Origin of the sequence: Lentisalinibacter orientalis (genome assembly GCF_040706535.1) — a bacterium.
In the GTDB taxonomy this organism is placed as follows: Bacteria; Pseudomonadota; Gammaproteobacteria; order Steroidobacterales; family Woeseiaceae; genus Lentisalinibacter; species Lentisalinibacter orientalis.
The window spans coordinates 228,385-270,019 of record NZ_JAPDRJ010000006.1; the positions used below are offsets into that span (position 1 = coordinate 228,385).

The 41,635-nt window shown below is 58.7% G+C and carries 36 protein-coding genes and 1 pseudogene (1 of these 37 cut by a window edge); 16 read left to right on the top strand and 21 right to left on the bottom strand.

Translation table 11 applies throughout. The features are described 5' to 3' along the window. On the bottom strand, positions 1–374 hold the 5' portion of the coding sequence (locus ACJMK0_RS18570) for a hypothetical protein (RefSeq protein ID WP_405240659.1). It extends 145 nt beyond the left edge of the window; the window shows 374 of its 519 coding nt (coding positions 1–374); it begins with the start codon at positions 372–374; its stop codon lies off the left edge, out of view. A 108-nt stretch (positions 375–482) separates the two neighbouring features. Here ACJMK0_RS18570 and ACJMK0_RS18575 point away from each other — a divergent pair, with 108 nt between their 5' ends. Next, complete coding sequence (locus ACJMK0_RS18575) at positions 483–1,028, top strand: hypothetical protein (RefSeq protein WP_405240661.1); 546 nt, start codon at positions 483–485, stop codon at positions 1,026–1,028. Positions 1,029–1,032: 4 nt separating this feature from the next. Further along, positions 1,033–1,851, top strand: a complete 819-nt coding sequence (locus tag ACJMK0_RS18580; RefSeq protein ID WP_405240663.1) for an SGNH/GDSL hydrolase family protein — start codon at positions 1,033–1,035, stop codon at positions 1,849–1,851. A gap of 72 nt (positions 1,852–1,923) precedes the next feature. Here the strand turns inward: ACJMK0_RS18580 and ACJMK0_RS18585 are convergent, their stop codons facing one another. From ACJMK0_RS18585 to ACJMK0_RS18600, 4 genes are all read right to left on the bottom strand, one after another. After that, complete coding sequence (locus ACJMK0_RS18585; RefSeq protein WP_405240665.1) at positions 1,924–2,448, bottom strand: hypothetical protein; 525 nt, start codon at positions 2,446–2,448, stop codon at positions 1,924–1,926. Between the two features lie 370 nt (positions 2,449–2,818). Then, positions 2,819–3,343 (bottom strand): hypothetical protein, encoded by a 525-nt coding sequence (locus ACJMK0_RS18590; protein WP_405240667.1) that lies wholly within the window; start codon positions 3,341–3,343, stop codon positions 2,819–2,821. Between the two features lie 82 nt (positions 3,344–3,425). Continuing rightward, positions 3,426–3,782 (bottom strand): ectoine synthase, encoded by a 357-nt coding sequence (locus ACJMK0_RS18595; protein WP_405240669.1) that lies wholly within the window; start codon positions 3,780–3,782, stop codon positions 3,426–3,428. Positions 3,783–3,892: 110 nt separating this feature from the next. Further along, a complete protein-coding gene (locus ACJMK0_RS18600; protein ID WP_405240671.1) occupies positions 3,893–4,186 on the bottom strand; it encodes a hypothetical protein in 294 nt (97 codons plus the stop codon). 2,341 nt (positions 4,187–6,527) lie between these two features. Between ACJMK0_RS18600 and ACJMK0_RS18605 the strand changes: the two genes are divergently transcribed. The 4 genes from ACJMK0_RS18605 (at position 6,528) to ACJMK0_RS18620 (ending at position 8,912) form a co-directional block, all read left to right on the top strand. Beyond that, positions 6,528–7,040 carry a hypothetical protein gene (locus ACJMK0_RS18605; RefSeq protein ID WP_405240673.1) on the top strand — a complete coding sequence of 171 codons (513 nt, stop codon included), beginning with the start codon at positions 6,528–6,530 and terminating at the stop codon, positions 7,038–7,040. A gap of 455 nt (positions 7,041–7,495) precedes the next feature. Then, complete coding sequence (locus tag ACJMK0_RS18610) at positions 7,496–7,777, top strand: barstar family protein (protein WP_405230644.1); 282 nt, start codon at positions 7,496–7,498, stop codon at positions 7,775–7,777. Positions 7,778–7,863: 86 nt separating this feature from the next. Next, entirely contained in the window at positions 7,864–8,388 is a 525-nt protein-coding gene (locus ACJMK0_RS18615) for a hypothetical protein (RefSeq protein WP_405240675.1), read from the top strand. 116 nt (positions 8,389–8,504) lie between these two features. Continuing rightward, on the top strand, positions 8,505–8,912 hold the full coding sequence (locus ACJMK0_RS18620) for a hypothetical protein (RefSeq protein ID WP_405240676.1): 408 nt from the start codon (positions 8,505–8,507) through the stop codon (positions 8,910–8,912). Between the two features lie 687 nt (positions 8,913–9,599). Here the strand turns inward: ACJMK0_RS18620 and ACJMK0_RS18625 are convergent. Next, on the bottom strand, positions 9,600–10,226 hold the full coding sequence (locus ACJMK0_RS18625; protein ID WP_405240678.1) for a tyrosine-type recombinase/integrase: 627 nt from the start codon (positions 10,224–10,226) through the stop codon (positions 9,600–9,602). 153 nt (positions 10,227–10,379) lie between these two features. Then, positions 10,380–11,267, bottom strand: coding sequence for a crotonase/enoyl-CoA hydratase family protein (locus ACJMK0_RS18630; protein WP_405240680.1), 888 nt, complete (start codon positions 11,265–11,267; stop codon positions 10,380–10,382). 155 nt (positions 11,268–11,422) lie between these two features. On the opposite strand from ACJMK0_RS18630, the gene ACJMK0_RS18635 reads away from it, so the two are divergent. Next, a complete protein-coding gene (locus tag ACJMK0_RS18635; protein ID WP_405240682.1) occupies positions 11,423–12,022 on the top strand; it encodes a TetR/AcrR family transcriptional regulator in 600 nt (199 codons plus the stop codon). A 1,416-nt stretch (positions 12,023–13,438) separates the two neighbouring features. Here the strand turns inward: ACJMK0_RS18635 and ACJMK0_RS18640 are convergent. Both ACJMK0_RS18640 and ACJMK0_RS18645 read right to left on the bottom strand, forming a co-directional pair. Continuing rightward, positions 13,439–13,600, bottom strand: a pseudogene (locus ACJMK0_RS18640) (IS5/IS1182 family transposase); the annotation flags it as partial. A 137-nt stretch (positions 13,601–13,737) separates the two neighbouring features. Further along, positions 13,738–15,066 carry an aminotransferase gene (locus ACJMK0_RS18645; RefSeq protein ID WP_405240684.1) on the bottom strand — a complete coding sequence of 443 codons (1,329 nt, stop codon included), beginning with the start codon at positions 15,064–15,066 and terminating at the stop codon, positions 13,738–13,740. 181 nt (positions 15,067–15,247) lie between these two features. Between ACJMK0_RS18645 and ACJMK0_RS18650 the strand changes: the two genes are divergently transcribed. Beyond that, the gene (locus ACJMK0_RS18650) at positions 15,248–17,035 is read left to right on the top strand and encodes a hydantoinase B/oxoprolinase family protein (RefSeq protein WP_405240686.1); all 1,788 of its coding nucleotides are present in this window, start codon (positions 15,248–15,250) and stop codon (positions 17,033–17,035) included. Beyond that, positions 16,953–18,410: a spinster family MFS transporter gene (locus tag ACJMK0_RS18655; protein WP_405240687.1), complete on the top strand. Its 1,458-nt coding sequence runs from the start codon at positions 16,953–16,955 to the stop codon at positions 18,408–18,410. The genes ACJMK0_RS18650 and ACJMK0_RS18655 overlap by 83 nt, the downstream gene beginning before the upstream one ends. Here ACJMK0_RS18655 and ACJMK0_RS18660 read toward each other — a convergent pair. From ACJMK0_RS18660 to ACJMK0_RS18690, 7 genes are all read right to left on the bottom strand, one after another. Beyond that, positions 18,392–18,826: a nuclear transport factor 2-like protein gene (locus tag ACJMK0_RS18660; RefSeq protein ID WP_405240689.1), complete on the bottom strand. Its 435-nt coding sequence runs from the start codon at positions 18,824–18,826 to the stop codon at positions 18,392–18,394. The two genes, ACJMK0_RS18655 and ACJMK0_RS18660, sit on opposite strands and share 19 nt — an antisense overlap. A 20-nt stretch (positions 18,827–18,846) precedes the next feature. After that, the gene (locus ACJMK0_RS18665; protein ID WP_405240691.1) at positions 18,847–20,631 is read right to left on the bottom strand and encodes a hydantoinase B/oxoprolinase family protein; all 1,785 of its coding nucleotides are present in this window, start codon (positions 20,629–20,631) and stop codon (positions 18,847–18,849) included. Between the two features lie 4 nt (positions 20,632–20,635). After that, entirely contained in the window at positions 20,636–21,970 is a 1,335-nt protein-coding gene (locus tag ACJMK0_RS18670; protein ID WP_405240693.1) for a spinster family MFS transporter, read from the bottom strand. After that, complete coding sequence (locus ACJMK0_RS18675; RefSeq protein WP_405240694.1) at positions 21,967–22,692, bottom strand: hypothetical protein; 726 nt, start codon at positions 22,690–22,692, stop codon at positions 21,967–21,969. The genes ACJMK0_RS18670 and ACJMK0_RS18675 overlap by 4 nt, the downstream gene beginning before the upstream one ends. Before the next feature lie 42 nt (positions 22,693–22,734). Beyond that, a complete protein-coding gene (locus ACJMK0_RS18680; protein ID WP_405240696.1) occupies positions 22,735–23,511 on the bottom strand; it encodes an SDR family oxidoreductase in 777 nt (258 codons plus the stop codon). 9 nt (positions 23,512–23,520) lie between these two features. Next, positions 23,521–24,420 (bottom strand): phytanoyl-CoA dioxygenase family protein, encoded by a 900-nt coding sequence (locus tag ACJMK0_RS18685; protein ID WP_405240698.1) that lies wholly within the window; start codon positions 24,418–24,420, stop codon positions 23,521–23,523. Between the two features lie 105 nt (positions 24,421–24,525). Further along, positions 24,526–26,823 (bottom strand): TonB-dependent receptor, encoded by a 2,298-nt coding sequence (locus tag ACJMK0_RS18690; protein ID WP_405240700.1) that lies wholly within the window; start codon positions 26,821–26,823, stop codon positions 24,526–24,528. Between the two features lie 459 nt (positions 26,824–27,282). Between ACJMK0_RS18690 and ACJMK0_RS18695 the strand changes: the two genes are divergently transcribed. Continuing rightward, complete coding sequence (locus ACJMK0_RS18695) at positions 27,283–29,346, top strand: hydantoinase/oxoprolinase family protein (RefSeq protein ID WP_405240702.1); 2,064 nt, start codon at positions 27,283–27,285, stop codon at positions 29,344–29,346. Positions 29,347–29,374: 28 nt separating this feature from the next. Continuing rightward, complete coding sequence (locus ACJMK0_RS18700; protein ID WP_405240704.1) at positions 29,375–30,586, top strand: NADH:flavin oxidoreductase/NADH oxidase; 1,212 nt, start codon at positions 29,375–29,377, stop codon at positions 30,584–30,586. A gap of 7 nt (positions 30,587–30,593) precedes the next feature. On the opposite strand, the gene ACJMK0_RS18705 is transcribed toward ACJMK0_RS18700, so the two are convergent. Further along, positions 30,594–30,794: a hypothetical protein gene (locus tag ACJMK0_RS18705; RefSeq protein WP_405240706.1), complete on the bottom strand. Its 201-nt coding sequence runs from the start codon at positions 30,792–30,794 to the stop codon at positions 30,594–30,596. Between the two features lie 100 nt (positions 30,795–30,894). Here ACJMK0_RS18705 and ACJMK0_RS18710 point away from each other — a divergent pair, with 100 nt between their 5' ends. Both ACJMK0_RS18710 and ACJMK0_RS18715 read left to right on the top strand, forming a co-directional pair. Continuing rightward, the gene (locus ACJMK0_RS18710; protein WP_405240708.1) at positions 30,895–31,260 is read left to right on the top strand and encodes a nuclear transport factor 2 family protein; all 366 of its coding nucleotides are present in this window, start codon (positions 30,895–30,897) and stop codon (positions 31,258–31,260) included. A 24-nt stretch (positions 31,261–31,284) separates the two neighbouring features. Further along, positions 31,285–32,448 carry a citrate/2-methylcitrate synthase gene (locus ACJMK0_RS18715; protein WP_405240710.1) on the top strand — a complete coding sequence of 388 codons (1,164 nt, stop codon included), beginning with the start codon at positions 31,285–31,287 and terminating at the stop codon, positions 32,446–32,448. 19 nt (positions 32,449–32,467) lie between these two features. Here the strand turns inward: ACJMK0_RS18715 and ACJMK0_RS18720 are convergent, their stop codons facing one another. Then, positions 32,468–33,469, bottom strand: coding sequence for a phosphate acyltransferase (locus ACJMK0_RS18720; RefSeq protein WP_405240712.1), 1,002 nt, complete (start codon positions 33,467–33,469; stop codon positions 32,468–32,470). Between the two features lie 341 nt (positions 33,470–33,810). Here ACJMK0_RS18720 and ACJMK0_RS18725 point away from each other — a divergent pair, with 341 nt between their 5' ends. Next, complete coding sequence (locus ACJMK0_RS18725; RefSeq protein ID WP_405240713.1) at positions 33,811–34,959, top strand: phosphotriesterase family protein; 1,149 nt, start codon at positions 33,811–33,813, stop codon at positions 34,957–34,959. Between the two features lie 45 nt (positions 34,960–35,004). Here ACJMK0_RS18725 and ACJMK0_RS18730 read toward each other — a convergent pair whose 3' ends face one another. Beyond that, positions 35,005–35,934 carry a winged helix-turn-helix transcriptional regulator gene (locus ACJMK0_RS18730; RefSeq protein ID WP_405240715.1) on the bottom strand — a complete coding sequence of 310 codons (930 nt, stop codon included), beginning with the start codon at positions 35,932–35,934 and terminating at the stop codon, positions 35,005–35,007. A gap of 478 nt (positions 35,935–36,412) precedes the next feature. Between ACJMK0_RS18730 and xsc the strand changes: the two genes are divergently transcribed. Further along, positions 36,413–38,161, top strand: coding sequence for a sulfoacetaldehyde acetyltransferase (gene xsc / locus ACJMK0_RS18735; protein ID WP_405240744.1), 1,749 nt, complete (start codon positions 36,413–36,415; stop codon positions 38,159–38,161). 288 nt (positions 38,162–38,449) lie between these two features. Here the strand turns inward: xsc and ACJMK0_RS18740 are convergent, their stop codons facing one another. Further along, a complete protein-coding gene (locus ACJMK0_RS18740) occupies positions 38,450–39,763 on the bottom strand; it encodes a phytoene desaturase family protein (protein ID WP_405240717.1) in 1,314 nt (437 codons plus the stop codon). Between the two features lie 26 nt (positions 39,764–39,789). Further along, positions 39,790–40,776, bottom strand: coding sequence for an SDR family NAD(P)-dependent oxidoreductase (locus tag ACJMK0_RS18745; protein WP_405240719.1), 987 nt, complete (start codon positions 40,774–40,776; stop codon positions 39,790–39,792). A 150-nt stretch (positions 40,777–40,926) separates the two neighbouring features. On the opposite strand from ACJMK0_RS18745, the gene ACJMK0_RS18750 reads away from it, so the two are divergent. Continuing rightward, the coding region (locus ACJMK0_RS18750) for an AMP-binding protein (RefSeq protein ID WP_405240720.1) at positions 40,927–41,635 on the top strand (709 nt) is incomplete at its 3' end.

Sequence of the window (41,635 nt, forward strand, 5' to 3'; positions counted from 1 at the left end):
GTGACCGCCCAGAAACCCGATTGGACGAACAGTCCATAGACGGTGTTCCATTGCTCGGGCGTCAGCGCGACGATCTCTGTGTCCTCGAGTCTCCCACTGAGCAGCCGGTGGCGCGTTAGTTGGATTTCATCACCGGCGTTCTCAATGTACGCGATGGCGAATGGTGTGCCACCGCCCACTTCGACGATCCGGAAGGCACTGAACGTTCCGTCGCACTGGTCCCGGATTGACGGGACACTTGGCAAATCAGTGATCAAACGGAGGGTGACGGCGTAATCATGATCGCCGGTGTCGCTCGTCTGCGAAATGGCGAGACCACTGCCAAGAAGTAGGGTACACAGAATGGGAAGGCTTCGAACGTAGGAGAATCTCACTGAGCCACCCCCTTAAGCCGATCCGGCTGCTCAATGCAGCATCGCCGCGTTATGGTATTTTATTCCGCACGCTTGCGGTTTCAATACTTGGCAGGTAGGCGACGAAAGATGGGCTACGCATGGCAACGCACCAACCGATGGGGTCTTATGGCGGCAATGCTGGTGCTTAGCGGTTGCGCAGTCCGTGTGCCAACGAGCGACTACTGTGGCTTTGCGCCCTCGGCCCGTATCGGTCAGCTGCCGGCGGCGGAGGTCGGCGTCATCCTGGGTGTCGATCCGGATAAGCGCCGGGAGCCCTATCTCGTGCTATCAACCCAGCCGCGCGGAACGGCCGGGACGCAAGAGAACCCGCTCACCGGCGAAACCATCGAGCTGACGCCCGGCCCGGTCGCGCTTCCGCAGGATTCGAACGAGGTCGCCTGCGCCGGTGTCGACTGGCGAGCCTATCGGCTGGCACCAGATAGCTACGATGCTTGGGATGCATTCTGGGAAGGCGGTATACCGGGCGAGGAGTTTGCCATTGGAGTGGTCTCCTCGACCGCAACCCGCTCGTTCCCCATCCGCGAGTATGGCCTGGCGATCGTGGAAGCCGATTCAGGGGGAGAGTTCTTCCGCTGTGGCTGCTACGAGCTGGGTAAGGGGACGGACGAGTAGGGCGGTGAGGCAGGAGCGCACCCGGCCGCTACACTGGTTGTTGGTCTTCCTATTGCTGGCGTCGTTCGCGGCGTGGGCCTCGCCGGCGACGTCGGATACCACCCGAGTACTTTTCGTTGGCAACAGCCTCACCTATTACTACGGTGTCCCGTATCTGTTCCAGGAAATCGCACGAGATGTCTACGGAGAGAACGTCTCCGTCGATTCTCTCCTGCAAGGCGGTGGCCGTCTCGCTGACGTGGCATCAAATTCGGTCAGCCTGGACGCTCTCAGAGGGGCTTCCTACGACGTCGTGATCCTGCAGGAGAATGGCGGTTTGCTCCTTTGCGGTGCGGATCGAGCTGGGCGACAAACTCTCGAGTGTCAGGAATCGCTGACTGCGCATCGCCGGATTCTCGATATCGCTGGTGGCGACTCCGCCCGCGGGATTCTGCTCGGCACCTATCAGGGCAACTATCCCGTGGCCGAGGCCTTGGTTGTCGGTGAACAGTGGGTTGCCAGGGAACTGGCGCTGGACGGTTACGCGAGCGTAGCGCTGCCTGTTCTGAGGGGCAAAGAGCGCTACGACGATCTGCCATGGTTCGCCGAAGATGGTATGCATCCGGGCCCGGCCGCGTCGTTGCTGATTGCGGCGTCGGCGGCGAAGGCCGCGTTCGGAGAACCACCACCCAGCTGGGAATTGACGGCGCGAATGCCGTACCGGACACCCAAAACGCCGTTGTCCTACGACCGGCTCGTCATAGGCTCCGAAGCGTTTCGGAGCTCGGAGCCGCTGTCTGTCGTACGAGCCGACATCAAGAAGATATTTGCTTTGCTCGAATAATCGGCTGACTTAGACGCGTACCGTTCACTCGAAGCCATACTGGCGAAAGATCGGGTAGAGGACGTGGCGCAATTAAATTGCGCCTCTAGTAATCGGTCCCCCATCAATCACGTGGGCCTCCTGTGCCTGGAATACGACGTTCGCCCAGAGGCCGCTGAACCGATCCCGAAAATAGCGGAGGTGATAGATTACGCCATCGTCAGGGCTGTAATGGACAGCTATGCTCCGAAGCTCCCATTCGGCCGTTACCCCCATGCCGCGCAACGTGTAGTGTTCGCGTATGCCGTCAATGATGGTCGCATGCGCTTTTCTGATCTTGTTCAGAACATCGAAGTCTAGAACCTGTCCCAAGTGGACTGCCGCTTCCTGCTCCGCCTCATCGCAGGAACTAAACCAGAATCGAAACGAAATCGCGCCGGCGCCTTCTGGAAGCGATTGCCATTTCAATTGATCCTCAGCCCCAGGGGGAGACGTGCCAATAAACTTCACCGTCGGCGCGATGCAGTGATGAGGGGTAGTCGCAGGCCGGAATACCACGGTCGTGTGGGCTCGAGTCACTCCCTCTTTCTCGAACACCGAGGACTCGATCTGCCACACGTCAACAGGCGATCGTTCGCTTCGCATTGCCTTGAATCGGCTGATCCACTCCTCCGCGAAATCCCGAAGCTCGGTTTCCTCACCGGGTGTTAACGTTCTAATCTCTGAGCCGGAGGCAAGGAGGGCCACGACTAGTGCTAAGAAACCAGTCAAAAAGGTAGTCAGAGTCCGCATCGGTCCCTCATGCAGCCGGCGTGCACTGCTGCTCTGATGCTATGAGTTGTTCAAGATCATCCATCAGCCTTGATTGGCATACTAGAAGATCGCCGGGGTGCAGTTGTTAGCACCGCTCCGGGTCGGAAGCGGAAATCCTACCTCAGAACGCCGCTAGGGTCGCTTTGCGGCCAAGAGCGGGCGGTCGAAGTTGAGGCTAATAATCGGATCCGCAGCAAAAATTGGCTTCGGTCACACCAATGCCGTACCGCTCTTCGTACACCTGCTGGTACCTTCTTGGGTAGCGGTTGTAGGCTTCGCACTTTTCTGCGCTTTTTCCTCTCAGGGTCCACCTATCGCCCAAGAACGGGTGAAACTCTTCGTCGCTAAAACTCCAATAATAAGTTCGACCGTTCGCATAGATCCTGAAATGTGGATCTCTCAATTTACCTTCGCGAGGGTTGGGGACTCTATCCTTCACGGCCTTCTCTAGCATCCTCCCGACGTCTAGCTGTTCCACCGACGTCACAAAAATATTCTGCGCATCGTCATAGATACACGCATTTTCGTGATCGGGAATGTCCTCTAGCGCCGCAGAGACTGCTTCCTCGAATCCAGGCTCGTACCAGAATTTCGCGATCGGCGTAAACCAGACCGGTAGAAAAAGCCACAACGTGCCGACTGCTGCTAGCCCTACTGCGGCAATCGCCAGTTTGGCAAGTAGCCTGAGAATCTCACGCATTCCGGAGGACGGCTTTGGGTCGGAAGCGGAAATCATACCTCAGATCAGCGGAATGGTCGCTTTGCGGCCTGGAGCAGACGGCTCAGTCAGCCTCTTCCTGGCCTTCCAACGCTGGCGCAAAAATACACAGGAATCTTGTGTCTCTCTGGATTCGCAGAATGTGGTCTTCGCCGATTCCTACCGAATAGAATGTCCCGGGCTCAATAGGGAGAATCCTGTCTCTTGCGACGTCTTCGATTGAGCCTCTGCCTTCGATGCAATAGACGGTCTCAGAGTGGTTACGGTATTTGAAACGCAACTCCGATCCTGCAGCTACCGTAGTTTCGTGCACAGAAAATGGTAAGTTATCTTCCGCAAGCAAAAATCGTCGACTCTTCCACCCGTCGCCGACAGCTTCCCGGTTAGTGCCTACCAGTTCCGCTACTGTTCGATAAAGCATCGATGGCCCTCCTCAATGGATACGGCGCAATGTTTGGTGTGGGTCGATAGCAAAAATCCTACGTCAGAAACCTGCAAAGGTCGCTTTCCGGCCATTTACGGTCAGTCCGCCTACTCGATAGTGAAGTCATTTGACTGGGATTTCGCACAGCCGGCAATCCCGCCGCCAAGCACCAGAATCCCGGCGACTACCAAGATCGCGTGATCGAGCCTTTGGAAACCCGGTTCCGATTCGCCTTGCCAAAGGATCACCCCAGCAAGAGGAATCAGGAGAAGCAGCGCCAGCTTAATCAGCTTGCGACCCGGCAAGAACCGTGTAGTGGCGAAGCCAATGGCCACCAACAGGAGCCCGTTAAGCGTCACTGTGATCGGCGGATAGAGGGTCACTCTCGCGATGAACAACATCGCTGCCACCGTTGTTGCCGGTACGACAATCACCCAAAGCAAGTACGCAGCGTATACAGGTAACATCGAGTGATTAGCCAATTAACAGGAACGTCTCCGGAAAGAGCGGCGCGACCGCAATGGGTCGACTCCGGAAATCATACATCAGAGCAGCAGAATGGTCGCTTTGCGGCCAAAAGCGGCCGCCGGCAGAGTTTGATCGGCAGATCCACATCAGAGGGCTAGCGCCCCTAGGAGCTTTCCCCATTCCCGCGGAGACGTCGCGCTGCCCGGCTCACACGAAACAGAGTCAATACAACGATAGCTAGTGCACTACATGACAGCAATAGAATGGCCGTGATGCCTCTAGTATCTAGTTTTGTGGCACTTTCGAACCATGTTGGATGATCCATAGATACGGACCAGAGAAGCGCTTTGAGTGATAGCAAGGCAAGCGCAAAAAGGGCGAGCGCTAGGGCAATCAGTCCAAGATACAGCAATTCACAGTTGCGAATTTGACGCGACACAGTCTTACTCTGACGTAGCGATTCGGCTGAATGACAAGCGACCAAACTTAGCACTAATCAGTCTACGGTGACCGCGTTGCATTCGCGGGTTTGGAGTGGCGATTGATGCTGTCGCATTCACGCTGAAGGCTTCCACATGCCAAACGCGGAAGGTCGCCTTCGGGTCGACTCCGAAAATCATACCTCACAGCGGCGAAATGCTCGCTTTGCGGCCAAAAGCGATCGGACGTTTGTCTACATTCGTCCACTTCGCTGAGCCCGAATTTCATCGGCTTTTGCCCGAATCAACTGGCGCTGCTCTTCGATTGTCCTCGGTGACGGGCTGCCACGATACACCCGTAGCACTAGAGAGAGAGCGGCAAACGGCGGGAGTAGTACCAAAAATACGAGCCAAATCCACTTCCACCGCCTTTCGATTGTCTGCGTCACTTGGAGCAGACTTATCGATACGATCAGAATTGTTCCGACGTAGACTGTTTCGCCCCACCAAACTGGCCAGTCAGAAACACTGTCGACCCCCACCATCTCAGCAGCCGGACTAGGAACCGGCTTTGATTGATCGTCCCTATTAAGTGAGCCTGAAATTAGCCAGAATGTCGCCGGGACGATGACAATCACAGCTAACAGATTAAGTAGGAATTTTTCTCGTTGCATTTGCGAGATTTGCCGCGTTGTTGACGATAGCCTGCTCTCGATCGTCGGCTTTGGGTCGGAAGCGGACATATTACCGCAATGGGTCGTCCGCTTGAGGCCGTGGACCCAGGATACAAGGCATGCGTTTAAGGAGAACATCTTCCGAATAGAGCAGGGTAGTCCCAGTTGGCTTGTCGTAGCTGTCGAAATCCCCATCAATTGGCCCAACCGGAAAACAAAAGTGCGACATTGCCGGTGCGACTCGGTGCGACATTGGTCATTTTCGGGCCAAAACAGGCAGGATCGAATCTACGGCCAGAGCCCGCTGGCTACGCATCCCTATGACATTCCTGCCAAAATAGCGACATGAATAATTGCCCACATCGCCGAGAAATACAGGTTGCGCCGATGATGGATTGGACGGAAGGGATCAGAATAGCGTTTTTCGATCAATTACTTATGACTTCAGTGTATCGCCAAGTCGCACCGATGACGCACCCTGTTTTCTAGGCAAATCTCGCTGATTTGGCTATTGCACAAAGACTGGCGAGCCGGAAATTCGGTGGTAATCTCAGGTGACTCGGACCTATGGTCCGCTTTCGACCCACAGAGCGGTCGGCGTTGACAGTTGTGTGAGATAGGTTATGACTTCGAGCGATCAAGCAACGAAAAGCAGTGAGGAGAGCCTAGAGCATGCGGGCCGGAGGATAGATGACAGACGGGAAAGAACTGCAAGACGGCGTGAAAACCTCAAGTCTCCGATGTTTCCCGCATTGGCAGCTGCTTCCGCGACCTACTTTTCCTTCCAGTTTGTCGAGTATCACGGTACGGCCATACTGATTGGTGTATTCGCAGGGTGGGTCGTAGGTGCATATTGCCGTCGCCGCGCTTAGAGTGCGCCGCCTTCTGGCCGGAAAGCGACCCTTGGCGGTTTTGAGGTAGCGTTTCCGCTTTCGACCCGACGCAGACAGCTGCGTTTAAATCTAGCTAACGTGGTCGCTCTCACCTGCGCCCGATCGCCCGCCTAGGGGTCTCAAAAACACTTGCTATTCGGCAACCGCACGCTGAGCCCTGAGATCGACTCCCCCTGGCATACTCCTCCGGTCCGCTGGCGGTGGTAGCCAGAGCAGTGCGGACCGTGGTCCGATTTCGCCTATACTGGGCGCTCTGGCGAATCTGCGGATTATCTGTGCGGGACCATTATGCTTGAAGGCCTCGGCAATCTCGGCGATTTCATAGGCGGCATCGCTGTCGTCATGTCGTTGATTTATCTTGCTATCCAGGTACGAGCGAATACGCGTGCTGTGCAGTCTTCGAGTCGTCAACAGGTTGCTGAGCAGTATCGGATTACGAACAGACTGCGATTGGATCCAGAGAAGGCAGAGGCGTTCTGGGAGGGTCTTGTTTATTATCCGGACATGCCAATCGCGAAACGGCATCTGTTCGGAGGTCTAATTACTGAAGAGGCGCTGTTTTTCCAAAGTGTGTTTGCAATGCACGAGTCAGCCCAACTGGAAGGGGAAACGTACGAAGCCTACTTGCGTTGGTTTTCATCAGTTGTCGCGACGCCCGGCGGGAAGCATCAGTGGGACGATGCAATCAAACCGATATTTCCGCGCAGGATGATTTCCGCGGTTGAGAAGTACATGGGTCAGGGGCAATTACTGGAACTAACCACGATGTTTCCACCGCATCGGAACTCGGACCTCGACTAGAGACAGAGGACATCACTTCGCAAACAAGGCGTCTGCTTGTGGCCGCAAAGCGACCCTCGCTCCTTTCTGAGGTACGATTCCCGCTTACGACCCTTTGCAGCCGATCAGGGATATGGAATGGGTAGCGTTCTGATCTATTTCATTTGGTTAGGACTATCGATCTGGGCAGCGTTCATTGTGGCTCAGCGGATCGAGAACAGACGAGATCGCATTGCCTATTACCTTGCGATATGGCTGATCCCAATCATTGGCGCAGCAGTGGCTGTGTTTCTTAGCCGTCCACGGGCATCAAAAACGTCGTCGTCAGAGAAGATGTTCAACGCACTGGTTGATGCTCATCGGCGAAACGACTCCATCTGATTCGGAGCAAGTTGTGAGCGCTTCTGGCCGCGAGGCGACAGTTGCCAGGATCAGGCTATACTTTCCGCTGCTGACTCAAATGCGACATTCGCGCAATGACGACGAATCGTACGATTGATCTTTCAAATGCGTCGTCGAAGAATGAGCTTTTCGCGATTCTTGCTGAAGAAATGTCGTTTCCAGATTGGTGGGGTAAGAACTGGGACGCGTGCTGGGACTGCATGACTGATCCGCAGTTAAGCGATCTACCATCTCAATTGCGTTTCCACGGATTGTCAAAACTGCGCGAGAAACTCCCCAAAGATGCGGAAGCTCTTTCTCAGCTTCTCACCGATCTGGGAAAGCATCGGACAGATATCTCCGTCTCTTGGGATTGACCCCAGCGGCTCCTTCTGGCCGCAAAGCGACCCTAGCGGCGCTCTGAGGTATGATTTGCGGAGTCGACCCGAAGCCGTCTTCCGGAATGCGTGAGATTCTCAGGCTACTTGCCAAACTGGCGATTGCCGCAGTAGGGCTAGCAGCAGTCGGCACATTGTGGCTTTTTCTACCGGTCTGGTTTACGCCGATCGCGAAATTCTGGTACGAGCCTGGATTCGAGGAAGCAGTCTCTGCGGCGCTAAAGGACATTCCCGATCACGAAAATGCGTGTATCTATGACGATACGCAGAATATTTTTGTGACGTCGGTGGAACAGCTAGACGTCGGGAGGATGCTAGAGAAGGCCGTGAAGGATAGAATCCCCCATCTTCGCGGAGGTAAATGGAGAGATCCACATTTCAGGATCTATGCGAACGGTCGAACTTATTATTGGAGTTTTAGCGACGAAGAGTTTCACCCGTTCTTGGGCGATAGGTGGACCCTGAGAGGAAAAAGCGCAGAAAAGTGCGATGCCTACAACCGCTACCCAAGAAGGTACCAGCAGGTGTACGAAGAGCGGTACGGCATTGGTGTGACCGAAGCCAATTTTTGCTGCGGATCCGATTATTAGCCGCAACTTCGACCGCCCGCTCTCGGCCGGGAAGCGACCATTTGGGGTCTGGGGCTATGATTGCCGAACTCGACCCACAATAGCGAATAGAAAATGGACGGTATGAGAAAGATAGTGTGGCAACGGTGACGGTAGCCGGTGCATTCGTAGCAGCAATCATGGCATTTAAGCGTGACAAGCTGCCAAGCCATAGCCTCCCACCTGCCGGCTATGCTGCGTTAGTGACCGTTGGCTCAGCGGCGTTCTACTATAATGCTGTTTGCTTATTCCTGTTGCGAAAAGACGTCCTAGAGCGAGATGCGAACGGCTTTGTAACAGCCTTAGACGATCCCGTGATTATGTTTTTAGTGCTATTCACGGCTTTTGTTGCGATGACTCTGTACTTCGGGCAGGACCAGAGATCAAAGGAAATGCTCGCCAAATTCGATTCACTTCCGAATGCAAAGAAGCGCAATTTGACGTTGGCCGCTCTAGCGTATTTTTTTGGATCGGTAGTGTGGCTAGTTTTTGAACTCGTCGTCTAGCGGACAGGCACTTACGTTAGGCCAGTCTAGGTCCTGGAGACCGCTTCTGGCCGTTAAGCGACCCTAGTCGCGCTCTGAGGTAAGATTCCCACGATCAACTCCGAGCGGACGCCAGGCGCTCCTAGTATCAAGCCTGCTCTACCCCTCCCGCCGCGATCATTGATCGGGAAATGCGTGTAGACGATTGTGCGATGGCACACAAGAAATCGAAATCCTATCAACTGGCGCGCCGAGCGATATCGGTATTGATTGGTGCAATCCCTGCCACTGTCGTGGCCTCTTTTGCATTAAGTTTGGCCTGGGGCTATGCCATGGCTGGGACGAGTAACGTCTTCACGGCCCGTGGATTAATCCTCGCAGTGGGTGCGATATGGGGAACGGCCGCACTGTGGATCAGCGTTATTCGACCGATGTCGGTTAACAAGGCAGTCGTATGGGGGCTCATAGCGGGCATCATAAGCATGGTCGTTGGGTGGTCACTCTTGGACGGCCAGCCACCCCTCTACCCAACCGCGCGACTTGGGAGCTGGTTTCTACTTGCTGTCTGGGCCTTCTGGGGGTCCGATTATCGTAGCCGCCTGGCACTTGATCGCTACCGATGCTCTGCGGTGAAGGCAGCAATTCGATATACACAAATTGGCTGGAAAGCGACTCTGCCAAGGTCGCTTCCCGCCCAGCTTTGGGGACTCAGACCTCGGTCCGCTCAGATATCTCTAACGCGTCTTCAAGCTCAATCCCGAGGTACCGAACGGTACTCTCCAGTTTGGTGTGACCGAGCAGCAGCTGCACCGCTCGGAGGTTCTTCGTCTGCCGATATATCAGCGTCGCTTTCGTTCGGCGGAGGGAATGAGTTCCGTACGTCGATGGATCCAACCCGATCTCGGCGGTCCACGAATGCAGAAGTCTGCCGTATTGGCGCGTTGAAAGATGCGCTCTTCGCTGCGCCCGACTCGGAAAGAGGAATTCGGAGCTGGTAAGCGTCGCTGCGTCGATCCACTCTCTTATCGATTGTCGGGTTTGCTCGGTGATCTCGAACTGCACCGGGCGTTGTGTCTTGCGCTGCATGATCATCGCGCGCTTGGCCACGTGGTTACCGTGTGCGACGTCTATGACCCTGAGGCTGACCAGATCGCAAGCCCGGAGTTTACTGTCGATGGCCAAATTGAAGAGCGCCAGATCGCGCTTGCGGTCGGCGATCTGCAAACGAATGCGGATGGCCCAGATTTCACGAATCTTGAGGGGTGGCTTTTGACCGACGAGCTTGCCCTTGTTCCAAGGGTCTCGCCTTTGCGGGCGGTGTTCCAAGAGGTGCATGACTGACTCCAACTACTTATGGGTGGAGTCCTATTGTGCGCTTCTGGGAAAGGTCGCTTTGCGGCCAAGAGCGGAAATCGTCTTTGGATGTAGAGGCCACATGCTTAGAACATGAGAAAGCGCCAATAACGGGCTCGCGGCTCTCCGGAGATTCTACGAAACCATCTCGCTGCGACGCCTCGGCTGCTCATCCCTCGATGCCTGACTATAATCCCCGAACGGACCGTCCCGCTTCTCGACGGCGCCCGCTACGCTTTCTCGGGCAGCGGTGTGCACAAACTCACGACCCTCTGGGGTATTTCGCATGATTCCATCCAGGATGGGTCCCAATGTCTGCGTGCCCTGCAAACCCATGTTGTCATAGGCTTGGTTCACGACGAGCTTCATGGCGACCAATTGGGTCAGCGGGATGCGGGTGAGCTTCTCCGCGAGCGCCTGGACCTGCTCGTCCAGTTCCTCCAGCGGATAGGCAAAATTGATGAGTTCTATTCTCGCCGCTTCCCGACCGCTAACCCACTCACCGGTGAGCGCGTAGTACTTCGCCTTGGCAAGCCCAAGACGGTAGACCCACATCCCGGTCAGGTGACAGCCCCACACTCGGGAGTACGGGGTACCAATGCGCGCATCTTCGGAGGCCACGACCAGGTCAGCGCATAACGCAAGTTCAGAACCACCGCCAACGGCGTAGCCGTGGATCTTGCTAATAGTGGGCTTCGAGCCACGCCACAAGCCCATGAACTTCGGCACATAGCTCATGTAGCAGTCAGTTACCATCTGCACGTCCAGGCCCGGGTCATAATCTTGCTCGCGGATCTGGTCGTAGTGCTCGAGCCCGCCCGAGAAGTCGAAGCCGCCGCAAAAGTTATCGCCGGCGCCCTCCAGAATGATCACCTTGATTTCCGGGTCTGAATTGGCTTTGGCCAGATACCGATCCAGCGCCTCGATAACCTCCAGACGCAGCGTATTGGCCTTCGCGGGCCTGTTCAGCGTGATCGTGGCGATACCGCTCGCCGCGGCGTACTTAACGACTTGTTCAGACACGATGATTTCTCCATTGCAGTTACGTGATAGGCTATGAGCCTACCGACTGGTAAGTATGCTAACTTACCGATCGGTAGGCCGTCAAGCACAACGACAGGGGTATCATCCAGCCTCCCGAATACGGGAGGCTGGATCATGTAGAAAGGGATCAGAGAATGCAGGAAGACACGCGAGAGCAGCTGTTGGAGAGCGCCATGAAGTTGTTCGCTGCCCGTGGCTTCTATGGCGCGAGCTTGGCCAATATCGCAGACGAACTAGGTCTAACGAAGCAAGCGTTGTTACATCATTTCGGACGGAAGGAGAAACTCTATGCAGAGATTCTCTCCGGGATATCGGACCGCATGCTGGGATTGGTCGAAGCCGCACGGGTCGAGCACACAGAACCGTCAGACCAATTACTTGCGGCACTGCTCTCCGTCTATGAATACTCCGTGGCCACCCCTCACGAGACTCGAATAATCATCCGTGAGCTTCTGGATAGCGAACGAAGGGCCGAGGAAGTTAGCAGCTGGTACCTGAGGCCGTTTCTGGATTCGCTGGTTGACATGACCCGTTCGATTCCCGGCCGGCAGTCGCTCAACCGTACGGACGCATTGACCCAAATCTACCCGATCCTCGGCGCAATGAGCTATCTCATCGTATCTGATGTCGTTCTCCCGCAGATGTACGGGAAAGCGAATTACAGCCGGATGCAGCGACGCTATCCGGACGAGATCCGCAAGCAGGTCCGAGAATTAGCGGAGCAACCGGACTGATCGCGCCGATTTCCGCTTCGGGTCGATAGGGGGAATCGTACCTCAGTATGGAGCTAGGGTCGCTTTGCGGCTAAAAGGAGACGTCCCCCGCCATCAACAAACGAAACCTAGGCGCTATCAGCGCCAAACGAAACCAGATGTGCCGTATCGCGATCGACTTTCCGTCATCCTGACGCATTACGTGAGCCAGTATTTCTCAGGCCGCCGAACAAGCCCGACACTCGTGGGGACATAATTGTCGAATTCCGAGATCCACGGCAAATACAATGTCAATAAGCTATCAATCAAAATAATTCGGGCGGTCAGACACGCCCGAGCTTTCGCCGTCACACCATGTCGCGTTAGAGGAGATGCGCGAACCTCAATCTGTTGCATTTTGTCCCACGGAATGCTGATCCGCCGGTACCACGGTCTTAACACGGCTCGAAGGATGAGTGATCTATTTGTCGCGTAGGCCTCGACACCAGTAATCCGGATTCCGTCAACAACGGCGCGCGTACCGGCCCATTGATCCTCATCATAGGTTTCACCGCGATACTCAAGGCCACGCCGCAATCTCTGCCAGGTACCGTACTTGCTTGTCACCTTCTCAATCTAGCTGGGAATCAACGTCCGTTCGAAGTAACGAAATAGAACGCTGCAATATGGTGGGTCCTTTGCCAAGTGCCGAAGGCTTATGCGTGGCGGAGGAATCTTCAGCCCTTCGTCGCGTAACCATTGAGGAGACCGACCGCCCCTGGCGTCAAGCGCTTGCCCGCAATTAACACGCCACAAACCACCAACGAAATTGTCTCTTGCATGATGTTGTCGAAGGGTCGCTATCGGTCGGAAGCGGTCATATTACCGCAATCGGTTGTCCGCTTGAGGCCGTGGACCCAGGATACAAGGCATGCGTTTAGGGAGAACATCTTCCGAATAGAGCAGGGCAGTCCCAGTGGGCTTGTCGTAGCTATCGAAACCCCAATTAATTGGCCCAACCGGAAAACAAAAGTGCGACATTGCCGGTGCGACTCGGTGCGACATTGGCCATTTTCGGTCCGTAACAGGTAATAACGAGTATTGGGCGGGAGCCCGCTGATTACGCATCCCCATGACATTCCTGCCAAAATAGCCACATGAATAAATGCCCACATCGCCGAGAAATACAGGTTGCGCCGATGATGGATTGGACGAAAGGAATCGGATTTACGCTTTACGATCAGCGGCTTACGGATTCAGTGTATCGCCAAGTCGCACCGATGTCGCACCCTGTTTTCTGGGGAATTTACACAGATTTGTGACTTGCACAGGTCATGGCGATGCAAGAATACGATAAAAAAACTCGGCGCATTCGGCTTTCGTCTTTTCCTGGTTTTGCTCGGCTGGATGTGAGGCAGAAGGATCAGATTCCGTTAGCGAGGGCGGCTGGCTGGGCGCCATCAGCGGCTTCGCGCCCGTGATGTTGATGAGCCGCCTTAGGCTGTGGGCCAGCACGTGCAGGCTTATCTCGGTGCTGACTCGCGGTAGTGTCCTCGTATGGAAGTGCGTCGAGCCCATCCAGGACTTGATTGTGCCGAAGGAGTGCCAGGCGAATTCGCGCTCGCCCGCATCCCCTCCGGCCCGCAATCGAGCCGCTGCTCGAGCGTCACGCGCAGCGAGCACTACACCCGATGCAGATAACCGTAGACATAGAGCTTCAGCTTCGTCGTCAGTCGCTGATCGAGCATGCAGTCGGTCTAGGCATTCACCGCGGCATCGATGGCATCGACGATGCGGTCCGCGTCCGTCTTTCGCAGAACGAGCGGCGGTGCGAGGACAAGCACGTTGCAACGGCCGGGGACGGTATTACCATTGCGTCCAACGATAACTCCCTGGCTCATGCAATGACTTACGACGTGGCCTACCGCGGAGTCCTCCAGCGGTTCTCGCGTTTCCCGGTTCGAAACCAGTTCGACGCCGATCAGCAGGCCCTTGCCGCGGATCTCGCCGACGATGCGATGGCCGCCAATTCGCTCCTCCAGCAAGTTCTTGAGATATTCGCCCTGTTCCCGGGAGTTATCTACGAGCCCCTCTGACTCCACGAGTTCGATATTTCGCAGTGCCACCGCAGCCGCCACGGGGTGACTCCCGAACGTATTCACCTGACGGAAATGGCGTAGATCGGTAGGTTCGCCGAGGAATGCATCGAAAATCTCGCTTTTTGCGATCGTAGCTGCAATCGGCATGTAGCCGCTGGCCAGACCCTTTGCGCACGTGACGATATCAGCCTGTGTACACCAGTGGTTCTGCCCGAAGAGCTTGCCGGTTCGACCGAATCCCGAAACCACCTCGTCGAATATCAGAAGAATTCCGTAACGGTCACAGATTTCCCGGATGCGGGGGACGTAGTTGTCGGGGGGTACCAGGACGCCACCGCCTGAGATAATGGGTTCCATAATGAATGCGGCGACCGTTTCGGCCCCCTCGTGCACAATGGTCTCCTCAAGGAGTCGCGCGCATTCTTCGCCATGCTGCTCGTTACTCAATTCCGCGCTTGCGCGATAGGGGTAAGGAGGCATGACATGAATGAAACCTGCAGGTGCGGGATCGTATCCGACTTTGCGTTCGGCCTGGCCGGTAGCTGCCATGGCGCCCATCGTATTGCCATGATAGGCGCGGTAGCGCGAGATGATCTTGTATCTCGGTTGACGTCCGCTGCCGGATTGCAGGTGATACTGACGGGCGATCTTGAACGCCGTTTCATTTGCCTCGGAGCCGCTCGCGGAAAAATAGACGTGTGCCGGATAACCGAGAAGACCCTGCAGCTTTTCGGCAAGGAGCACCGCGGGGTCGTGGGTAAACATAGGGGAAAGATAGGCGAGCTCAGCCATCTGCTGTCGTGCGGCGTCCGCCAACTCGGTGCGTCCGTAGCCGGCGTTGACACACCAGAGTCCTGCAATTGCATCCAGGTAGCGGTTGCCGCTCTCGTCTTCGAGATAGCAGCCGCTGCCGCGCACGAATTTCTTCGGTGCCTGGTGGAGAAGGGCCGTATGCTGTGTCATAGGCCGCCAGAGGTTGTCTGGCATACCGGTACTAGTGCTCGTACTGAGATTCATACCTAAGGTTCCCATGTTGTATGACGCGCCGCCCGTCAGATATCCGGAGGGCTTGGAATCGACTCAAGAAACTTGCATAATAGTATCATTGGAATTAGGCGGCGTCACGTCGCCGGCAGCACTTTTCCAGCAGCGTTGGTGAGGATAGCGAATGTCGGATGTTGATACCGATCCTTTGCACGCCGCCATAGATCCGGTCACGCTCGAAGTCCTCCGAGGGCAACTCGATAGCGTCGCGGCGGAGATGCAGCTCACTATATTAAAGAGTTCGCATTCCAGTATCGTCACGGAATCCCTGGATGCGACCTCGGCGCTTTTCGACACGGCGGGCCGGACGGTCGCACAGGCCGTCGCGATCCCCATCCATCTCGGCGTGCTGGCAGAACTCGGCAAGCGCTTCGCGCAGGCGTTTCCGCAGGGCGTGGCGAGGCGGGGCGATGTCTACGCCGTCAACGATCCCTATGCGGGTGGGACGCATCTGCCCGACATCGGCGTGGCCGCCCCCGTCTTCCACGGCGAGAGGCTGGCGGGCTACGTGGTTACCATGACCCATCACCAGGATGTTGGCGGTTCGGTGCCCGGCAGCACCGCGATCAAGGTCTACGATCATTTCGCCGAGGGCTTACGGATTCCGATGATTCGGCTTGTCGATGGTGGCGTTCGGGACGAGGACATGCTGCGCCTGATGATGGCGAACAGCCGCACGCCGGACAACATGCGTGGCGACCTGAATGCGCAGATTGCGGCTTGCAGTACAGGAGTTCGTCGCTACGGGGAGATATTTGAGCGCTGGGGGGTGAGTACCGTGGAGCGGGGCAGCGCCGCCCTGCTTGAATACGCCGAGCGTCTGACGCGTCTGGAGATCGAGAAGATCCCCGACGGGGTGTACGAGTTCACGGACTACCTGGACGACGACGGATCATCGCCGGAAGCGGCGCCGATCCCGTTCCACTGCCGCATGACCGTGGACGGCTCTGACGTCCATTTCGATTTCACAGGCACCGGCGAGCAGGTGCGCACCGCGATCAACAATGTCCCGTATTCGGCGATCTCGGCCATCTACTACGTGGTGCGGACTCTTACAGCGGATTCCGCTCCGAACAACGATGGCTGCTACCGGCCGGTCAGCTTTCACATGCCGGAGGGCTCGATCATCAATCCCCGTTTTCCGGCACCGATCAATGCCCGCGCGGTCTCCCTGAGAAGGGTGGTCGACGTCGTGCTGGGGACGATGGCGCAGGCGATCCCGGAGCGGATGACGGCGGCTAACTGCGGCCAGAGTTCGCTGATCCACCTGGGTACCGTCTTGGAGAACGGCCGGCGTGTCGTCGGCACGATCGCCGGACCGTGGATGGGTGGCATGGGCGCACGGGCTGGCAAGGACGGTATCGACGTGACCGATCACGACGCCTCCAATGTCTTTCATCTGCCGATCGAGGTGGGGGAGGCCGAGCTGCCGGTTCGGATCAACCGGGTCGAGCTATGGACCGACTCCGGCGGCGCGGGTCGCTGGCGTGGCGGGCTCGGCTATTTTGAGGAATTCGAATGGCTGCATGGCGAAGCGGCCGTGACGGTGCGGCGGGATCGTCACAAGTTTGCGCCGTGGGGGTTGTCCGGCGGAGCGAACGGGCCGCTCTGCCGCACCAATATTGCCCGCGCGGGGTGCGAACCTGAACCATTAGCCTCGAAGACGGCACTGGAGCTGCGACCGGGGGACCGCGTGCAGCTTTGGACCACGGGCAGCGGCGGGCATGGTCCGCCGGTCGAGAGAGATCCTTGGCGGGTGCTTGAGGACGTACTCGACGAACGCGTATCGCTAGAGGCAGCTGAACGATTCTATGGCGTAGTCATCAGGGATGGGCGTGTGGACGAGTCGGCCACACGAAGGTGTCGCGCCGCCATGGCCGGCCGGGATTCAGGGGAGTGGAGAGCTGTCTAAGGCTTCACAGGGGACAGCAAAATCGGCGGCGGTCGGTGGCGCCTACTCATGGTATGTGGTCGCGGTCCTCATGTTCGCCTATACGGTGGCGTTCATCGACCGTCAGATCCTCAGTCTGCTAGTCGAACCCATAAAGCGGGATCTCGGTGTCGGCGACGCCCAGATTGGCTGGCTGGCCGGATTCGCCTTCGCGATCTTCTATTCGGTGCTCGGCGTGCCCATCGCGCGGCTGGCCGATCGCCGGAGCCGGCGGGTGATCATCTCGGTTGGTGTCGTCCTCTGGAGTATCATGACCGCGGCCTGCGGGCTGACCAAGACGTACTGGCAGCTGTTCATAATGCGTATGGGCGTGGGCGTCGGCGAGGCAACACTCTCGCCTGCCGCCTATTCGCTTATCGCCGACTATTTCCCGCCGAACAAGCTAGCCAAGGCAGTTGGTGTTTATGTTATGGGGCTCTACGTCGGCGCGGGCATCGCCTTACTGGCGGGCAGCGCCGTCGTCAGTCTCGTGAGCGACGCCGGCTCCGTGACTCTGCCCATGATCGGCGACGTCTACCCCTGGCAGCTAACCTTTTTCATTGTCGCACTGCCGGGCCTGGTGGTGCTGGCGCTCATGATGACGGTAAAGGAACCGCCACGTCGCGAGTTCCTCGCCGATGGCTCCAGTCAGGCAGCGAGCGCTGGGCAAGTCTCGCTGCAGGAGATCGTCGATTTCTACCGCGCAGAGAAGCGGATCATGATCGCTCATACGGCCGGGTTTCTGGCCCTGGGAACCGTGGTCAGCGCCTTCCTGATCTGGGTGCCCGAGTTCCTACGGCGGACCTACGAATTCAGCATCGGCGAGGCCGGTGCCATCTACGGCATCTTGTTGCTGCTGTTCGGGAGCAGTGGTCCGTATGCCGGCGGCTTGTTTGCGGAATGGCTGGCCCGACGGGGCTATCGCGATGCCGAGATGCGCGCCGCCGTCATCGCCGGTCTCGTCATGATTCCGCTGACAATCATCACTCCGTTGGCGCCGGATCGAGTCTCGGCGATCGTGCTGCTGGCGATGCTGACCTTTATCCTCTCCTTTCCCCAAGGTCTGCCTCCCACCATCCTGCAGCTCGTCACCCCTAACCGGATGCGCGCTCAGGTCACGGCGATCTTCATGCTCCTTGCTGTGCTCGCGGGCTTCAGTCTGGGGCCGGCATTTGTAGCGATGATCACCGATTATGTTTTTGTCGATGAATCCGCTATCCCCTGGTCGCTAGCCATCGTCGGCGGTACCCTGACTCCGATCGGCGTGCTCTGCCTCATGTACGGCCTCAAACCGTTCCGCGACAGGGTCAGACCAGAGGGTACGGAGGCGGGCAGCGGTCAGGTCCCGACCGGATAGTGCATCGTTCCCGGCTGGTAGAGCATCTTCCATCCGTCGCCGGTCAACGTGTAGATCTTACAGGCCCGTCCGACGGTATGAAGTTCCGGGTTGCCATCGTGCCACGGCGAGTCGGTGTCGCCACGACGCCGATGCAGTGTGTCGATATCCACGACAGCGAAGGCGCCGTCCCCTTCTTCGGACATGACGATCTTCCTCGTCGTACGATGGTTATGGATCAGCTCGTGGGTATCGAAGAACAACTGCAGCATTCGGGCCCAGCGGTCATGCTCGAAACGTCCCATCCGCATAATCCACTCCATGGGATCGTAAGCTCGGGAGTGAGGCGGCCACGCCCAGACCATGTCGGGGTGATAGACTGACAGCATGAGGTCGACGTCTTCGGTTTCGAACGCCCGGGATTCTCTGTCGATCATCTCCTGAATCGGATCCACCATCACTTCCCATGCCGGGGTTGTACGACAGCGCCCGTGTCGGTGCACCTGCGCGCCCGAAGAGCATCCGTTGCAGCGACGTCGACTGATTCCTCCGTGATGACGACGCCGTACTCTGCGGCGGCGGCCGCAGTAGACACCCGACCGTCGAGCACGTCTTCGTGTACACGTGAGACTTCGCGTTCGTGGGGATCCCCGTAGCCGCCGCTTCCGGTCGTCCAGTAGCGCAGGCGTTCACCTGCCGAAAACAGTAACTCGATCTTTCCAGGTAGGGGAGCCGTGGTAGCATCCTGCCGCTCGACCTCGGCGCGGCTCGGTGGCGCTCCGCCGCCTCCCTCGATGCCCCAGGGCCCGAAGCGTGTGCGCTCACGACGCAGGGTGACCATCGTTTCGCCACGGAGCCACTCCACTTCGGCCTGGTAGCCGAGCCCGCCGCGCCAGCGACCCGCGCCGCCGGAGTCGGGCCAGAGTTCGAGACGCCGGAATCTCATCGGCAGCCTGGCCTCGGCGATCTCCACCGGGATCGCAGATCCGTTCGCCGCGCCGTGCGAGCTTACATCGATGCCATCTTTCGTCGGCCGAGCGCCGTGGCCGCCGGAGAACGGGCCCCCGAGGTGGCCGATGAGCTGGCCGTTGCCATCTGGATCAGGACCGGCGACGCCGATCAGAGTGTACTGTCCGCTATGAGCCGCGGTCATACGGCGTGGCAGCGCCCTGGCCATCGCCCCGAGGATGACATCTTCGATGCGCTGCAATGACACGCCACGTGAAGCGACCGGCGCCGGGTAGGTACTGTTGACGACGCTACCCTCGGGTAGTCTGACGGTGATGGGTCGATAGCAGCCATCGTTATTCGGCACTCGGTCCCCAGTCAGCAGTCGCACCGCGTAATAGACGATTGCGCGAGTGGATGCCGGGACATTGTTGATAGCGCTGCGAACCTGAGCGGCCGTTCCCGCGAAGTCGAAGGTGATGTTGCTTCCCGACACGGTGACCGTTAAGGCGATGGGGACGGGTTCCGAGTCCTGAGACAGACCGTCGTCGTCGAGGTAGTCCGTGAAGCGATATTCACCATCCGCTATCGCTTCGATCTCCTGCCGGGTGATCCGCTCGGCGTAGGCCATCAACGTCTCCGCCGCCGCGTCAATCGTGACCCTGGGCCAACGTTCGAACAGTTCTCCGTAGCGGGTCGTACCTGTCTTGCAGGCCGCGATCTGAGCACCGAGATCGCCGCGCAGACTGGCCGGCGTGCGGCTGTTGGCCTCGATCGTCGCCATGATCGTCGGATTTATCCGCCCGCCCCTGGCGAGCCGGATCATCGGCAGTCGGATCCCCTCCGCGTGAATGTCTTTGGCGTATACGCTCACGCTGGCCGGAGCGCAGCCGCCGATATCGCGATGGTGGGACATCGTGGCGACATAGCCGGAGAGCGACTGGCCGTCAAAGACTGGCATCGCCACCGCGATATCCGGCATGTGCGTGCCGCCGGCATAGGGGTCGTTGGTCAGGTAGATGTCGCCGGGGAGGGCTTCGCCTTCGGGATATGCGGAGGCGAAGCGTAGGCCCAGTTCGGCGAGCACGCCGAGATGCACCGGCACCGCGCTGGCCTGGGCAACCGTCCGCCCGCGACTGTCGAAAAGGGCAGCGGTCGCGTCGCCACCATCGGTGATGATCGCTGAATGCGAAGTCTTGATTAGCGTCGCCTGCATTTCCTCGGCGACGGTGTCCAGCCAGCCACCGATTACCTCGACGGTGATCGGGTCGAGAACTTCTTCTGCTTGATCCATGACGTCACTCCTCGCCATCCCGCCACGCCAGGGAGCGATCCAGGCTGGCGCGGTAAGGCTTAAGTCCAAGTGCCAAGCTGAGCGTCGAGAGCGACATCATTACCAGTGCCACTAGGCTGAGTGAGTAGCGCAGGTCGCCATCGTCACGGAAAACGTAGTCGGTCAGCAATGCCACGACGGTCGCTCCCATGGCGATAGAGCAGAAGGATGCCACCAGGAAGAACAAAGCCATAATCTGCGCTCGCATCTGGTTTGGTGTCACCAGTTGCAGTGCCACCGGCGAGAGTGCTTGCTGCATCGACATGACGAAAGCCATGAGGCCGAGCATGGGTATCGCGAGGTCGGCCGAGGGCATCAATGGCGTGACCGCCATGACCGGCATGGAGATTCCGAGGAAAACCGAGGCAGCCCGCAGTGCGGCGTCGCGGACGCCGCGATTCGTGAGCCAGTCGCAAATCCAGCCCCCACAGTAGGCACCCAGGGACCCGAGCACGGCCAGTTCGATACCGAAAACGATACCGGCATCGCTGATGTCCCAGCCGTAGGTTCGGCGGATGAACTCTGGCACCCAAAAGAGGAACCCATAAAATGCCATGCCGCCGGCCGAATAGCCGAGAAACACGGAAGCGAATGTCCCGCGGTTCTTTACCATGAATGCCGCGATATCTCGTATCGGGACGGCTGCTGCGTCGGTCGGCAGCAGATCGCGCCGTGTCGGCTCGCGTACCGTCAGAAGCATGATGGCGGTCAGCGCAAGGCCGGGCAGTCCGACCAGGACGAAGGTCATCTGCCAGGGGGCTAGGACACCCACCACGGGTAGTTGGATGGGATCGGCGTTGGTTATGAGTCGCACGACCGCTCCCCCAGCGACCATCGCAAGTCCCGCACCGAGATAGATCCCCATGGAATAGACGGCGATCGCGCGGCCCTGCTTTTTCGGAGGAAAGTAATCGGCGATTATGGAGTAGGCCGCGGGTGTCAGGGTGGCCTCACCGACACCGACACCGACCCGTGCCAGGAAGAGTTGCCCGAAACTTCGGGCCAGACCGCAGGCGGCGGTCGCAAGACTCCAAAGAAAGATGCCAGCAGAGATGATGTGCTTGCGGCTGTAGCGGTCGGAGAGTCGTGCGATTGGCACACCCATGGTCACGTAGAAGATCGCGAAGGCGAGACCCATCAGGAGACTGATACCGGTGTCGCTGATCTCGAGATCAGCACGGATCGGCTCCACCAGAAGAGTAATTACCTGCCGATCGACGAAAGCCACCATGTAGGCGACCATCAATACCCCGACGACGTACCATTCGTACCAGTAACTCTTCTCCGGCGGCGAATTCATCGAAGGGCGATGCCTCTGCCGATTTCCTGATAGACGTTGCTCATCTTGAGAGTGAACAGCCTGCGCATTCGTTGCTGCCATGGCGTGGGGGTGTAGCCGGCGAATACAGGATTACGAAAGGCTTTTGGGTCATCGATCTCCCATATCGCCAAATGCGAGAATAACTCGCCGCCCCTTGCCAGCATCGGCGGAAACTCCTCGCTGAGGTGCGCATAACGGCGAACCGAGTTGAAACCGGGCTGTTCGAGTATGGGTGGAACATGCTCGGTCACGTACCACTCGTTAAACTCTTCAGCGTGTGATGCGGGGACGTCATGGGCAGACATGAAAACGTACTCCGTCTTAGGGAGCACGAATTCTTTCTGCGGTGGGATCTCGTCGATGAGTTCCAGTACGCCACGGGCGAACTTGCCCAGCCCCATGGTGACGTGCTCGAAGCTGTCCGGGGGCAGGGCGGCCCAGCGTTTCGTGACGGCGTCATACTCGGCGCTGGACAGTGCAGCGCTATCAGGCCATTCCATGATAGCCAGATATTTCGCTAGGCCCTCCTGACGCGTATCAACTGGCGGTTCACCCGGCACGAGTTCGAAGCGACGGAACCCGAGGAGTCCGCATTCGAAGCGTCCCGGCGAGTGGACATTCGTGTACCAGTCGTTCCACTCGTCCTCTCGCTCTGACGGCGGGTCGAGTGCCACTACTGTTATGGTCGTGCTTCTGGTCATGGTGAAACGGATCTCTGACTCTGTAATACCGAAACGTCGCTTCTACAGCACCGAACGGAAGCTGCCGCCGTCGATCAGCAGATTCTGCCCGTTGATGTAACCTGCCCACGGACTTACCAGAAATGCGCAAAGCGCACCGAATTCCTCGGGTTTGCCGAGGCGGCCAAGCGGATTGGCCCGAAGTATATGGTTGGACACTGACGTCACGTCCATGTTCTTTTCTATCGCCTGACGCTCTATGTAGCGCCTCAGCGGGCCGGTGTCGAAAAGGCCCGGCAGGAGATTGTTGATTGTCACGTCGGCATTGCGCGGGTAGCGTGCGACGCCGGCCACGAAGCCGGTCAGACCGGCCCGCGCCGCATTAGATAGATCGAGGTCGGCCATTGGTGATTTCACCGACTGGCTCGTGATGTTCACGATGCGACCGTAGCCCCGGTCAACCATTCCGTCCAGGGTCAGACGGATCATCTCCACGGCACTGAGCATGCTGCTCTCAATTGCCTGCAGCCAGTCTTCTCGTGTCCAGCCGCGCCAGTCACCAATACGCGGTCCGGCTCCGTGGTTGATCAGTATGTCCGGCTTCGTCCACTGCCCGAGAAGTGCTTGCCGCCCCTCGGAGTCGCATATGTCGCACACCACGGTTGCTATCTCCGCACCGCTGCTGCCGTAACGCTCTGCCGCAGCGGATAATACGTTCGCATCCGTCCCCGGCAGTATGAGGTGGACTCCTTCACGGGCGAGAGCCGCAGCGCAGGCGTCCCCGAGGTCGGTCTCGACGCCACAAACTATCGCCGTCCTGCCGCTGATATTCAGTTCCATTCCGGTAACTCAGGCGTGCAGACTGTCGCCGGAGCGTGCTGCGCGTAGTCGCTGCATGTCGGGACCCTTCTCATCCCACCCATAGGGGTCGGTCAGCCCCATGAGCGTCGCGAAACGGGACGGGTTCCTTTCAAGTAATTCGACGGGCACCTCGTTGGAATAGCGCTCCTGGGTGGTCAGATACTCCCTGCAGAAATAGAACAAGAGAGAGATGCGGAGCCCGGGAACCGTACGCGGAAAAGGCGCATGCCACGTGTTGCCGTGCCAGACGATGAGAGATCCGGCTGGTGCGTCGACCGGTACAACGGACTCCAGCGACTCGTCTGGCACAGGCTGCCGGCACAAAAGGTGACTGCCAGGGAGGTAGCCGACGCAGCCGTTCTCGAGATCGTAGTCGCTCAGTGCCCACGTTGCATTGGCGACTTGGGCATACATCGGAAAAGGCGCGGGAATACCGCGGTTGTCGCTGTGCAGATTTAGCGGCTGCGGACGTCCCTGCACTTTGGTCGGGCCCTTGATTATGGCCGAGTTGTTTGAAAGTTTGGCGCTGTACCCGAGAAGGTAAGTTATGAGCGCTAGGCAGACGCGGTTCATTAATGCTTCCTCGAACACCGGATCCTCGAGTAGCAGCCGCCAGAGCCAAATCTCCCCGCGCTGGCCGGCAGTCGCCTCGACATCGGCATGGGTCTTGCCGCCGACGACGTCAGGTTCGATGCCGGTGCGCTCGCGAGCGATCCGGAGTACCGTCTCCCGCAGGTGATCTGTGAAGCCCGGCGGCGCTACCTTATCTGGTGGGACGACCGTGAGACCGTAGGCGTCGAGCTCCGCGACATGTGATTCGATGCCGAGTTCCCGAATCTCCGCGAAGACAACGTCGAGTTCGCTATTAGCGGCGCCGGTAGCGGGCATAGCAGCTCCTTCAGATGGACGCCGGGCCGGGCGAAAAGTCAGCCCCGGCGGAGAGGGCCCCGCCGGGGCCGGGGGCTCCGGACCTCCCGGCCCGGATCAGGGGAGTCAGTTGCCCCAGTTGAATCGTGCGCTTACACCCAGCGTGCGAGGCATACCGTTTACATAGACGCCCCAACCGGAACCGATCGGATCAGTCAGTGTATCTACGACATACACTTCATCGGAGAGGTTCTTACCCCAAACCGCAAGGCTCCAGCGGTCATTCGGAGCGATCCAGGTAATCCGCGCGTTCCATAGGCCTTGGGAGTCGACCTCGAGATTGTTGACGATCTCCTTATAATGCGCATCCTGCCAGACGTAGTCCGTGAAGAAGCGCAAAGTCGAGCCGTTACGCATCGGTATCTCGTATCGCACCGCGCCGTTGAGGTTTAATTCGGGGGAGTTCGGTAACTCGCGGGGTGAGTCGCCGAAGACACCATCGAAGTTGGTACCCGGATCGTTGTTCTGCGTATCCAACCATCCGGCACCGAATTGAATCTCGAGCTGGTCGGTCGGATACCAATTCAGTTCGGCTTCCAAGCCGGTCACGTCCGCCGCCTCGAGGTTGGTCAGGAAATTGAGCGGCGACTGAACGACTTCGTCGAACTGAGGAGTGGCAGCCTGGAGTCCCTCGTAGTCATAGAAGAATGCAGCACTGTTGAATTGGACGCGGCCGCCGGCCCACGTACTCTTCATACCGAGCTCATAGGCAAGCACTGTCTCCGGGTCGAAGGGGATTGCGAGGCGTGGGTTGGTCAGGAGGCCTGCGTTGAATCCGCCGCCCTTGAATCCCCGTGCGACGCTCCCATAGAAGAGCAGGTCGTCATTCGGCGTGTAATCGAGCGCAACCCGACCCGTTACCTCGGTGCTATCAAGCTTGCCGTCGACGCCCAGGTCGGGATCCGGGACGACCGTCAGTGTCAATCGGTTGTCCACATCGAAGTCCGGCGGGAAGAGGAAGGCGACCTCTTCCTCGAAGTCCAGCCTCTCGTTAATGACTCGAGCTCCAAAAGTCAGAGCCCAGCGGTCATTGAATTGCCACTCGCCCTGGGCGTAAGCGGCCGCGGAAGTCCGTTCCTGCGTATACGTCAGCCAGGCACGCACGCCGAGGAAGTCGTCGGCATAGATGATGCGCGGCGGATCTTCCGTGACCTCATCCTCCGCGTAGACGACGCCGGCGATCCAGTTGAACTTTCCGTCGTTAAGGGACGCTAGTCGAAACTCTTGAGAAAATGCCTGGATATCGCTCGCGAACAGCAGGTCCACGAATAACAGGGGGTTTCCGTCCGATTCCTTTGGCTGAAAACGGTCGTATTGCTGAAAATTCGTCAGCGATGTTAACTCGTACCGGTCGAAAGTCTTGACCACGGTTACCGTGGCGCCAAGGCTATCGTTCTCGAGGTTGCTGTCCGCGTTGATCGGTGTCGTCGGATCGTTCGTGTAGTCCCCTGCATAAGGGTCCCCGTCCGTGTCGCTGTAACCGAGGACGTCGACACAATTGGCAGGATCCGGCCGGCGCCCTTGTTCAAAAGCCTGGCAGTATTGCGAGGCACCAGGTACGCCTGCGAGGAAGTCCGGATTCCAGAAGCCGATGTGCTGGAAGTAGACCGGCTGCGAGCGGTCACGACTGGCGAAAAGCTTAAAGTTGATGCTCAGATCGTCAGATGGTTCGAACAATAGCTGTGCTCGTCCGGCGAAGATATCCACTTCACCGATGTCCTGTTGGCTAGTCCTGTCCCAGACGTAACCATCGTCCTGCTGGATCGTCATGAAACTGAGTCGGCCCGATACGGTGTCGCCGATGGGTCCGCCTAGGGCCCCCTCCAGTTCGAGGCGGCCGAAACGACCGGCGTCAGCGCGCACGAAACCACTGGCGTCCCGACTGGGTTTCCGGGATATGTAGCTGACCGCCCCACCATTGGTGTTGCGTCCGAACAACGCGCCCTGTGGACCTTTAAGTACCTCTACCCGTTCCATGTCGAAGAGTTGGCTACCCATCGTGGCAATCGAGGTCTGGAATATCTCGTCGACGAACAAACCGACGCTGGGCGTATCGCTGGCCTGGAAGCTGTTCATGCCCACACCGCGGATCGTGTATATCGGCATGGAGTTGCCCCACGCGTACTTGATATCCAAATTTGGTGACTGGTTGGCGACTTGCGTGACGTCGCTCCAGCCCAGATCACGGAGATCGTCCCCCGTGAATGCGTTGATAGCGATATTCACGTCCTGGACGCTTTGGGCCCGTTTGGTCGCCGTGACAACGATCTCTTCCACGGGCTGCTGGGCGGCTAATACGCTCGGCAGAGTAATGAGCACGACGGCAGCGCTCAGGAATATCGGCATTTCGAGCCGTATTTTCATGATCGGTCTCCCCCTGATGAAAGTCGAATCCCAAACACCGCATTTTTTTTTGGTACGGTAATGCTATTTATAATAGTTCTATTACGCAAGTGCAAGTGCTCCGTAGCCGAAAAATTCAGCGTTGGAGGTTGGACGTAGCGGTTTTGCGACTTGGCCGCTCAGTACCGTGTTTGACTTGGAACAGATAGCGCTAATTGCTTATGATTGACGCCATTCGGCAGTATTCTAAAGGTCGTGAGGGGCGGCGATCATGCGCAGGGCAGGAGTGCCCATTAAGCCTTGCGGCACCGGTATGGAATTGAGTTTGATTAGAATAAAATATACCATTCAATAGATTCCGGGGAGCAAGTAAAGAAGCTGACTCGGGAAGGTCGAACGAAGCCCGTCGACTTGCGAACTACCGAGAGACATAAGACGTAATGCAGTGCGTTGCCTTCGCGACACTGAGGGGTAATCACCTTGATAACGATAGGAATAGACGTCGGCGGTACGTTTACCGACATCTTTCTCAGAGACAGTCAGAGCGGTTCCTGGATAGTCCACAAGGTGCCCTCGACACCGCCCTATTTTTCGCGTGGCTTTATGCGCGGATTCGACGAAATACTGGAGAAGGCAGAAGTATCGGCCTCGGAAGTAGGACGCATCATTCACGGAACCACCGTCGCCACGAACTGTATCCTGACGCAGTCGGGTGCACGTCTGGGCTTCCTTCTGACTGAGGGCTTCCGGGACATCCTCTACATCGGTATCGGCTGGCGCCCGCGTATGTACGACCTCCAAATGGACCCGGTAGAGCCGCTATTCCTAGCGCCTCGACGTCGATCGCTCGGTGTTCGTGAACGGGTCGGCGTCGACGGAGAAGTGGTCTCGCAGCTCGACGAGGATCATGTACGCGAGGTGGCGCGGCAATTGGTGGAAGATCACGGCACAGAGGTGTTCTGTGTCTGTTATCTCCATGCCTATGCGAATCCAGAGCATGAACGGCGGACACGCGAGATACTTAACGAACTTTATCCCCAAGTACCCGTGACCCTCTCAAGCGACGTGTTGCCCCGCCGGCGTGAGTACCGTCGCCTGGTGGTCAGCGGTTTCGATGCCTACGTTAAACCCGCGGTGACTAGTTATCTGGGGGAGTTGGCACGGGAACTCGAGAGTAGTGGCGCAGATGCTCCGTTACACATCATGCAGTCCCACGGTGGTGTCGGCGGCATCGAGAACGTGATCGAACGCCCGGTGGGAACCGTGCTATCGGGTCTTGCGGCAGGCGTCATCGGGGCAGCGAGCGTCGGGGCTTCGGCCGGTTGTCCGGACTGTATTAGCCTGGATATGGGCGGGACGAGTACGGATGTGGCGCTTATCCGCGGTGGTCACGCGCTGGTCACGAATGAGGGCAGCTTCGAGGATTATCCGCTCAACATTCCGATGGTCGACGTGCGGACGATTGGAGCGGGCGGCAGCAGCATCGCATACGTCGACGAAGGTGGTGCTCTGAAGGTTGGGCCAGAGAGTGCCGGCGCTATGCCGGGGCCAGCCTGTTACGGGCGGGGCGGTACGGAGCCGACTGTCACGGATGCGAGCCTGGTCCTGGGGTACCTGAATCCGTCTACCTTCGCAGGTGGGCTGGACATCGATGTCGAGAACAGCCGTCGGGCAATCGAGTCGAGAGTGGCCGAGCCTCTCGGCATGAGCGTGGTAGAGGCGGCACTCGGTATCCATGCCATTGTCAACTCTAATATGGCGCAGACACTGCGACTCGTGTCGATAAAGCGTGGGCACGATCCGCGGGACTTCGTGCTGATTCCGTTCGGCGGTGCGGGCCCGCTACAGGGAGGGCGGCTCGCGGAACAGGCAAGTATTCGCAAAATCCTAATACCGCCGACGCCAGGCGTTCTTTCCGCTATGGGTTTAATGCTCGCCCCCCTGCAGCACGAAGCACTGATAAGTTTCGAAGTGCCGACGGCGGAGGCGGACGTCAGCCGTATCCATCAGTTGTTCGAGCCTCTCGACGCGGATTGCCGGCGGAAGATGCTCCGCGACGGCGTTGGCGAGGATGAGGTTACAACGACCTACTTCGCTGAGATGCGCTATGTCGGGCAATCCCATCAGCTGGAGATCGAGATCGGTCAGGCGCTGCCGGATGGACTAATTCCGCGCCTCGAACGAGCCTTCCATGCGGCCCACGAGCGAGCTTACAGCCACTCGGATCCCGAAGCGCCAACGGAGTTTGTGGCGCTGCGGACCGTACATCGCAGATCGCCGGCCGAACGCGATCTGCTCGCAGGCGGCTACCGGGGTGGTGCTCCCGAACCGCAAATAGGCTCTCGCGATATCTGCCTGACGGCGAACGAGGGCTTTCGTTCGGTTCCCGTCTACGCCCGACAGGCGTTGCCAAACGGTTTCGAGATTCGCGGTCCCGCCATTGTCGAACAGGCGGACACGACGACCCTCATTTACGAAGATCATGTCGCTCTAGTCGACGATTTCGGAAATTTGATTGTCGAAGTCCCTAACGGCCAAGGCTAACCACCAAGGCTGCGGTAGCGTCGTACGTATGGCAGCGCTCTTCGAGCCACTGAAGCTGCGGGGCGTCACGCTCCGGAACCGCATCGGCATGTCACCGATGGTACAGGTCAGTGCCAGCGATGGCTTCGCGACCGACTGGCACTTGGTCCACCTGGGTTCACGGGCGGTTGGCGGGGCCGCCCTCGTTATGACCGAGGCCACGGCGGTGGAGGCTGAAGGGCGCATCTCGATCAACGATCTCGGAATCTGGCAGGACGCGCATATCCCTGCGTTACGGCGGATCACCGAATTCATTCGCGCTGAGGGTGCAGTGCCGGGTATACAACTCGCTCACGGTGGTCGCAAGTCCGGTTATGCGCCGAATTTCGATAGTCAAGGAATGATCCCTCTTCGACCGTTGACGCCGGAGGAGGGTGCCTGGCCGGTGATCGGTGCGAGTCCCATACCTTTTGCCGCGAACTCACCCATTCCTCGCGAGATGACGGTCGATGATATCTGCCGGGTCCGGCGTTCCTACGTGCAGGCCGCACGACGCGCCGATATCGCCGGCTTCGACTGGCTCGAAGTGCACGCGGCTCACGGCTATCTGCCGCATTGCTTCTATTCGCCATTATCCAACCAGCGCGCGGACGACTATGGCGGCAGCTTTGAAAACCGGGTGCGCTTCGTTCGCGAAATCGTACGGGATCTGCGTGCCGCGTGGCCCGACTCGAAGGTGCTCGCCGTGCGCCTCTCCTATACGGACTGGGTCGAGGGAGGTTGGGCTCTGGCGGACACCGTGCGCCTTGCGCGTCTGTTGCGCCGCGACGGTGCGGATCTCATCGACGTTAGCTCGGGCGGCTCAACGCCGCTGACCGTTGCGCTCATGCGTGAGCTTACTGAGGAAGGCAGGGCAGCAATGGACGAAGCTGCAGCCTCGGGAAAGCCGGTAGCCGACATTCCTGTCGGACCCGGCTATCAGGTGCCGGGGGCGTCCGCCGTGCGGCGGGGCGCGTCAATCCCTGTCGCGGCCGTCGGTCTGATTACCGATCCGGCTCAAGCGGACCAGATCATCAGTCAGGAACAGGCCGACATCGTAATGCTCGGGCGGGCACTTCTGCGCGATCCGTATTGGCCGCAGCATGCGGCGGTAACGCTTGGGCGGAGCGAGAGTATGCGTGTGCCTGTGCAGTATCATCTCGCTTGGAAAGACCGTGGCGATTTCACGTATCTGCCGGTGTCGGCACCGACACTGGCCTGACAGCATCTCAGTCGATGGCCGAAACTTTGAATTCTTGCTGTCCCAAGCGTATGTCATCTTCCCATTCGCAATGGAAAAGATGATTCAAGGTGATCCATTTTTCAACCGTCCGCGACGCGGGCACGAGCGCAATGTTGGTCTGGCGCTGATAGTCACAGGTCGGCGGGGTCCGGGCGGGAAGTTTGTTGACGCTTCGAAAGCCGCTCATTATCGTTCAGTTTGTTAGTGAAAGTTATTTGAGGCATCGGGCGCGATTCCGGTTCCTTGATGTAGCACGGACAGTAAAGGCGCAGCCGAGGGAATCCCAGATGTTACGACGCAATTTGATCGAAAAATTCTATGATGCTTGGAGCGGAGGCGACATCGAAAGAGCGCTCGAGTGCTGCACTGACGAGGTGATCGCTGTGAACGTCCCGATCGGGCCCGTCGAAGGCAAGGATGCCGTGCGCAGTTTCCTCAAGAAATTCGGTTCTGGGATGTCCGAGGTGCATTACGAAATCCATAATTTTCTCGAGCGGGAAGATCTGGCCATGCTCGAGGGTCAGGAGAATTACGTCAGGGATGGCAAGCGTATTGCGTTACCGTTCATGGCCGTCTTCTTTTTCGACGGGGACCTTATCCGTGAGTGGCGGGACTATTTCGATTACGCGACGCTTAAGAGACAGATTTCCTGAAACCCTGCTCCGCAGGTAATCAAAATGAAAGAGCGATCCGGCAATTCCAGTGACACCTCGGTGCCGCGCATCAACCGGGGGTTAAAAGGCGTCTATTTCGACCGGTCGCCTACGACATTTATAGACGGGCGGGCGGGGGAATTGCTGTACGCCGGCTATTCGATCCATGACCTCGCGAGTCAGTCGACGTTCGAGGAGGTGTGTTACTTACTGCTGAACGGAGAACTGCCCACCCGCGCGGAACTTGCTGAACTGGACCACGGCCTGAAGGAAGCTCGCGTCCTAGCTCCGGAGGTAGTGGACACAATCCGCGCGGTGGCCCGACAGCATCCGATGCAGGTGCTGCGCACGTGTGTCTCGCTGCTCGAGGCGTTCGACGAGGATGCTGGCGACGATTCTGAGGCGGCGTGTCTGCGGAAAGGTTTGCGCCTTACATCGCAGGTGCCGATGATCGTCGCCGCGCAGCAACGCATCCGCGAGGACGAGGAGCCGATCGACCCGGACCCGGCGCTAGGGCACGCTGCAAATTTCCTATACATGCTCAGCGGCAGCCGACCGAGCGAGGCAACCGCTGCGCTCATGGACAGGGATTTGATCCTGCATGCCGAGCATGGTGCGAATGCGTCGGCCTTTGCGGCCAGGGTTGTGACGGGGACGCGTGCGAGTCTACATGCGGCTATGACGGCGGCTGTGGCCGCCCTGTCCGGTTCTGCACATGGTGGCGCTGCGGAAGACGTGATGCAGATGGCCCAGGAGATCGGTTCTCCCGAGAATGCCGCGGCGTACGTGCGGGAAAAGCGGGCGAGGCGCGAGGCGATCATGGGGTTTGGGCACCGGGTATATCGCAGCGAGGATCCCCGAGCCCGACATTTGCGTAAGGGAGTGGAGCAGCTGTCTCAAGAAATGGGGCAACCGCAGTGGTTCGAGATACTGCAGGCGGTCGTGGAAGCCATGAAACCCTATTCACGGCTCGGCGTGAATGTGAATGTGGATTTCTATGCCGGCGTGATATATCACTTGCTCGGTATCCCGAAAGACGTTTTCGTGCCCGTATTCGCGATCGGCCGGGTGCCCGGATGGACGGCGCAAATCCTGGAGCAAGTGCGGAGCAATATCCTCATTCGACCATTGACGCTTTACAACGGTCCGGGCCGGCGTTCTTATTCGCGGATCGACGAGCGCGGCTGACGGGCACCGGCGAGCGTCGCTACGCATTCAGGGACCCGGCGAGCAGGACGGTAGCGGTCGCGACGATCTCGTCCACACTTGCGCCGCGGGACAGATCGCCGACCGGTCTGCGGAAGCCTTGGAGGATCGGGCCTACGGCCCCTGCATTGCTCAGGTGGCGGGCCAGTTTGTAGGCAATGTTGCCCGAGTTCAGATCCGGGAAAACAAGTACGTTGGCTCGTCCCGCGACCATACTCCCGTGGCGCCTCTTGAGCGCTGCCACGACCGGTTCGAGAGCCGTATCTATTTGCATCTCGCCATCGATGGAGAACTCCGGCGCCCGGCAATGGGCGATGTCAACGGCCTCGCGCACTCGGTCTACCTCAGGATGCCTCGCGCTGCCGTGCGTTGAGAACGACAGCAATGCGACGCGGGGCTCGACCTGTAGCAGCCGAGCGCATGTATCGGCCGATGCAATAGCGATATCCGCAAGTTCCTGCGATGTTGGCCGGACATTGAATGCGCAGTCCGCAAACACCATCGGCCCGGCGGGGAGCAGCATCAGAAAACAACTGGATGGCGTGGCGATCCCTGCGGCCGGCCCTACGGTCATCAGAGCAGCCTCGACGACACGGGCTGTGGGATGCTTCGCCCCGGCTAGAAGAGCGTCGGCCTCGCCGGCGCGTACCATCATGCCCGCGAAAAAAAGTGGCCGGCTAACCAGACGTCGTGCGACGGCTTCGCGAGTGCGTCCCCGTGTCTGTCTGTACAGCGTTGCGAACTCCACTGCACGGCGATCCACCGAGGGATCGACGAGGTCGATCCCGTCAAGCACCAGGCCGGCCGATTGAGAAGCGGCTCTGACGCTGCTTTCCGCGCCAACAAGACTGACTGTCGCGAGGCCCCGCTCCGTGAGCCGGCGAGCGGCCGACAGGATGCGGGGCTCCTCCGCCTCGGGCAACACCAATCGGGGGCATCGGCCTGCCAGCCGGCTCTCCATCTCGGCCAGGAATGTCCCAAGTGTGCCTGTCTTTTCATTCATGGGCCGGACTCCTCGTATAGCCGTCATATCCTTACGAAAGCCCTAACGCGGGACGCCCGCCCCTAGCTATTGACGCGGCGATCTAGGATAGTTATCTTTTTAGTTTCGTAATGCAAGTAACAGGGTGCTTTATTCGAGGCGGAAAGGCTATCAGCTATAGGGTGTCAGGCAAGTTCGGCTTGCCTCGTTAGGGCCGGAAAAGGCTGGATTGGCCGCGTGGAGGATTCGTGGGCGCCGATCAACTTGCGCTTTCTTGGGCTGCTCCCGAGGTTAGTTGTCATGCCGCGTGCCTCAGCATGGCTATCCATCATACGGTTAAGGCCGTCTAGACAGGAGGCGATATGATCAATAAAGGCAAGGTACAGACGGTGCTCGGCCCCGTTGAGCCGGATTCACTAGGGATTACGCTGCCTCATGAGCACGTGCTTGTCGACATGACCAAGGGCGCCTGCTCAGCGGATGCGCTGATCGAGGTGACCGAATCGGCGAAGGCCGCCGGTGCCATACCCATGGCGGGTTGGGAACCGGGTGAGGACGGACCCGGTACCGCGGCCAGCTGGCGGGAGAAATGGAATCGGCCGATCTGTCTGTCGAACCGCGCCGACATTGCGCGTAATTGGTTCTACTATGGTAACTATCGGATAACTTCTATCGATGACGTCATCGAGGAGGCCGGGCTGTTCAAACAGCATGGCGGTGGGTGCATCGTGGATCAGACCTCCATCGGACTGGCAAGGGATCCGGTGGGTCTGCAGAGGGTCTCACGCGCCGCTGGCATCCACATCGTTATGGCGACCAGCTATTACACTCATGAGTACCATCCGGAGCATGTAGATAATCTCGACACCGGAGAACTCCGCGAGCGAATAGTCCGGGACTTGGACACGGGTGTCACCGGAGGTATTCAGGCCGGCATCATCGGCGAGGTGGGGCTGAGTTTCCCGTTACATCCAAACGAAGAGAAGGTTCTCCGAGCCTCGGTGCACGCCCAGTGCGAGACAGGTGCCGCCCTCAGTATCCATCCCGGCTTCAGTCCGAAATCGGTCTGGGACGCCGTAAAGATCGTAGAGGAAGAAGGGGGTGACCTGGAGCGTACGATCATCTGCCATGTAGAGCACCGGTTGCCCTCCAGGCCGGCACCCGACTCGTTCGACACGACACCTTTTCTGGAACTGGCCAAAACTGGCGTCTACCTTGAACTCGATTGCTTTGGTTGGGAAGAGTCCTTCCGTCAGCGAGGCAAGATCGACATGCCGAACGACGCGATTCGTCTCAACTATGTTATGGCGTTGGCGGAAGCTGGCTATGAGGCGAAAATCCTGCTCTCCCATGATATCGCCCTGCAGCATTGGCAGAGGAAATACGGCGGTCACGGGTGGCAGCATATCCCAGAGTCCGTCACGGCGCTGATGCGCTACAAGGGATTCGAGGAAACGTTGATCACTCGGCTGCTGAGAGATAATCCCCGCGACATCCTTACCCTCGCGTGAACGTTCAGCGCCGCACTCTCTGCAGGCCTAACGTATGCCTGGGTATCAATCCGGAGTAATGAAGCGGACTTCTCCGCGCACCAATTCTTCGTCGCAATGCTGGCAGTAAGGTGTAATGCCTAAAGCGTGACCACACGTCTCATGATAGCGCAGAAACGGCAAACCAGATCGTGTAGGGAGCCACTTATCTCCCCAAAGTGCCAGCATCAGCGGCACGTTGTAATATGCGATCGTCTTCTCGGTGAGGATGTATTCGTAGCGGGCAGGGCGCTCCTGATAACGGTTGCGGGCCAACATGCCGTGATTCGCCAGATGACGGAGCCTGTCGGAAAGGATATTGCTCGCGATGTCGAGCTGGCTCTGGAAATTATCGAAGCGGGTCACTCCGAAATACGCGGCTGAGATTACAAGAAAACTCCATCGGTCGCCTATCGTATCGACCGAGCGGCCCAGGAAGATCTCGTTATCATTATCTTCGGTCGTGGTCGACGAACGGCGCGAGTCCGGCGTCTCGCTTACCATCACGTCATCGTAGCCCGGCCCACGTTCTATGATCACGTTATCGTAGCTGACGCGCTTGCCACAATGAGTGCAGGCGAATCGAGGCCGAGTGCGGTGCCCACAGCCAGTATGCTGCAGCTGTACCGGATGATCACTGTCGCGATAGATCCAGACGCTTTCCCAGTCCCAGACGCTCAGCGCCCATAGGAAAAGATCGGCGCCCTTATCCGTCAGCATATAGCGCAGACGTCGGGCTCCTTTGCCTACAGGCTGCTTCGTTAGTATTCCGATCGTGACCAACTTTTTCAGCCGGCTACTAAGGATGCTTGGAGAAATTCCGAATCGGACCTTCCAGTCGTCGAAGCGCTCCACGTCGCAGAAGGCGCTGAGAAGTATCAGCAACGTCCAGCGGTCGCCGATCTCATCGAGGGCACGCCGGACCGAGCCCTTAAGTATTCGATCTTCCATTACCATCGACAGGGTATGATCCTTAATGCGCTAGATACTTTTAAAAAAGAAGTTGAAATACCGCACTTTGGTCGCTTCCGCCAAGATTCGTACGGCAACGCTTCCTCCCCGATTGTACTCATCTTACGTCGGTTTTTTAGCACTAACGTCAGTCGCGAAGGGCGCGATGCCCTTAACGCGCCTCGTAGGGCTCCATCGATCTGGTATTCGCACCATACTTGCATTAAAATACTTATTGTTACACGCCGTATTCGGATGCCCGATAGGCCTGATCACGTCCGGAGCCAATTGACAGGATGATTATATGCTGGCGGTGGTGCGATTGTTTATAGGAACAGCGGTTATTGCGTGGTCGGGCCATCGAGCTTTCGCTTAAGTCGAGTGGGTTAGTGATCTACAGGTGCACCGTCGCAAGAGGCAGATCATCGCCCTTTTTGCCGAGGCGATGTATCGCATCAGTACTATTCTTGGAGGTGAAAGCAAAATGCCACGAATGACTCCCAGTGAAGCTTTCGTCGAGACTCTGGTTGCGAATGGAGTTACCGATGTATTTGGCATCGTCGGCTCGGCCTACATGGATGTCTTGGATATTTTCCCAGCCGCCGGTATCCGGTTCATTCCCACGGTGCATGAGCAGGGCTCGGCGCACATGGCGGACGGCTACGCCCGGGTGAGCGGTCGCCACGGCGTCTGCATCGCGCAGAATGGCCCGGGTGTCACGAATTTCGTTACGGCGATCGCCGCAGCCTACTGGGCGCATACGCCGGTCGTTGCTATCACACCGCAGACGGGCGCGAACAGTATCGGTCTCGGGGGCTTTCAGGAAACCGACCAGCTGCCCATCTTCTCGGAAATCACGAAGTTCCAGGGCCATGTCAACGGCCAGGGGCGCATGGCGGAGATCGCCGGACGCTGCTTCGACAGGGCCATGCAGGAGAACGGGCCGGCGCAACTAAACATCCCGAGAGATCTCTTCTACGGGGACATAGACGTGGAGATCCCCCAGCCGGTCCGGATCGAGCGTGGTCCAGGTGGGAGCCGGAGCCTCAAAGAAGCCGCGGAACTGTTGGCCGGAGCCGAATTCCCTGTGATCCTGTCCGGCGGCGGCGTCGTCATGGGCGATGCCATGGATCCGTGCATCGAGCTCGCAGAGTATCTTGGCGCGCCGGTAGTCAACTCCTACCTGCACAACGATTCGTTCCCTGCGAGCCATCCACTATGGTGTGGACCGTTGGGCTATCAGGGTTCGAAAGCCGGCATGAAACTCATCTCCGATGCAGACGTGGTCCTGGCGCTTGGCTCGAGGCTCGGCCCGTTTGGGACGCTGCCTCAGCACGGGCTGGATTACTGGCCGAAGGACGCGAAGATAATCCAGATCGACTGCGATCAGCGTATGCTCGGACTGGTGAAGCCGATCTCCGTGGGCATCTGCGGTGACGCGGGGGCGGCGGCGACCGAACTCCTCGCGCGGCTGAGAGAGCGGGAGGACGTGGCCGCTCTCGGCTCGAAAGCTCAGCGGGCGGAGCGCATTCGCGCTGAGAAGGCGGCCTGGGAAGAGGAACTGGATGCCTGGACGGAGGAGCGCGACCCTTGGAGCCAGGAGGTCATGGCCGACAGCCCGTACCTGCATCCCCGCCAGGTCCTGCGCGAGCTGGAGCGTGCGATGCCGGCCGATGCCATGGTATCGACCGACATCGGCAACATCTGCTCTGTCTCGAACAGCTATCTGCGTTTCGACAGACCGAAGAGCTTCTTCGCCGCGATGAGTTTTGGCAACTGCGGCTATGCGTTCCCAGTCATCATGGGAGCCAAGGTCGCAGCGCCCGACCGTCCGGCCGTCGCTTACGTGGGTGACGGCGCCTGGGGTATGTCACTGATGGAGACGCTAACCTGCGTGCGCGAGGGAATCCCGGTTACGCCGGTGGTCTTCCACAACAAGCAGTGGGGCGCTGAGAAGAAGAACCAGGTGGATTTCTACAGCCAGCGCTTTCTCGGCAGTAACCTGGAGAACCCCAGTTTCGCGGAGATCGCGAAGGCGATGGGAGCGGAGGGTGTCGTCGTGGAGCGGCTGGACGACGTCGGAGATGCCTTCAGCGCGGCCTGCGCCGCACAGAAGGAAGGCAAGACGACCGTCCTCGAGGTCATGGTGACCCGGGAACTTGGCGACCCGTTCCGGCGCGATGCGTTGTCGAAGCCGGTGCGCTACCTCGAGAAGTACAAAGACTACGTCTAGGGAGTCTCGTAGACGGTACCTCGGTCCCGCGGCGCATGATCTCAGTACTCGCGTACGGCCTTGAACTCCACGTCGGCAACCTCCAAATGGGATCTCGCCGCATCCAGGATCATGACACTTTCGGCGATTCGTCCCAAGCTGCACGGGCACCGCGCACGTCCTGGTCGGCAGCCGTTTCCTAATACGGAACGGTGAGCTCGTGGGGAAAGAACTCAGAGCTACCCGGGCGGACGCATCCTGCGGTAGCGGCTTGCGCTGACATCCCGTCGGAAGTGGGAAAGTGCGGCGCTAGACGAGGATCTCGTTAAACGCCGCTCGGGCGGATGCCGCTGCGCCTTCCGTCCCGATGGTGCCGGGCGGTGTGGCGCCGTCACCGACGTTATACAGATTTCGGATCGGTGTGGATACCGGCATCATGCGTCCGGCCCAGCGATGCATTCCCGGACCCTGTCCCGAGTGCCGGGCCTTGACCAAAAATTGTGCATTCCCGAGCTGCCCGGGGAAGTTGGCCTCCAGCTCGGTGATGGTCGTAGCCAGATCTTTCTTCAGGTCGGTCTTTGCCGCGTGACGCGGAGCGCCGTAGGCCGTGTGCAAGAACTTGCCCGGAGGCGCCAGCTCCGGCGATATGATCGATGGTATCTCAAGGTAGATTAGATTGCGGCAATTTCCAAAAACCAAGCTTCCATCGAATCCCTCGATGAGTGGCTCGTTGGTGACGAATGAGACATGTAGGATGGGTGCCTCGTGTGGCCATGCGTCAAGCCGCGCCAAGTAACCCTGATCAAATTGCCCGCGACCCCCGGCCAGTTTGATGGTGCGGTCCGGACCGGTATTGGAGAGCACGAATTCAGCATCTACCGTCTCGCTAGGCCCGCCCTTAGTCTTGAGCATGGCACCGGTGACACGCCCATCACGGCTGAGTATGGCTTGACAAGTCGTATGTCGACGGATCTCCGCACCGCGCGCTTCGATGGCGGCGGCCAGCGTCTCCATCAAGGTGCCGTTACCGTGCTGTGCCAGACCGAAACGACTGCCACGACTGCTATATTTCAGGAACCGGAAGAACTCCCCCGCCGGAATCTCATGCAGGTTGGTGCCCATCAGGGCTGCACAGAATCCTTGAAACAGCCCTTTCACGGCGGCATTGTCCGTGTGGCTGTCAAGCCAGTCACGGAAGGTTGACCTGTCGTCGGGGATGTCCGCGAGCGCGTTTCGGAATTTGGCGAACAGCTGCCCAGCCTTATTGCTGTCACCTTCGAAAGCAAATTCGAGCATGCCAAGTAGACCACCGCCGGTCTCGGGCAGATCATAGTCGCCGTGCCCGAGGCGGTAGCGCATGCGGCCTGTTGTCTCGACCATTTCCATTTCGGCTCCCACAGCTGTGAAAGCTTCTCGGATCGCGCTCTTCTCTCCCATCGGAATCATGATTGCGCCGGTGGTTACCGTATAGGGGCCACGCTGACGATGGGAACACCTGCCCCCTATGTGCTGCGACTTCTCTATGACCAGAACTTTCATCCCGGCGGCAGTGAGCCGGGCCGCTGCGCACATTCCGCCCATGCCGGCGCCCACTACAATCGCATCGAATCTTTTACTCGCCATATCGGTCTAAGGAGCTTTCGTACAGTCTAGGCGCCCGGACGCGCTGCCGCCGCAGGTTCCTGTTCAAGTTCGCGTTGCAGATAATCGACGAGCTCCGTTTCGGTGCAGAGCGGGTTCCGAGTGTGCTCGAAGATATGGGTCTCCCTGGGTTTCCGATCGAACCAAATCGCCTCTTCGGGCGGGATTTCCGGACGTTCTGCAGCGAGCCAGAGAGCGGTATCGCCTCCCTGCAGTGGGCTCCGCAGTAGCACATTCTGGATCTTCCAGAAGACCGGTAGTGAGAATTTGACGCCGGGCGTTTTCGACCAGCCAGGGTGGGTCACGTAGCAGCGCAGGCCGTGGTCGCCGTACTTTCGGTTCCAGTAATTGGTCAGCGCCACCTGTGCGCGCTTGTGGAAGCCGTAGGCGACCTTCCCGCTGTAGCTCTCCGGGTCGAGCGTGTTCAAACCCTTGATGGACAAGGGCACGTTATACATGCCCCCCGACGACATGTTGACGATCGTGGCATCGTCAGCGAACAGTTGGGCGTTCAGCAGACCCTCCGTGAGCTGGAAATGGCTCAGGAGATTGGTTACGAAGCTTTTCTCCCTGCCCTCATCCGTGAGTTCGTGTTCGTTCAACAATACCCCTACGTTATTCATCAGAACGTTGATCTTCTTCCCTTCGGAGATCAGCCGGTCCAATAGCTTTTGGGTTTCACGCTGCAAGGACATATCCGTGGTCACTTCGGTGATGCGCTGCGCCGCATCGTTGGGGAGCTCGGCCACGGCATCACGGAGTTTCTCCGGCCGGCGTGCTACAGCCAGCACCTCTGCGCCGGCCCTCGCGGCTGTATGCATGATGGCTTTGCCAATCCCCGCGTTGGCCCCGGTAACAACCCAGTACTGGCCCGAGAAATCCCAGGGCCGCGACGAGCCCCAGGGTAATCCCCGCGCGTAATACCCGATCTTGGTGTAGTTGGGTGTGAATCGTCCGTAGAAGTTTGCGATTTTCAGAAGGGTTGCCGTGTCCATCGAGTACTCCGCTTAACTTGCAGAATCGAACCTAGATTACTGCGCTGATCACACTGCCGTCAACCGCCAGTTGACGGCCATCTGACTGCTGGCTAAAGTTGGGTTGCTCTATGAAAGTAACCGCGAGCGCCGTCGGGGGAGAGTCTGCACATGAGCGGCGAGCACGAAGAGATCCGACCGCCCTGGTTCGATCCGCGCATGCCGGACCGGGACGACTGCGTCCTGAAAGGCCTGCTGGACAGCCGGGCGGAGCGCTGTCCCGATCGCCGGGTCGCCCTGTTCGAGGACGGCACCGAGTGGACCTACGCGGAGTGCCGCCGCGAGGTCCGTGACACGGCCGCCGGGCTGCAGGCCCTCGGCGTCGGCCGCGGCGACCCGGTCATCGCCTGGCTGCCGAACGGCCGGGACATCGTCCGGGTGTGGTTCGCCGCCAATTACCTCGGCGCCATCTACGTGCCGCTGAACACGGCCTACCGGGGCGGCGTGCTGGAACATGCCGTCAACCTCACCGGCGCGCGGATCATGGTCACTCATCCGGACCTGGTCGAACGGCTGCAAGGGCTGACGCTCGAGAGCCTCGAGCAGGTGGTCTTGTCGGGCGGCGAGGTGCCCGCGGACCGGCCCGGTCTGCGCTTCCACGGCGCGGGCGCGCTGAACGGCGACGGCGAGGCCTTCGACGACTCCGCCGTGATCGAGCCCTGGGACATCCAGAGCGTCATCTACACCTCGGGCACCACCGGCCCGTCGAAGGGCGTGCTGTCGCCCTACCTGCAGCTCTATACGACGGCGGTCATCAACTACCGGATGGAGGACGGCGACGCCATCCTGGTGAACCTGCCGATGTTCCATGTCGGCGGCA

Coding starts and splice junctions, on each gene's coding strand:
- ACJMK0_RS18575 (WP_405240661.1), top strand. CDS start 483: ATGGGCTACGCATGGCAACGCACCAACCGATGGGGTCTTATGGCGGCA.
- ACJMK0_RS18590 (WP_405240667.1), bottom strand. CDS start 3,343: ATGCGTGAGATTCTCAGGCTACTTGCCAAACTGGCGATTGCCGCAGTA.
- ACJMK0_RS18595 (WP_405240669.1), bottom strand. CDS start 3,782: ATGCTTTATCGAACAGTAGCGGAACTGGTAGGCACTAACCGGGAAGCT.
- ACJMK0_RS18600 (WP_405240671.1), bottom strand. CDS start 4,186: ATGTTGTTCATCGCGAGAGTGACCCTCTATCCGCCGATCACAGTGACG.
- ACJMK0_RS18605 (WP_405240673.1), top strand. CDS start 6,528: ATGCTTGAAGGCCTCGGCAATCTCGGCGATTTCATAGGCGGCATCGCT.
- ACJMK0_RS18610 (WP_405230644.1), top strand. CDS start 7,496: ATGACGACGAATCGTACGATTGATCTTTCAAATGCGTCGTCGAAGAAT.
- ACJMK0_RS18615 (WP_405240675.1), top strand. CDS start 7,864: ATGCGTGAGATTCTCAGGCTACTTGCCAAACTGGCGATTGCCGCAGTA.
- ACJMK0_RS18625 (WP_405240678.1), bottom strand. CDS start 10,226: ATGCACCTCTTGGAACACCGCCCGCAAAGGCGAGACCCTTGGAACAAG.
- ACJMK0_RS18635 (WP_405240682.1), top strand. CDS start 11,423: ATGCAGGAAGACACGCGAGAGCAGCTGTTGGAGAGCGCCATGAAGTTG.
- ACJMK0_RS18645 (WP_405240684.1), bottom strand. CDS start 15,066: ATGCCAGACAACCTCTGGCGGCCTATGACACAGCATACGGCCCTTCTC.
- ACJMK0_RS18650 (WP_405240686.1), top strand. CDS start 15,248: ATGTCGGATGTTGATACCGATCCTTTGCACGCCGCCATAGATCCGGTC.
- ACJMK0_RS18655 (WP_405240687.1), top strand. CDS start 16,953: ATGGGCGTGTGGACGAGTCGGCCACACGAAGGTGTCGCGCCGCCATGG.
- ACJMK0_RS18660 (WP_405240689.1), bottom strand. CDS start 18,826: ATGATCGACAGAGAATCCCGGGCGTTCGAAACCGAAGACGTCGACCTC.
- ACJMK0_RS18665 (WP_405240691.1), bottom strand. CDS start 20,631: ATGGATCAAGCAGAAGAAGTTCTCGACCCGATCACCGTCGAGGTAATC.
- ACJMK0_RS18670 (WP_405240693.1), bottom strand. CDS start 21,970: ATGAATTCGCCGCCGGAGAAGAGTTACTGGTACGAATGGTACGTCGTC.
- ACJMK0_RS18675 (WP_405240694.1), bottom strand. CDS start 22,692: ATGACCAGAAGCACGACCATAACAGTAGTGGCACTCGACCCGCCGTCA.
- ACJMK0_RS18680 (WP_405240696.1), bottom strand. CDS start 23,511: ATGGAACTGAATATCAGCGGCAGGACGGCGATAGTTTGTGGCGTCGAG.
- ACJMK0_RS18685 (WP_405240698.1), bottom strand. CDS start 24,420: ATGCCCGCTACCGGCGCCGCTAATAGCGAACTCGACGTTGTCTTCGCG.
- ACJMK0_RS18690 (WP_405240700.1), bottom strand. CDS start 26,823: ATGAAAATACGGCTCGAAATGCCGATATTCCTGAGCGCTGCCGTCGTG.
- ACJMK0_RS18700 (WP_405240704.1), top strand. CDS start 29,375: ATGGCAGCGCTCTTCGAGCCACTGAAGCTGCGGGGCGTCACGCTCCGG.
- ACJMK0_RS18705 (WP_405240706.1), bottom strand. CDS start 30,794: ATGAGCGGCTTTCGAAGCGTCAACAAACTTCCCGCCCGGACCCCGCCG.
- ACJMK0_RS18710 (WP_405240708.1), top strand. CDS start 30,895: ATGTTACGACGCAATTTGATCGAAAAATTCTATGATGCTTGGAGCGGA.
- ACJMK0_RS18715 (WP_405240710.1), top strand. CDS start 31,285: ATGAAAGAGCGATCCGGCAATTCCAGTGACACCTCGGTGCCGCGCATC.
- ACJMK0_RS18720 (WP_405240712.1), bottom strand. CDS start 33,469: ATGAATGAAAAGACAGGCACACTTGGGACATTCCTGGCCGAGATGGAG.
- ACJMK0_RS18725 (WP_405240713.1), top strand. CDS start 33,811: ATGATCAATAAAGGCAAGGTACAGACGGTGCTCGGCCCCGTTGAGCCG.
- ACJMK0_RS18730 (WP_405240715.1), bottom strand. CDS start 35,934: ATGGTAATGGAAGATCGAATACTTAAGGGCTCGGTCCGGCGTGCCCTC.
- xsc (WP_405240744.1), top strand. CDS start 36,413: ATGCCACGAATGACTCCCAGTGAAGCTTTCGTCGAGACTCTGGTTGCG.
- ACJMK0_RS18740 (WP_405240717.1), bottom strand. CDS start 39,763: ATGGCGAGTAAAAGATTCGATGCGATTGTAGTGGGCGCCGGCATGGGC.
- ACJMK0_RS18745 (WP_405240719.1), bottom strand. CDS start 40,776: ATGGACACGGCAACCCTTCTGAAAATCGCAAACTTCTACGGACGATTC.